The organism is Mycobacterium sp. pV006 (genome assembly GCF_041287115.1).
Taxonomy (GTDB): Bacteria; Actinomycetota; Actinomycetes; order Mycobacteriales; family Mycobacteriaceae; genus Mycobacterium.
The window spans coordinates 1-57671 of the sequence record NZ_JBGGKT010000003.1 but is presented as its reverse complement, the minus strand read 5'-3'; the positions used below and the strand labels follow the sequence as shown (position 1 = coordinate 57671).

The following is a 57671-nucleotide window of genomic DNA, read 5'->3' as shown; positions in this document are numbered from 1 at the left end:
CACACCGCGCAGATGGAGCGCTTCGCCGCCGCCGAGGCCGCCGAGGCGGCCCGTCCGTCGGCGAACGGCACGTCGCGTTCCGACGACTCGTCGTCGGCCGGCGGCTCGCTGGCCAGCGACGCGCAGCTCGCTGCGCTGCGTGAGAAGCTCGCAGGCAACGCCTAGTAACCAACGTTCGAACGCCCCGGCTCGATGAGCCGGGGCGTTCGTCGTTTCCGGGCCCTGACAGACTGGTGCGGTGCTGCGAATCGGATTGTCCGGCGGGATCGGCGCCGGCAAGTCAACGGTGTCGAGGACGTTCAGCGAATTCGGGGGCATCGTCGTCGACGGCGACGTGATCGCCCGCGAGGTGGTCGAGCCGGGGACCCAAGGCCTCGCGCAGTTGGTCGACGCGTTCGGCAGGGAGATCCTGCAACCCGACGGCGCGTTGAACCGCCCGGCGCTGGCCGCGATCGCGTTCAGCGACGACGAGAAGCGGGCCACGCTCAACAGCATCGTCCATCCGCTGGTGGGCAAGCGCCGCGCCGAGTTGATCGCGAGCGCCGCCGACGACGCGGTGATCATCGAGGACATCCCGCTGCTCGTGGAATCGCAGATGGCCTCGATGTTCCCGTTGGTGATCATCGTGCACGCCGACGAAGAGGTGCGGGTGCACCGGTTGATCGAGCACCGCAACTTCAGCGAAGAGGATGCCCGCGCCCGTATCGCGGCGCAGGCCACCGAGGAGCAACGTCGCGCCGTCGCCGATGTCTGGCTGGACAACTCCGGCTCCGCAGCCGATCTCGCCGAGAAGGCTCGAGCGTTGTGGCAGAACCGCATTGAGCCGTTCGCGCGAAATCTCGAAGCGGGGCACGCGGCGACGGGGAAACCCGAGGTCGTGCCGTCGAACCCGGACTGGGTCGCGCAGGGCGAGCGCATCGTGGCCCGGCTGCGGACCTCGTGCGGACATCGCGCTCAGCGCGTCGACCACATCGGGTCGACGGCCGTTCCCGGTCTCGACGCCAAAGACGTCATCGACATCCAGGTGACCGTCGAGTCATTGGACGTCGCCGACGATCTCGCCGAGCCACTGCATGGTGCCGGCTACGTCCGGACCTCGGTCACCGCGGACGTCGCACACGGTGACGACCCGCGGTGGCAGAAGCGGCTCTACTGTTCGGCGGATCCCGGCCGACCCACCAATGTGCACGTCCGGGTCGACGGCTGGCCCGGTCAGCGGTTCGCGCTGCTGTTCGTCGACTGGTTGGCCGCCGATCCGGCGGCCCGCGACGAGTACTCGTCGCTCAAGAGGAGGGTCTCCGAGCAGAACCACGCCACGGTCGGCGAGTACGTGGAGGCGAAGGAGCCGTGGTTCGCCGATGCCTACCGCAGGGCATGGCAGTGGGCGGAGGCCACCGGCTGGTCGCCGAGCTAGGTGAGCGGCGGTGGCGGGACGGGCTCGCCAGGAACCGGCTCGCCAGGAACCGGCTCGCCCGGGGCGGGCTCGCCCGGGAGCTCTCCTGGGACGGCGTTGACGATGCCGCTGACCGGCGCCTCGCAGGTCAACGCACCGTAGTCGGGGTCGTCGCGCTGAGGCAGCACCCGGGGAGCGATGAAGTCGTCCGCCTGGGCGACCAACTGGTCGTCGACCAGGATCTCGCAGTGCAGATTCGCCGAGTACGGCCAGTCGATCGAGACCCGGACGTTCGCGACCTCGGAGGCCGGCAGGACGGTGTTCGCCTCGAAAACCCGTCCCGGCACCATGGTCGGATTCGCGATCTGGATCTTGTCGCCTTCGGCTTCGTAGGAGATTGTCGCGCCGCGCGACACCCCGTCGACCCGGGCCCGGTAGGTGATGTTGTGCAGCACCTCCGGGGCGGAGGTCTCCAGCTCGGGCTCCGTCGTGGGTTGCGCCGCCGCGCTGCCTGCCGTCAGCAACGTCGCCAGGGGCAGTGCCGCGGCGACGACGATCGCACCCGCGGTACGCGTCCGTCTCCTCGCACTCACAGGCTGAAGTCTAGGCTGTGCGCCACGTCAAGATCATCCCGATCCCGTTCAACCACTCATCCAGCCGGTAACCGTGCGAGGCGAGAGCCTCGACGGTGGTGGCGGCGGTGCGGATGGCGCGCTCGGCGGTGGTGGGATCGATCAACCCCTCCCGAAGCGCGTCGAGGAGTTCGTCGACGTCGGTGAGCTGCACGGACTCGCCATTCCGGAGCACCAGGTCGAGGTAGTGGTCGTGGCCGTGCCAGCAGGTCGGGCCGGGCCGGTAGTCACCGACGTCGAGGTAGAAGTCCTGGTCCCTCTCGTAGCCCGGGTTGAAGTGGAACACCGTCACGCGCAACCCCAGCGTCGGCAGCAACCACGACTCCAGGTAGTGGAACTGGGCGCGACCGGGTGTCGGGCGGGCCATGTAGAGGCCCCACGGCTGCACGGTGTACACGTCGACGGCCCGTACGATGCCCTTCGGGTCGGTGTTCGTGCAGGCCGAGAGGTCGAAGATCTCGTGCTTGGGTGGGTGGATACGGTCCACGATAAGGCTCTGCGCTCGGGGAACAGAACATGTCGGTGGCAAGTTCTACCCTGGTGAAATGGCTTTTGCGACCGAACACCCTGTGCTCGCGCACTCGGAGTACCGCCCGGTGGACGAGATCGTGCGCTCCGGCAAACGCTTCGAAGTGGTCAGCGAATACCAGCCCGCCGGTGATCAGCCCGCCGCGATCGATGAACTCGAACGCCGCATCCGCGCCGGGGAGAAGGACGTCGTGCTGCTGGGCGCCACCGGCACCGGAAAGTCGGCCACCACCGCGTGGCTGATCGAGCGGCTCCAACGCCCCACGCTGGTGATGGCGCCGAACAAGACACTGGCCGCGCAGCTCGCCAACGAGCTACGAGAGATGCTGCCCCACAACGCCGTCGAGTACTTCGTGTCGTACTACGACTACTACCAACCTGAGGCGTACATCGCGCAGACCGACACCTACATCGAGAAGGACAGCTCGATCAACGACGACGTGGAGCGGCTGCGGCACTCCGCGACGTCGAACCTGCTGTCCCGCCGCGACGTCGTGGTGGTGGCGTCGGTGTCGTGCATCTACGGTCTCGGCACGCCCCAGTCCTACCTCGACCGCTCGGTGGAGCTCCAGGTCGGTGACGAGGTCCCGCGCGACGCCCTGCTGCGGCTGCTGGTCGACGTGCAGTACACGCGCAACGACATGTCCTTCACGCGCGGAACGTTCCGGGTCCGTGGCGACACCGTCGAGATCATCCCGTCCTACGAGGAGCTCGCGGTGCGCATCGAGTTCTTCGGCGACGAGATCGAGGAGCTCTACTACCTGCATCCGTTGACCGGCGACACCATCCGCAAGGTCGACTCGCTGCGGATCTTCCCGGCCACGCACTACGTCGCCGGACCGGAACGGATGGCGCAGGCCATCGAGAGCATCGAGAAGGAACTCGAGGAACGGCTCGCCGAACTGGAGGGGCAGGGCAAGCTGCTCGAGGCGCAGCGGTTGCGCATGCGCACCAACTACGACATCGAGATGATGCGCCAGGTCGGCTTCTGTTCGGGCATCGAGAACTACTCGCGGCACATCGACGGTCGCGGTCCGGGCACCGCGCCGGCCACTTTGATCGACTACTTCCCGGAAGACTTCCTGCTGGTCATCGACGAGTCACACGTCACGGTGCCGCAGATCGGCGGCATGTACGAAGGCGACATCTCGCGGAAACGCAACCTCGTCGACTTCGGTTTCCGGCTGCCGTCGGCGGTGGACAACCGACCCCTCACATGGGAGGAGTTCGCCGACCGGATCGGGCAGACGGTGTACCTGTCGGCCACGCCGGGACCGTACGAGCTCAGCCAGACCGGCGGCGAGTTCGTCGAGCAGGTCATCCGACCCACCGGTCTGGTCGATCCCCAGGTCGTCGTCAAGCCCACCAAGGGCCAGATCGACGACCTGATCGGCGAGATCCGCAAGCGCACCGAGCGCGACGAGCGGGTGTTGGTGACGACGCTGACCAAGAAGATGGCCGAGGACCTCACCGACTACCTGCTGGAGATGGGGATCCGGGTGCGGTACCTGCACTCCGAGGTCGACACCCTGCGCCGCGTGGAGTTGCTCCGCCAGCTGCGGCTGGGGGAGTACGACGTGCTGGTCGGGATCAACCTGCTGCGCGAGGGCCTGGACCTGCCCGAAGTGTCGCTGGTGGCGATCCTCGACGCCGACAAGGAAGGGTTCCTGCGGTCGCCGCGCAGCCTGATCCAGACGATCGGGCGTGCCGCGCGCAACGTCTCCGGCGAGGTGCACATGTACGCCGACACCATGACCGATTCGATGAAGCAGGCCATCGACGAGACCGAACGTCGGCGTGCCAAGCAGATCGCCTACAACAAGGAGCACGGCATCGACCCGAAGCCGTTGCGCAAGAAGATCGCCGACATCCTCGACCAGGTGTACCGCGAGGCCGACGACACCGAGGTCGTCGAGGTCGGCGGCTCGGGACGCAACGCCTCCCGTGGCCGTCGCGCTCCGGGTGAGGCCGGACGCGCGGCGACGGCGGGCATCGTGGAGGGTCGCGACACGTCGAACATGCCGCGGGCCGAGCTGGCAGATCTGATCAAGCAGATGACCGATCAGATGATGACCGCCGCTCGGGACCTGCAGTTCGAGCTCGCCGCCCGCATCCGTGACGAGATCGCCGACCTGAAGAAGGAATTGCGCGGCATGGACGCCGCCGGCGTGAAGTGAGTTGACTTGAACTCAGCGTGATCGCAAACCTGTTCGGCACCAGCATGTTCTGGCAGCTTGGACAGCACTGCGGGTGTGGCTGAGTGGCTAGGCACCGGCCTGCAAAGCCGTTTACACGGGTTCGAATCCCGTCACTCGCTCGCAGCGGAGCTCAGGTGTCGCGCCGTCGCACCAGGGTCCAGTGGTTGCCGGCCCGGTCACGACGGTAGGAGAGCTCGTCGAGAATCCGGTGGGCGATCGCCAGTCCGCGTCCGCGTTCGGCGTTCTCGTCGGGCATCGAGACCGACGACAGGTCCACGGGCGCGGGGTGACCGTCGTCGGTGAAGGTCAGGCGCACCTCCTCGGGCAGGACGGTGACCTCCATCTGCAGGCACACCGACTTCCCGTCGGCCGAATGCTCAATGATGTTCGCGCCGATCTCGCTTGCCGCGAGTTCGATGTGCATCCGGACCGTGTCGGAGATGTCATGAGCTGCCCACACCTCGTCGAGAACCTGCTGAATCCGTTCCAGAGTGTCCTCGCCGGTGACTGTTTCGAGCACCCGATGTTCCTCAGGCCCGGTCATCGAACGCAGTCTCCGGCGACGGGTGGACGGTGAGAACCCTGTTCAGATTGGTCAGCTCGAGCACCGTCGTGACCTGGCGGGTGGGGGCGGCGATCCGTAGGTCCCCGCCGGCCTGCCGAGCCACTTTGAGGCCCGAGATCAGCGCACCCAAGCCGGACGAGTCGATCAACTCGGTTTTGCTGAGATCGACCACCAGCCGGCTTTGGCCGCCGTCGACCAGGGTGTGCAACTGTTTGCGTAGCTCCGGTGCGGCGACCATGTTGAGTCGACCGTCGGCGCAGACCACCACAGCACCATTGGTCAGCGTGCGGGTTTCATACTGCCCCATCAGTTCTCCTCCGTTTCGTGTCCGCGGTACCGGACGGCCTGGAACACCACACTGAGTATCACGACGTCGAACAGCACCCAGAACAGGTTCACCCCGACTCCGAGCACCGAGATGGCACCGAAATAGAGCTGCACGATTCCGATCACCGACGCGACCGCCAGCAGCGCGATCGCCAACAGTTGCCATCTGACCAAGTGCCAGGGAATGGCTCCGGCGTCCTGTTTGGTCTTGGGCGTCACCGCGAAACCCAGTGGCCGATCGAAGAACACGTTCATGAAGGCGGTCACGCACGCGCGGATCCACACAGGAAACAGTGCGAGACTGTACTGCTGGCCGCGCCAGGTCGGGGTGCCGCGGCTGATGATGATGAACATCAACTGGTTGAGCACCAGGAACGGAATGAGGCGGCCGAAGAAGTCCCAGCTGTAGGCCTGAACCGGCATGATGCCGAAGATCAGGTAGATCGCCGGCGCGGCGATGTACGCCAGTGCTGCGAAGCCGGCCAGATAGCTCCACATCGTGGCCCAGTACATGAGTCGCTGACCGATGCTCAAACCCTTCTGCACCAACGGGTTTTCGCGCAGCATCACCTGGATGGTGCCCTGCGCCCACCGCAGTCTCTGGGTCAGCATGGTCCGCACGTCGTCGGGCGCCAGACCGCGCGCGAGGATCTCGTGGTGGTACGCCGACTTCCATCCTTGCGCGTGCAGGCGCATACATGTCGCCATGTCCTCGGTGACCGAGATGGTGGCCATCGGCAACATCGGCTGCGCCTCGTCGTCGCGTCCGACATCGATGGCACGGACCATCGCGCTGATCGATTCGATCGCCCCGAGCGGGGACCACTCGCGCAGGGTCAAGGATTCGAGTGCCTCGTCGTCGAAGAGCACCGTCGACGACGCCGCGTGGGAATCCTGCTGCAGCGCGGCGATGACCTCCAGATCGGCGCGCATCGAGGTGATGTCGGCGTCGACGATGGTCCTGGCCGCATCGTCGACGGCGCGTTGGAAGTCGTAGGTGATGTCGGCCAGTGGTCGGTTGTCCCGCAGCTGGGCGCGCGCCTCCCGCACGGCGTTCTGCACACTCTCCACGGCCGCACGCACCTGTGGCTGGTCGGCCGGCAACTGGGACCGGGTGCGCTTGAGGATTTTTCTCGCGGCATACAGCGTCCGACGCACGCCCTCCTCCACCGCGTGCACGTATCCTCGGATCCCGACTTGCATCAACGCTTCTCGACGCAGCACTGCGTTCGACCCGCAGAAGTACGCCGCGTTCCAACCGTCCTTGCCCTGCTGGATCGGCCCGTAGAACAACGGGGCTTGACTGCCCAACGGGTCGCTGAAAGGCACGTTGTGGAAGTACTGCGGTGTCTGACCAACGCCATCTCCGGGTCGCGGAAGTAGCCCAGGGTGTTGTCGAGGATCTCCGGTTCGGGGACCTGATCGGCGTCGAGAACGAGGATGTACTCGCCTTGGGTCTCGAACAACGCGTTGTTCAGGTTGCCGGCCTTGGCGTGGCGCGGCTTGTCGGCCCAGGAGACAGACCGGGTGACGTACCCGATGCCGTGCGCGGCGGCCGCCGCTGCCAGATCCGCACGGTCGCCGTCGTCGAGGATCCACGTCTGGTGCGGATAGGTGATGGCGACGGCGGCGCGGGCGGTCTCCATCACCATCTCGATGGGCTCGTTGTACGTCGTGATGAACACGTCGACGGTCGCGCCGTCGGGGGGTGGGGGCGGCGGGTTGCGTCGCAGCAGCCGCCACATCGTGAGCCCGAACAGAAGTGAGTCGATGACGCTGTAGGTCTCGGCGATCACCAACGGCACGGCAATCCACCAGGCGGCCCAGTTCATCGAGGCCAGCCACCGCCACACGATGTAGTTCACCCCGAGGATGGCGGTGGTCAGGATCAACAGGCGCAGCCACGGGGACGGGTACCGGCCGACAGCGTTCTGCGGCGCACGGTGTCTCACGGCACCGCTTCTCGGCGGATGGCGACCAGGGTGACGTCGTCGAGCGGAGCCTGGCGGTCCTGAAGTCGACGAGCCTGTGCGCACATTTCCGCCGGGTCGCGATACCGGGCCAGGAAACTCAATGTCGCAGGAATGTCGTCGCCCACCAGATCGAGCATCCCGTCGGATGCCACGACCAGCATGTCGCCGGGTTCGAGGCTCACCTCGCGGATCGTCCACCGGTCATCGACGAGAACTCCCAGCGGAAGGCCGTCGCTGTTGAGCGGTTGCACCCGGCCATCGTGGCGCACCACCGCCGCGAGGCCGTGGCCCGCGTCGACGTAGGTCACGGTCCCGTCATCGGTGCGCAGCTTGAGGTGGAACAGGGTCACGAAGCTCTGCGTGCTGTCCAGGTCGTCGCAAATTTGGACGTAGGTCGTGTTGACTGCTTCTGCGAGATCGCCGGTACGGGCCCGGTCGACCGCACGGGTCGCTCCGCGCAGTGCCGACCGTACGGTGGCCGTGAGGATGGCGGCGCCGAGTCCCTTGCCCATGACGTCGGCGACGGTGAAGATCATGCCGTCGTGGACGGGGTAGTGGTCGTAGAAGTCGCCGCCCACCGCGAAGGCGGGTAGGCACAACGCGCAGACCCGGTAGCCCGGAAGATCTCCGAGTGCGGGTGGAAGCAGTTGGCGCTGAACGGTTGCCGCGCGTGCCAAGTCGTCGGAACTCTGCAGTTCCCGCTGCGCCCAGGCGGCCAGCTCGACGAATGTCTCCCGCTGAGCTGCGCTGAGCTTGCGGGGCTGGGTGTCGTAGATGCAGAAGGTGCCGACGGGGTGGCCGCCCGGGCCGAACAACGGGTAGCCGGCGTAGAACCTGATCCCGCCTTCACCGCTGATCGCGGGCAGTTCGCAGAACGCGGACTCCCAGGTGTCCTCCAGGATCAACGCGGGGTCCTCGGGATGCTCGTAACCTCGCACGATGGTGGCCTGGCAGACCGTCTGCTCCCGCGGCACGCTTCCGTCGAGATCCAGACCGTCGGTCTGTTTGAACCACTGGCGGTTTCGGTCCAGAAGGGACACGGCCGCCATCGGCACCTCGAAGACGCAACGTGCCATCCGGGTGATCTGGGCGAAGCGTTCCTCCGGGGGAGTGCCGAGCATGTGTAACTGGTCGAGGGAGCGCAGCCGTTGTTCTTCCAGTTCGTCGGGGACGATGCACGGCGGCATCAGCGGGCGGGTGTTCACGCCGACCGTCCCGCAGGGGTGGGCATCTGCCGTTGCGCGCTCCTCAGCGCGGATCCCATGGCCTCGGCTGCCTTCTTCGAACTTGTTGTACGCCAATCGGTTTCCTTATGGTGATCGAACCACACAAGTCCGTCGGCCGTCGTCTCGCCGCACAGATAGGCAATCAGCGCGTGGATCCATTCGGGCTTGCTTCCCCCCGCCTCGGCGCACCCCACCTCACTGATCGTCATCGGCTTGTCGCCGACGAGGGACTGCAGTTCGGCGACGGTGGCGGCGAACAGCTCATCGGGTTCGATCCAGCTGCTCCACGGCTGGCTGGTGCCCCAGTTGTATCCGTCGATGCCGAGCACGTCGACATGGTCGGAGCCGGGAAACCACTGCTCCAGTGGTGCGCGCGAGTCGAGGCCGGCGTTCGCCGACCACACCCAGCGGACGTTGTGCGCGTCCTCCTGCTCGAAGATGCGGTGGATCCGCCGCCATACGTCGACAAAGCGGGCAGCTGTGGTGCCGCCGGGAACGCTCCATGGGTACCAGTGACCGTTGAACTCGTGTCCGAACCGAAGGTGCACTTCCGACCCGGTGGCGCCCAACGCACGCGCCCACCGTCGCACGTGGTCATCGAACAGGCCCGCGGACAGCATCGCCATGGTCGGTGACGGTCGTCGGTCCCAACGCCAGGGTTCCCACGTCACCACCGGCACCGCTCCCATCGCGGTCACCGCAGCGATGGCGCGTACCGGCGGGGCTGCCGTGAACTCTTCGAACCACATCACCCGGTCGAGCGGTCTTCCGGCCACCCTCGACGCCGATCGCAGCTCGCGACCAGCAAACGGCCCGCTTCCGGTGCTGACCCCGTACAGGAAACGTTCGACCGCACTCCCCACCCGACCCAGGTTATGGCACGTCGTCGCTGTCCTGGTGGGATCGGGGCTAATCCGCGGAGCGGCAGCGGTTTCCGACCGCCGACAGCGAAGGCCGACAGGTTTGCTGGCAACGTACAACTGCACGTCGCCGGCAATCCGGCAGGGGTAGTCCGCGGTATGTTCGACGTCCCTGTGGCCGTGCCGCGCGGAGCCCCGCGCGCCCACCAGTCTCACCGAGGATGTCGATGACTTGGGTCTACCTCGCGCTGGCGATCGTCAGTGAAGTCGCGGCCACTCTGTCGCTGAAAGGTGCGCAGACCGTGCCGGCGTTCTATGTGGTCGTGGTCGTCGGCTACCTGTCCTCGTTCCTTCTTCTGGCGTCGGTCCTCAGGCGGGGCATGGGTCTGGCCGTGGCTTACGGCATCTGGGGAGCAAGCGGGGTGGCGCTGACGGCAGGGCTGTCGACTGTCGTCTTCGACGAGGCGTTCACCGCTTGGACGGGAGTGGGGTTGGTCTTCATCATCGCCGGCGTGCTGCTCGTCGAATCCGGATCGCATTCGGCCGCCGACGCCGTGCAGCTGCCGGACAGGGGCCGGTAGATGGCGTACGTGCTGCTCATCGGGGCGATCCTTGCCGAGGTCGCGGGAACTCTCTGCCTGCGGGCCGCCGCCACCGGCAATCGCCTGTTCTACGCTGGCGTGCTGGTCGGATATGTCAGCGCCTTCAGTCTGTTGGCTTTGTCGCTACGCCATGGCATGCCACTGGGGATCGCCTATGGCATCTGGACGGCGGCCGGCGTCGCGCTCACCGCGGTCGCATCTCGCCTGCTGTTCGGGGAAGCGATGACCGCCAGGATGGTGGGTGGTATCGCGTTGATCGCCGTGGGAGTCCTGTGCGTGGAAATCGGTGGAGCACACTGAGGCATCACTGATTATCCGCAAACTCGTCGATTGCACCACTTTGTTGCAACACAATTCGGCAACTCTTGAATCACCGTTGTATAGCTGCAGTGGGCTAATTTGCTGATCTTGTGACAGCGTGTTTGCGTGCCCAGTTACCAGGTAAGCCGCGCCCTCTGCGCTGCCGCGCTTGCGACTGTGCTGACTTTCCTGGCGGCCGTGCAGGCTCCGATCGCCGCCGCGGTGTCCTGTCCGGACGTCGAGGTGGTCTTCGCCCGCGGAACGAGTTCGCGACCCGGTCTCGGCACGGTCGGCACCGCCTTCGTCAACAGTCTCAAGTGGAAGCTGCTCGGCAAGAAGGTCACCTACTACGCCGTGAACTATCCCGCGAGTTGGAACTTCTCGAAGTCCACGAACGCCGGTGCCGTGGACGCCAACAAGCACGTTCAGTACATGGCAGGTATGTGTCCGGACACGAAACTCGTCCTGGGCGGCATGTCGCAGGGCGCCGGGGTGATCGACCTGATCCTCATCGGCAACCGGCGGGTCTGGTTTTTCACTCCGGTCCCGTTGCCGGAGTCGATGGTCGACCACGTTGCGGCCGTCGCGGTGTTCGGCAATCCGGCGCGTGACGTCTACGGCGGGGGACCACTGACCGAGATCAGCCCCCTGTATGGGCACAAGACGATCGACTTGTGCGCCGATGGCGATCCATATTGCTCCAAAGGGCGGAACTTCTTTGCCCACTTCGCCTACCCGCGCAACGGCATGGTCGACGAAGCCGCCACCTTCGCCGCTCGGCGTGTCCTCGGCCGGGACACCTGAGGCACTGTCACCGGCGGGACTCCCGGGGGTATCGGTTCGATAACCGGAAGGTCGGCGCCGGTGCTCGACGGGCTAGGTTCTCATGCAGGGGCGGGCAGCTGAAGGAGCGATAGAAAAACCGATGGCACGCAACGTCTCCCGTGTTGCCGCTGCCGCCCTCGCCGTAGGTGTCGCAGGGCCGCTGCTGATCTGGTGTCGACCCGCCACCGCGGAACCCAGCCCGGGTGTGCCGTGTCTCGATCTCATCGCGCAGTTGGCGGCCGACCCACCGCCACCGCCCACCGTCCCGGACGCGATTTCCGCCGCGGCGAATGTGCTCGACAGCGTCGTTCCGGCGACCCCGCCCAGCGTGCCGCCGGCGCCTGTGGCCGAGGTCGTCCACGGCGTGGCCGCGATGGCGGCCCCCGGCCCGTTACCGCTCGACGTGGTGGCGCCCGCTGTCGCGGAGGCGGCGTCGGTGACCCACGCGTCGGCCGTCGCCGCGCCGGTCCCGCCGGGTCCGCCGGTTCCTGTTGTCGTCCCGCCGCCGGTGGTGGCCGCACCCCCGGTCCCGGTGCCGGTCGCGGCGGCCCCGCCGCCTGTTCCCGTCGCAGCACCCCCGCCGCCGGTGCCGGTCGCGGCACCCCCACCGCCTGTTGCGGCGCCTCCCGCGCCCGGACCTGCTGCCGTGCCTCCGGCACCCGAGCCCGTTGCGGTGCCTCCGGCGGCGGAACCCGTGGCAGCACCACCGGCGCCCGAGGCGCCACTTCCGGAACCCGCAATCCCGGCGGCAGCGGAACCTGCTGTGGCTCAGCCGGATCCGATTGCACCGCCACCCGACCAGGTGATCGAAGCGGCTGCCGTGGTCCCCGAGGCGCTGCCGGCGCCGCCGGTGTCACCGGAAGCGGCCCCGGTGCTGCACGCCGCGGCAGGACCGGGGCTCACCGCGGCGCCGGGCCCAGTCGTCCCGGTGGTGCCGGCCGCAGCACCCGTGATCCCGATGCCCGCGGTGCCGCTCGGAGACGTCGTTCCGGGTCTTCTGCTGCCTCCCACATTGCCCATGCCGACCGACCTCGTGTGCGAGGGCACAGCGTGGTCAGCCGGCGGACCTGAGAGCGAGGCCGCCCCAGACCCCGGCTCATCCGCGGTCGCGCGCGAACAGTGGTGACTCTGGTGCGGGGACCGGCATGTACGCGTCGTCACGTCGGCCGTGCAGGGTGATGTTGCCGTCAATGCACCCATCGCCATCTGCAACGATGGCATCTTGGTGTGGTGATTCGCGCCCATGCCCGTGCGATAGCGGGCTAATGTTCCGTGAGGCTTTGCAACTGACGCTGGGAGGATATGGATGAGCGCCTATCAAACCGTGGTGGTCGGGACGGACGGATCTGATTCGTCGTTACGTGCCGTCGACCGCGCGGGTCAGATCGCTGCCGGCGCGAATGCGAGGCTGGTCATCGCGACGGCCTACTTCCCACAGGGCGAGGATCAGCGCGCTGCCGATGTGCTCAAAGACGAGGGCTACAAGATGTCGGGCAACGCGCCCATCTACGCGATCCTGCGCGAGGCCCGTGACCGTGCGAAAGCCGCGGGTGCAGAGAACATCGAGGAGAAGGCCGTGGTCGGTGCGCCCGTCGATGCGCTGGTCGACCTGGCCGAAGAGGTCAAGGCCGATCTGCTCGTCGTCGGTAACGTCGGCCTGAGCACCATTGCCGGCCGTCTGCTGGGTTCCGTGCCGGCCAACGTGGCGCGGCGGTCGAAGTCGGACGTGCTCATCGTGCACACGTCCTGAACGTCTAGCTGAACCGCAAGGACCCTGGGTCGGATACCGACCCAGGGTCCTCTGCTGTCAGGTGTTGGACGCCTTCGCGATGGCGGAGATCGCCGAGTCGAGCGTCGCGTTGAACTCGTCGTCGCTCTGCTGGGCCGTCAGCCCCTCGGTCAGGGCACGCGAGAAGCTCGCGATGACGCCGTTGTTCGCGGCCAGCTTCTCGCAGGACTCCTCGCGGCTGTAGCCGCCCGACAGTGCGACCACCCGCAGCACCTTCGGGTGGTCGACCAGTTCGCGGTACAGGTTGGTCTCGTTGGGCAACGTCAACTTCAGCATGACGACCTGATCGTCACCGAGGCTGTCGAGACCCTTGAGCAGAGCCGCCTTGAGTTGTTCCTCGGCCTTGCCCTTCTCCGGGCTGTGGATGTCGACCTCGGGTTCGATGATCGGGACGAGGCCGGCGTCGAGGATCTGGCGACCGACCTCGAACTGCTGGTCCACCACGGCTTGCAGACCGCCACCGGGCGCCTTGATGACCGACCGCATCTTGGTGCCGAAGACCCCCTTCTCACGGGCCCGGCGCAGCAGGTCGTCCAGACCCGGGATGGGCTTCATCACCTGAGCGCCGTCGTTCTCCTCGGCGAGTCCCTTGTCGACCTTGAGGAACGGAACGACCTTCTTGACCTCCCACAGGTACTCCGCGGTCGGGCGACCCTCGATCTCGCGGTCCATGGTGTCCTCGAACAGGATCGCGCCCAGAATCCGCTCACCGTCGAAGCTCGGGCTGGTGATGATGCGGGTGCGCATCTCGTGCACGAGGTCGAACATCTCCGCATCGCTGGAGTACGCGTCCTCGGCAATGCCGTAGAGCTTCAGCGCCTTCGGCGTGCTACCGCCGCTCTGATCCAGCGCCGCGATGAACCCCGCACCGCTCTGCGCCTTCTTGAACTGATCGCTACTCATGTTCCCTTCCTGATTACCTCGTCACCAATGAGTCACCAGCCACGCTCACGCCATTCGCCCAGATGGGGGCGTTCGGTCCCGAGCGTGGTGTCGTCGCCGTGTCCTGGATAAACCACGGTCTGATCTGAGAAGACATCGAACACCCTGCTGGTGACATCGCCCAGCAGTTGCTCGAAGTCGCCTTCTTTCCAGGTCTTGCCGACGCCGCCGGGAAACAGGCAGTCGCCGGTGAACAGGTGCACGCGGTCGTCGGTCGCCGGACCGCTCAGCGCCAACGCGACCGAGCCGGGCGTGTGGCCGCGCAGGTGGATGACGTCGAAGCGCAACGCACCGATGTCGAGCGTGTCCCCACCGGTCAGCAACATGTCCGGGGACACCGGTAGTGGCTCGGCGTCCAGGGGGTGCGCCGCGGTGGGCGCGCCCGTCGAACGCACCACCTCTTCGAGCGCGAGCCAATGGTCCTGGTGCTGATGGCTGGTGACGATCAGGGACAGCTTGGGTGCGTGTTCCTCGATCAGTCCCAGCAGGATGTCAGGCTCGTTGGCCGCATCGATGAGCAAGGTCTCACCGGTCTGGGAACACGTCACCAGATAGGCGTTGTTGTCCATGGGGCCGACCGACACCTTGACGATCGACGCTCCTGGGAGGGTGCGTTGCGCCGCGGTGTGCGGCTCGACGTGGCCCGTGTAGTTGTCGTCGACGGTTGTCATGGTCGTCACGTTACTTTGCCCAGGTAAGACGTGTGGAGACAGCATCGATGAAACGTGATGCATCAGTCAGCACGGAGCGTGTCGCAGGGCTTGTCGGTGGGCACACCTAGCATGGTTCTGAATTGCGTCCGCGCCCGCTCGCGGACGCGTCGGGCATGACTTGAAAGGACATCGTTGGCCGACCGCCTGATCGTCAAGGGTGCCCGTGAGCACAACCTCCGTGGGGTCGATCTCGACCTGCCGCGCGACGCGATGATCGTGTTCACCGGGCTCTCGGGCTCCGGTAAATCGTCGTTGGCGTTCGACACCATCTTCGCCGAGGGGCAGCGCCGGTACGTCGAGTCGCTCTCGGCCTACGCCCGGCAGTTCCTCGGACAGATGGACAAACCCGACGTCGACTTCATCGAAGGTCTCTCACCTGCGGTGTCGATCGACCAGAAGTCCACCAACCGCAACCCGCGGTCGACGGTGGGCACCATCACCGAGGTCTACGACTACCTCCGGCTGCTGTACGCCCGCGCGGGCACTCCGCACTGTCCGGTGTGCGGCGAGCGCATCGCCCGCCAGACGCCCCAGCAGATCGTCGACCAGGTCCTCGCGATGGACGAGGGGCTGCGCTTCCAGGTTCTCGCTCCGGTGGTCCGGACCCGCAAGGGCGAGTTCGTCGACCTGTTCGAGAAGTTGAACACGCAGGGTTACAGCCGCGTGCGCGTCGACGGGGTGGTGCATTCGCTGACCGATCCGCCGAAGCTCAAGAAGCAGGAGAAGCACGACATCGAGGTGGTCGTCGACCGCCTGACCGTCAAAGCCAGCTCCAAGCAGCGGCTGACCGACTCGGTGGAGACGGCGCTGAACCTCGCCGACGGCATCGTGGTCCTCGAGTTCGTCGACCGCGAGGACGACCATCCGCACCGCGAGCAGCGGTTCTCGGAGAAGCTGGCCTGCCCCAACGGTCACCCACTGGCCGTCGACGACCTCGAACCACGGTCGTTCTCGTTCAACTCCCCGTACGGCGCATGCCCGGAATGCCTCGGTCTCGGCATCCGCAAAGAGGTCGACCCCGACCTCGTCATCCCGGACCCGGAGTTGACGTTGGCAGAAGGCGCGGTGGCCCCCTGGTCGATGGGACACACCGCCGAGTACTTCACCCGGATGCTGTCGGGGCTCGGCGACCAACTCGGCTTCGACGTCAACACCCCGTGGAAGAAGCTGCCGGCGAAGGCGCGCCGCGCCATCCTCGAGGGATGCGACGAGCAGGTCCACGTGCGCTACAAGAACCGCTACGGGCGCACCCGGTCCTACTACGCCGACTTCGAGGGCGTGATGGCCTATCTGCACCGCCGCATGGAGCAGACCGACTCCGAGCAGATGAAGGAGCGGCTCGAGGGCTACATGCGCGATGTGCCCTGCCCGGAATGCGACGGCACCCGGCTCAAGCCGGAGATCCTCGCGGTGACGATGACCGCGGGGTCGTTCGGCGCCAAGTCCATCGCCGAGGTCGCCGAACTGTCCATCGCGGAGTGCGCGGAATTCCTCAACGCACTGACGTTGGGACCGCGGGAAGCGGCGATCGCCGGCCAGGTGCTGAAGGAGATCCAGTCGCGCCTCGGCTTCCTGCTCGATGTCGGCCTGGACTATCTGTCGCTGTCCCGCGCGGCGGGAACACTGTCCGGCGGTGAGGCACAACGGATCCGGTTGGCCACGCAGATCGGCTCGGGTCTGGTCGGGGTGCTCTACGTGCTCGACGAGCCCTCGATCGGTCTGCATCAACGGGACAACCGCCGATTGATCGACACTCTGGTGCGACTGCGCGACCTCGGCAACACCTTGATCGTGGTCGAACACGATCTCGACACCATCGCCCACGCCGATTGGGTGGTCGACATCGGTCCGGCCGCCGGTGAGCACGGTGGCCAGATCGTGCACAGCGGGCCCTACGCCGAACTGCTGAAGAACCCGAACTCGATCACCGGCGCCTACCTCTCGGGCAAGGAGGAGATCGAGGTCCCCCCGCTGCGGCGGGTGGTCGACAAGAAACGACAGTTGACGGTCGTCGGCGCCCGCGAGCACAACCTGCGTGACGTCGACGTCGCGTTCCCCCTGGGAGTGCTGACCTCGGTGACCGGCGTGTCCGGGTCGGGAAAGTCGACCCTGGTCAACGACATCCTCGCGTCGGTGTTGGCGAACAAGCTCAACGGCGCCCGACTGGTGCCGGGCCGCCACACCCGGGTCAACGGCCTTGACCAGCTCGACAAGCTGGTGCGGGTGGACCAGTCACCGATCGGGCGGACTCCGCGGTCCAACCCGGCCACCTATACCGGGGTGTTCGACAAGATCCGCACCCTGTTCGCGGCGACCACCGAGGCCAAGGTCCGTGGTTACCAGCCGGGCCGGTTCTCGTTCAACGTCAAAGGCGGCCGCTGCGAGGCCTGTTCGGGCGACGGCACCATCAAGATCGAGATGAACTTCCTGCCCGACGTGTACGTGCCCTGCGAGGTCTGCCACGGTGCGCGGTACAACCGCGAGACCCTCGAGGTGCACTACAAGGGCAAGACCATCGCCGAAGTGCTGGACATGTCGATCGAAGAGGCCGCGGAGTTCTTCGCCCCCATCAGCTCGATCCACCGGTATCTCAAGACGCTGGTCGACGTCGGGCTTGGATACGTGCGGCTCGGGCAACCGGCGCCGACGCTCTCGGGTGGCGAGGCGCAACGCGTGAAGCTCGCCTCCGAACTGCAGAAGCGGTCGACGGGCCGGACCATCTACATCCTCGACGAGCCGACCACCGGTCTGCATTTCGAGGACATCCGCAAGTTGCTCACGGTCATCAACGGACTCGTGGACAAGGGCAATACGGTCATCGTCATCGAGCACAATCTCGACGTCATCAAGACCTCGGACTGGATCATCGACATGGGACCCGAGGGCGGGTCGGGCGGTGGCACCGTGGTGGCCACCGGCACACCGGAGGACGTGGCGCTCAACCCCGACAGCTACACCGGACACTTCCTCGCCGAGACGCTGGGCATGTCACGTCCGAAGCAGAAACCGAAGGCGAAGACGCGCAGCCGCAGCAAGGTCAGCGCCTGACGGCGATGCTCTTGCAGGCCGGCGACGGGAACCGCGGGCTCACCCGCACCCCGGCCAGCCATTCCGTCAGCGCGTCGGCGCGCCCGGCGAGTGTCTTCTGCATGCCGCGGTCGATGTCCTCGAGAAACACGAGCCGCACACGCGCCTCGGCGTCCTGAGTCCAGGCTCCGACGATGCGGCCGTCCACCCAGATCGTCGGGCCACCGTTGCCGTTGCGATCGAACACCGCTTCGCGATGCGCGTCCAGGTACCAACCCCGGTCGGCCCAGCCCATGGTGGTGACGTCGAGACCGGGCAGCAGCGCACACCACGGCTCGACCTCGGGATCAGGTCCGTCGTCGCCGGGTAGGACGTAGCCGGACACCCCGTCCAGGTCGACCTCGACCGCGTCGACATCGACCAGCGCCTGCCGTGCCCACCCCACGGTGTTGCCGAACCACCACTTCAGGTCGTTGACCGTCGCGGGCCCGAACGCATGTAGCCACCGGCGCACGAGTTCCGCGCGGGCTCGATTCGGCTCGACGGCGGTCGCGGGAGGCAGCCACTGGGCCGCGGTTGTCCATCGTGGCCGCGACGACGTCCAGCCGCCGTCATTGGGGCCGCGCACGAGCTCACCGCGGGCGGCCAGCACTGTCAGGACTCGGGGCGCCAGATGTCCCTCTCCGCCATAGTGCTTCCCCGGTGCCGGGTCATGGGTGCCGGTCAGTTCCGGGAGCGCCTCGCGCAACTGACGCGCCGTGCACGGTCCGGCAGTGCGCAGATGGTCGATCACCGCCGCGGCCGCGGTCTCGAGCCAGGCTGCGCCATCAGCGGCCACGCCTGCCTTCTCGGCGTCGGCGACGAGCCGTCGCGTCTCGTTGGCAGCCACGCGCTCGCTCGCTGCCACCTGCACCGCAGAGAGGTCTTCTGTGCGGACCATCCACAAAGTGCGCCGCATAGCCAGCTGCTTGACCAATGAATGTCGTTCGTAGAGAGCATCGTCGAGATCGACCACCGTGAAATCCGGCAGCCGCGCCCACAGCGACATATACGGGGTGGCGGGGTCGGTCGAATGCAGTCCCACCAGGGAGGCGGTCACCGTCTCGACCGACGCGCCGGCGGACACACCACCGGCCAGGTGATGGCGACGGGCCAGACGGGCGCGTCGCTGCGCCGCCGTGAACCGCGCGCTAGCCACCTTCTGACATCGACTTGCGGATCTGGGCGAGTTTCTCTGCCGCGGCGCGCTTCCGTGCGTCGTACTGCTCCTCGACGGCACGGCCCTCTCCCGTCTCGGCGGCCAGTTCAGACGAACCGATGGCGGTGCCGTAGCGGGTCTCGATCTTCTCGCGTACCGCGTCGAACGTCGGCACCCCGTCGGCGGTGTAGCCGGTCTCCTCCTGAGGGACCGGCTGCGGTTCGGGTGTCACTTCCTCGGGCATGAACCCACGCTACTGCGGGCGCGTTACCGCGGCTTGGCCAGCGGGAACGGCAGTGTCTCGCGGATCGAGCGGCCGGTGATCAACATGACGACCCGGTCCACGCCCATGCCCAGCCCTCCCGTCGGCGGCATGGCGTACTCCATGGCCTGGAGGAAATCCTCGTCGAGTTCCATCGCCTCGGGATCACCGCCGGCCGCCAGCAGCGACTGCTCCTGCAGGCGTCGGCGCTGCTCCACCGGATCGGTGAGCTCGCTGTAGGCGGTGCCCAACTCGACCCCCCACGCGACCAGGTCCCACCGCTCGGCGACACCGGAGATGCTGCGGTGTGGTCGAGTCAGGGGCGAGACGGAGGTGGGGAAGTCCTTATAGAACGTCGGCTCCTGCGTCCGGTCCTCGACGAGATGCTCGTAGAGCTCCAACACCACCGCGCCGGCGTCCCAATGGGTCAGGTACGGGATACCGGTCGCGTCGCAGAGACGGCGCAGCGTCGCCAGGTCGGTGTCGGGTTCGATGTGTTCGCCGAGAGCCTCGGACACCGCGTCGTGGACCGTCTTGACGGCCCACTGCCCGGAGACGTCGACCGGTTCGAGCGTGCCGTCCTCGCGTGGCCGCAGGAACACCTGGGATCCGTTGGCGGCCAGGGCGGCGTTCTGGATCAGTTCCCGGCAGCCGTCGATCCACACGTGGTAGTCGGCGTGAGCCTGATAAGCCTCGAGCAGCGTGAACTCCGGGTTGTGGCTGAAGTCCACCCCTTCGTTGCGGAACGCCCGACCCAGCTCGAAGACCCGCTCCACACCGCCGACACACAGGCGTTTGAGGTACAGCTCCGGGGCGATGCGCAAATACAGGTCGAGGTCATAGGCGTTGATGTGGGTCAGGAACGGGCGGGCGTTCGCGCCGCCGTGGATCTGCTGCAGTATCGGCGTCTCTACCTCCAGAAATCCTTTGCCCACCAACGTTTCCCGGATGGCGTGCAGCACTGCGCTACGCGCCTTGATCAGGTCCCGGGCATCGGTGTTGACCGCCAGGTCGACGTAGCGGGCACGCACTCTGGCCTCCTGGTCGGTCAATCCCTTCCATTTGTCCGGTAGGGGCCGCAGGCACTTGCCGATCAGGCGCCACCGCGTCAGCAGCAACGACCAGACTCCAGATCTGCTGTGCCCCATCGTTCCCGTGGCCTCGACCAGGTCGCCCAGGTCGATCGCACCGGTGAAGTCCGCGGTGGTGGTGTCGACGAGCAGCGAACTATCGAGCACCAACTGTATTTCAGCCGACCAGTCCCGCAACTGTACGAACAACACCCCGCCGTAGTCGCGCAACCGAAGCACCCGGCCGGCGACGGTGACAGTCGTGCCGGCGGCCGCGGCGAGGGCTTGCGCCACGGTGTGGGTCGGTGGCACCCCGACGGGGTAGGCGTCGATGCCGTTGTCCTGTAACGATTTCAGCTTTGCCATGCGGACCCGGACCTGTTCGGGGAGCCGCGGGGTCTCGTCGTCGGGGGACCGGTCCGCGATCGCAGCTGCGTCCGGGGCGGTGCCGTCGCTGTGTAGCAGGCCGGTGGCCACCAGAGCGCCCGGTGCTGCCACGTGCCGACCCGTGTGGGGTTGCTCGTGGCGCCGCGAGAACGGCAGCACCAGAAAGCCTTCGGCGATCACCGAGGCGACCCCGACACGCGGCAGCTCGCGGGTGTCTTCGTAGCAGGCGTACCGCGGCACCCATTCCGGCTGGTACTTCATGTTCGATCGGTAGAGGGTCTCCAATTGCCACCAACGGGAGAAGAACACCAGTAGCCACCGCCACAGTCGGGCGACGGGGCCTGCGCCCAACTGTGCACCCTGCTCGAACGCCGACCGGAACATCGCGAAGTTCAACGAGATCCGCGTGATGCCGATGTCCTCGCCCTGTAGGCAGAGTTCGCTCACCATCAACTCGACGGTGCCGTTGGGGGACTGGCGGGAGCGCCGCATCAGGTCCAACGACACCCCGTTGGTGCCCCACGGCACCAGGGACAGCATCGCGACAACCTCGTCGCCGCTGACCGCTTCGACCAGCAGGCAGCCGCCGTCGGCGGGGTCGCCGAGCCGTCCCAGCGCCATGGAGAAGCCGCGCTCGTCCTCGGTGTCCCGCCATTCGTCGGCACGGCGGATCACGGCGGCCATCTCGTCGTCGCTCAACATGCGGTGTCGGCGCACCCGCACAGTGACACCGGCACGGCGGGCTCGGGTGACGGCTTGGCGCACTGCGCGCATGTCCGGCCCGGAGAGCCTGAACTCATCGGTGTGCAGGATCGCTTCGTCCCCGAGTTGCAGTGCACTCAGGCCGGCGTTGCGGAACGCCTGGGCTCCGGACGCGGACGCCCCCATGACTCCGGCTGCCCACCCGTAGCGCTGACACAGCTGCAGCCACGCGTCGATCGCCGCCGGCCACGCCTTCGGATCGCCGACCGGGTCGCCGCTGGCCAGGCACACGCCGACCTCGACTCGGTAGGTGACCGCAGCACGGCCGTTCGCCGCGAACACCACCGCCTTGTCCCGACGGGTGGCGAAATAGCCGAGCGAGTCGTTCTTGCCGTACGCCTCCAGCAGGCCCCGGATCGCCGACTCATCCTCTCCGGTCAGCGCGTTGACCGCGCGCTGCGACTGGAACAGCACGACCGCAGCCGCCATCAGCGCCAGCGCGCCGAACAGACCGAGCAGCGCATTGACGAACACATGCGGTTCCCCGCTGAACGACTCGGCGTCGACACCGGCGAAGGCGCTGACCCGGTTCAGCGCATACCAGAAGCGGTACGGCCGTTCCAGGGTGCCGGGAAACACCTCGAGCAAGGCCCATCCGAGGAGCGTCCCGAGCCCCATCCCGGCCACGAGCAGCAGCGCGGCCTTGACCAGCGCCCCACGCCGCACCCGCGCCCAGAACTGCGCACGCGCCAACAGGAGAACCGCGATCGCAACGACGTGGAAGCCCAGACCGACCAGCTCGCCGACCTGTTGCATCGGCCGCTCGTCGCCACCGACCAACTCCCCGACGTTCCAGGCCGCGGCGGCGACGAGGTAGCCGACCAGGAGCCACCACGCGATCCGTTTGCGGGCGGCCAGTGCCGCGGCCAACAACGCCAGGACGAACGCCCACGCGAAGCTGGTGTCGGGGAAATTGAAGATGTAGTCGTCGACGAATTCCCGGGGCACCCGGATCAGCGACCGCACGAGCGGCGACACACTCGCGAGCAGCGACAGCGTTGCGATGACACCGACAACCCATCCGGCCGCAGTCGGCACCCACCGGTAGCGGGCCGCCGAATCCGCATGGGTGCCCGTGATGTGCGTCATAGGCCGCGACACTATTCGCGAAAGGCGCTCAGACGCGGGAAACGCGCTACCAAACGGGGCCGGTGTATTTCTCTCCGGGACCTTTGCCGGGCTCGTCGGGAGCCGCGCTGGACTCGCGGAACGCCAACTGCAGGGTCTTGAGGCCGTCGCGCACCGGACCCGCGTGCGGGCCGAGGTACTCGGCGGATGCGGTGACCAGCCCGGCCAGGGCGGTGATCAGGCGGCGCGCCTCGTCGAGGTCGCGATGCGGGCTGTCGTCGGGATCCTCGGCGGACAGTCCGAGCTTCTCGGCCGCGGCGCTCATCAGCATCACGGCGGCCCGGGTGATCACCTCGACGGCGGGCACGTCGGCGAGTTCGCGGACGGGCGGGGAGTCCCCGGCTTCGGCGTGTGCGGGATCATCGGTCATAGCTGCTAGACTTGCACGCGCGACCGCCCCGGCGAACGCTGGGCGCACAAGTGGAGTCCCGCTCCCACCGCTGACCGATGCTTGATCGAAGGTACAGCGGTCCGGTCACAGGCATCGACGATGCCTGTTCTGGTCGGCACTGGGCCCTGCTGCGAGCAGGGCTTCCTGCTCTCGGTGGAGCAGTGCCGTGGTTTGGGGCTCCTTGAGGACAACATAGGAGGCCCCATCAGCACTGAGACCCGCGTCAACGAGCGCATTCGCGTACCTGAGGTTCGCCTGATCGGACCAGGCGGTGAACAGGTAGGCATCGTGCGCATCGAAGATGCTCTCCGCGTCGCCGCGGATGCTGATCTCGATCTCGTCGAAGTAGCTCCGAATGCCAGACCACCCGTCTGCAAGATCATGGACTACGGCAAGTACAAGTACGAGACAGCCCAAAAGGCGCGCGAGTCTCGCAAGAACCAGCAGCAGACCGTCGTCAAAGAGCAGAAGCTGCGTCCCAAGATCGATCCGCACGACTACGAGACCAAGAAGGGTCACGTCATCCGCTTCCTGGAAGCCGGGTCGAAGGTCAAGGTGACGATCATGTTCCGAGGGCGCGAGCAGTCGCGTCCCGAACTGGGCTTCCGCCTCCTGCAGCGCCTGGGTGCCGACGTGGCCGAGTACGGCTTCGTCGAGACGTCCGCGAAGCAGGACGGTCGCAACATGACGATGGTGCTGGCTCCGCACCGCGGCGCGAAGACTCGCGCCAAGGCGGCGCACGACGCCGACGCGCCGACCGGGGGCTCCGGAGACGCGCCGGCCGACAACCAGACCGACACACAGAACTGAGGAAACATGCCCAAGGCGAAGACCCACAGCGGCGCTTCGAAGCGGTTCCGTCGCACCGGGACCGGAAAGATCATGCGCCAGAAGGCCAACCGCAGGCACCTTCTCGAGCACAAGCCCTCGACCCGCACGCGTCGGCTCGACGGCCGCACCACGGTGTCGGGTAACGACGCCAAGCGCATCGCGAAGATGCTGGACGGCTGATCACCCAGCCCCAGCGCCCCGACGGTGCATCCGTCGGCACGAACTGACCCGTACGAGAATAGGAACAACCCATGGCACGCGTGAAACGCGCAGTCAACGCGCAGAAGAAGCGGCGCACCATCCTCAAGGCTTCGAAGGGCTACCGCGGCCAGCGGTCACGCCTGTACCGCAAGGCCAAAGAGCAGCAGCTGCACTCCCTGACCTATGCCTACCGTGACCGCAAGGCCCGCAAGGGCGACTTCCGCAAGCTGTGGATCACCCGCATCAACGCGGCCGCCCGCGCCAACGGCATCACCTACAACCGGCTGATCCAGGGGCTCAAGGCCGCTGGCGTCGAGGTCGACCGCAAGAACCTCGCCGAGATCGCGGTGAGCGATCCGGCTGCGTTCGCCGCGCTGGTCGAGGTCGCCAAGGCCGCGCTGCCCGAGGATGTCAACGCTCCGTCAGGCGAGGCTGCCTGACCCTCACCGAGCGATCTGCCCGGGTGGTCGCAGCGGTCAAGCTGCACCGCCACACTGGGCGCCGCCGCGCCGCACGCTTCCTCGCCGAAGGCCCCAACCTCGTCGAGGCAGCGTTGCGGCGCGGACTTGTCTCCGAGGTGTTCGCGACCGAGGCCGCGGCTGAACGCTTCGGCACGCTGCTGACCGGAGCGCCGGTGCAACTGGTCACCGAGCGGGCAGCAAAAGCTCTGTCGGACACCGTGACACCGGTCGGTCTGGTAGCGGTGTGCACGATGCCCGACATCGATCTCACCGCGCTACTCGCGGACAGCCCGCAACTGGTCGCCGTTCCGGTCGGCATCTCCGAACCGGGTAACGCCGGCACCGTGATCCGGGTCGCGGACGCGATGGGTGCCGACGCGGTCGTGCTGGCAGGGGCTTCCGTCGATCCCTTCAACGGCAAGTGTCTGCGGGCATCGGCCGGGAGCATCTTCTCCATCCCGGTGCTCAGCGAGCCCGACGAGCACAGCGTCGTCGCGCGGCTCCGGCAGGCCGGGATGCAGGTGCTGGCAACCGTTCTCGATGGCGATGTGAGCCTCGATGACGCCGAGCTGGGCCCGCCGACTGCCTGGTTGTTCGGGTCCGAGGCACACGGACTTCCGGCGACGCTGGCGGATGCGGCCGATCGCCGCGTGCACATCCCGATGGTCGGCGGCGCCGAAAGTCTGAACATCGCGTCGGCAGCCGCGATCTGTCTGTACCAGAGCGCGCGGGTCCACCGGCGGGCCGCGACCTAGACATGACGTCAGCTTGCGCCTCGGCAGTAGCTGGATTCGCGCAGGACGGTATGCGCCGCCTCGGCGCGCTCCGCACCCGGGGCTCCAATCCACCGCGGGATGGCTGGGTTTCGTCTTCGATCGCCATCGGGCTAAGCGTGGAATTGCCTAATTGACGCGGATATTCGGGTGACAGCAAAGATCACCGCCCATGGGGCGGTGAGCCCACCGATTTGCTGTACGCCCGTCCCATCTCAGGTTGTATGCCCACGGCTGCGGATCGGGTACCCTGACCCCGGTTAACTTGTGCGGATTCAGCAAATCCGCGGTGGGGGAGTTTCTTTGGCAGGGGGGCGCCATGAAGCGTTTGGCTGTGTTGATCAGTGCTGCTCTGGTCGGGCTCTCGCCCGGGATCGCGACGGGTGACACGGCACTGATCGTGGGTGGCGCCGGCCCCTACGCCGAACTGGACGAACAACAGATCCGTTCTGCGCTCGGCGGTTACTTCGCCACCTACGACCTGGTCAAGGTGGAGTTCCCGGGATGGGCCGGCCTCGGCTATTCCATCGACGTCGGGGCCGACAACATGATGACCGCGATCGCCGAGACCCCGGGACCGAAAACCCTCGGTGGGGTTTCCAAGGGGGCACCCGTGATCGATGAGGTTCTGCGCCGGTTGATGGAAGACGATGACCGCCCGGCCCCGGCCGAACTGAACGCCGTCATCTACGGCTACCCCAACCGGACCGTCTTCGCGCGGAACGGGGTCCCGTACCGTCCGTTGCCGGAGACGCCGTATGACGTGCTGATCGTCAAGGCGCAGTACGACGGTCTCGCCGATTGGCCGGACAACACGCTGAACTTCCTGGCCGTGGTCAACGCGCTGATGGGCGCCACCCAGTTCCATGTCGACGCGGCCTTTTACGACATCGATCTGGTCCCCCGCGAGGCGCCGTACTACACCGAGAGCGTCAACGGACTCGGCGGCAAGACGACGAGCATCCTGATCCCGACACCGATCCTGCCGCTGTTGCGTCCATTGGCGCCCAACGGTGTGGCCACCGATTTCGTCCGGTTCCTCGACGGATTGTTGCGGCCCGTCATCGACTCGGCGTACAACCGCGCCCCGGTCGGGGTGCGGTCGGCGATCACCTCGAGTGCCGAGGATGAAAAGTCTTCTTCGGCAGTGGAACTCGTCAAGCCACTCAGTGCCGGCCAACCGGCGCGGGCTTCGTCTGCTGTTGAGGTCGATTCTCGCGGAGCGGATTTCGACACGAAAACGGATGCCGAGACCGAAGGTGCCGCCGCGCTCTTGCGGGAGGAGACCACTGCCGCGGAGAAGGCCGAGAAAGAGACGGTACCGAGCCGGTCCGCAGACGACGCCGCCACATCGGCACCGCAGCGAAGTCTCGAGCGCGAGAAGCCCGGTCCGCCCACCCGCCGCGAAACCCGGTCTCAGCGGCAGGTTGGAAAAACTCGGTAACTTTGCCGGAGAGCTGGCGGGCTCCCGGTGGCCCACGTCTGCGCCACCGATGGAATCAGCACGCGTTTCATCGAAATAATCCAGGTGAGACCTCCTGGATCCAGGTGAGATCCAGGCCCGGAACTAGGCCCTTTGATCCATTGTCGCGCTGCTCGGCCCGCAGTAGCCTGCCCGATACCAGCAAATGCTGGAGGGCGGGACGAAGTAGGTGCGGCCATGTATCGCATAGGAGTTTTCCTCAGCGTCATCCTTCTCGGGGTCTTCTCGGCCGCGGTGCGAGGTCCCTCAGATGGGGTGATCACCGGCTTGTGGCAGTACGCGATGCTGGCCGATGAGACTCCGAAGCCCACCGCGTTGATCATCGGCGGCAAAGGCGGATACGCGGAGTTGTCCGACGAGCAGATGCGGACGGCGTTCGGGGGACTACTCGCCTCCTATGAGCGGGTCAACGTGCCGTTCCCGGGTGATCCGGACTTCGGCTACTCGATCGGAGTGGGAGCCGACAATCTGTACGACGCGGTCAAGAACACGTCCGGGGTGATGCTCATCGGCGCTGTCTCGCAGGGCGCACCGACGGTGCCGGAAGTGTTGCGCCGGTTGATGGACGACCCCGATCGGCCCCTACCCGGCGAGCTCACGGCGATGGTGTACTCGTATCCGGTCCCACTGTTGTTCCTTCTCGGCGGAGCGCGATACGTCCCCTTCCCGGAGACGCCCTACGACATCCTGAACATCTCGGCCGAATACGACGGAATCTCCGACTTCCCGGACAACTGGTTCAACATCCTCGCCGTGGTCAACGCGATCATGGGCGGCGCCGAACTGCACGTCGACCGCGCGTTCTTCGATGTCCGAACCCAACCGACCCGGTTTGTCGAGGTCACCAACGACCTCGGCGGCACCACGACGTACGTGCTTATTCCGACCCCCAGATTGCCGCTGCTCACCCCCTGGGTCGAAGCTGGATTCCCTCCGGAGTTCATCGATTTCATGGACGCCCTCCTGCGCCCGATCATCGACTCCGCCTACATCCGACCTCGCATGGAGGTCGGTGTGCCGGAGATCCTCAAGCCTCCGCCGATCACTCCGCCCGAGACTCCCGCGCCACCGGTGAGTGCGCCTCTGAGTGTCGAGGACGAGGGCGCGCAGAACCGCATCGCGGCCGGCAGCGGCGATCCCGCACCGGTCACCGACGAGGCCCCCGACACCAGTGAGGAGAACAGCCCGATCGCCGACGGCGGCGGAATCGACGACGGATCCGGTTCCCCGGATCCGACCGGGCCGGACATCATCGACGACGAAGACATCCCGCTCGAGTCGAACGAGGCCGAGATCGACGGTGCCGAGACGGGTGGGGCCGTGAACGAACCGCCCGCCGGGGAGGGGCCCGACGAGCAGGCCGAGGAGCCGGCGGCGGCGCCCGCGGCCGATGTTGAATCCCCGGCCGCAGACGACGCCCAATAGGTGGACGGCGCGGAAGCCCGGGCTACCCCGACAGCAACCCGCGCGCGACGTGGGTGATCTGCACCTCGTTACTGCCGGCGTAGATCATCAGCGACTTCGCGTCGCGGGCAAGCTGTTCCACGCGGTACTCGGTCATGTAGCCGTTGCCGCCGAACAGCTGAACGGCCTCCATGGCCACGTCGGTGGCCGCCTGCGAGCAGTACCACTTGATCGCCGACGCCTCGGCCAATGAGATCGGCTTCCCGGCTTCGGAGGCTTCGATGACGCGGAACAGCATGTTGCGCACGTTCATCCGCGCCACTTCCATGTTGGCCAATTTGAGCTGGATCAGCTGGAACTGGCCGATCTCCTTGCCCCACAAGGTGCGTGACTTCGCGTAGTCGACGCTCAGGCGCAGGCACTCCTCGATGACGCCGAGAGACATCGCCGCGACACCGATCCGCTCGGCCGAGAAGCTGGACCGAGCGCTGTCGCGACCGTCGCCGGCGGAGTTGTTCTCGGTCTCACCGAGGAGTCGGTCCTTGCCCAGGCGGACGTCGTTGAAGAACAGCTCGCCGGTGCGTGAGGAGTGGATGCCCATCTTGTGGAACGGTTTCGACTGCACGAAGCCGTCCATGCCCTTGTCGAGGACGAAGGTCAAGACCTTGCGGTCCCGCTTGTCGATCGACGGGTCGCCTTCGTCGAGCTTGGCGTACACCACCACGACGTCGGCGTCGGGACCATTGGTGATGAACGTCTTCTGTCCGTTGAGGATGTAGTCGTCACCGTCGCGCACGACATAGGACTTCATGCCGCCGAACGCGTCCGACCCGGAGTCGGGTTCGGTGATGGCCCACGCGCCGACCTTGTCGTAGGTCACCAGGTCAGGCAGCCAGCGCTCCTGCTGGGCCAGCGTGCCGCGGCTCATGATGGTGGGCACGGTGAGGCCCAGGCTGACGCCCATCCCGGTCACCACGCCCATGCTCACCCGGCAGAGCTCACTGATGAGCACAAAACCCATGCCGGGCGAACCGCCGCCACCGAACATGCCGCCGGAACTCTTCGACGCCGAGGTGTCGCCGGCGCGCATCCGATCCAGGCGCTTGTTCAGCGATTCGCGGGCCATGTCGGCGATACCGAACGTGGCGAACAACTTTCGGATGATGGGGTAGGGCTCCATCTCGCCGCTCTCCAGCGCGTCGACATGGGGGCGGATCTCCTTGTCCACGAACTCGCGGACAGCGTCGCGCACGGCAATATCTACATCAGACCAATCCAGCATGCCCTCAGGCTGCCTTATCGCCTTTCGGTGGTCTGACACCGGCCAGCGAAAACGTGGTGTGCAGCAGCGAGCCGACCCGGTCGAGGAGGGACTTGTGCGGCGGGACGTAATGGATCGGCAGGTGCCGTTGATCGCGCGGCGGCGCCATGAACGCCGGCGCCTCCACCAGCGGGGCGTCCGCGGCGATCTTGCCTTCGGCGCGCCGGTAGGCGGCCACGGCGCGGGGATGCAGCCGGATCTCGTCGGGCACGGCGACGAAGGCCAGCTCGACGAACTTGCCGAACAGCCGCAGCAGGATCTCGTCGCCCGGCGTCCAGCGCATCCCGGCTTTCTCGCGCACGGCGGGATCGAACACGCCGGCGGCGATCCAGCGCTGCGCGCCGACCATCGGCTTGAACAACTGGTCCCACAGAGGCGTCGGCATCAATACGAACTTCGGCTTCGGGATGCGCATCGAGAAGATGTCGAGGGTGGCCTTGTTGATCTCGAGCTCTTCTTCGCACTTGCGGTCCCAGTACTCGCAGAAGTCCTCCCAGGACTCCGGCACGGGCCGCATGCTCATGCCGTACATGCGGTACCACTGGACGTGCTCGTCGAAGAGCTGGCGCTTCTCGGCTTCGGTCAGCCCGCCGCAAAAGTACTCCGCGGTCTTGATGATCAGCATGAAGAAGGTGGCGTGCGCCCAGTAGAACGTCTCGGGGTTCAGCGCGTGGTAGCGACGACCCGCGCTGTCGGTCCCTTTGATGGTCGTGTGATAGCTGCGGATCTGCGCGCCGGTCTGCGCGGCGCGCTGCCCGTCGTACACCACGCCCATGATCGGGTAGACCGACCGGGCCACCCGCTGCAGGGGCTCGCGCAGCAGGATCGAGTGGTCCTCGACGCCGGCGCCGAGTTCGGGATACATGTTCTGGATGGCGCCGATCCACACGCCGAGCATGCCGGTGCGCACGTCGCCGAAGTACTTCCACGTCAGCGAATCAGGCCCGAGAGGGTTGTCGGTGGTCGAGGTTGCCATCGCCGGTGATCGCACTCTTCCACGCTACTGTTGACAACAACCGTTGTCCACGAATTCGGCGACGTTCCCGCCTTCTGTTATTCAGCCTCCACAGCTGCTGTACATCGCTGTGACCTGCTGGTTCAGTCAGGTATCGCAGCTCGATTACGCTGACTGCGTGGATGACGACCCGCCGGGCGAGCACACCGGCCGCTCCGCGACCGGTCCGATCGGCTGGCTCCGGACGGTCAACCAGCATGCCGGGGCGATCTCGTTCCTGCAGCGGGTCCGCAAAGGCCTGCCCGGTGATCCGGAGTTCGGTGATCCGCTTTCGGCGGCCGGGGTGGGCGGGCCTGCCGCGGCGGCGCGGGCGGCCGATCGTCTGCTCGACCGGCACGCCGTCACCCGGGAGGTGAGCCTCGGAGCTCTGCAGGTCTGGCAGGCGCTGACCGAACGCGTGTCCGGCCGCCCGGCCAACGCGGAGGTGACGCTGGTGTTCACCGACCTGGTCGGGTTCTCGGCGTGGTCGCTGGGCGCCGGCGACGAGGCCACCCTGCGCCTGCTGCGGCGCATCGCGCAGGTTGTCGAGCCACCACTGTTGGAGGCCGGCGGTCACATCGTCAAGCGGATGGGTGACGGCCTGATGGCGGTTTTCGCGGACCCGACCACGGCGGTGCGTTCGGTGCTGGCCGCCCGCGAGGGGGTCAAGGAGGTCGACGTCGACGGGTACTCCCCGCGGATGCGCGTCGGGATCCACACCGGTCACCCGCAGCGGCTCGGCTCGGACTGGTTGGGCATCGACGTCAACATCGCCGCGCGGGTGATGGAGCGCGCCACACGTGGCGAACTGGTGGTTTCGCAGTCGACCCTGCAGCGGATCCCGCCCGAGGAGTTCGACACGCTGGGTGTCACCGCGCGCAAGCTGCGCCGACCGATGTTCGCCCACAAATCCGACGGCGTGCCTGAAGACTTCGCGATGTACCGACTCAAACCGGCCGACGGGTCCTAGGCGACGGAGGGCGCTCGGCCGCATCGCCTATGATCGCCGGGTGGCTGATCAGCCAGTAGACCTCTCAGACGATGCGCTGGCCGAAGCGGTCAGCGCAGCCAGGCGTGCGTTCGCCCAGGCTGCGAACCTCGACGACCTCGCGCGCGCCAAGACCGAACACCTCGGCGACCGCTCGCCGGTGGCGGTGGCCCGCCAGTCGCTGGGTGCGCTGCCCAAGGCCGAGCGCGCGGACGCGGGTAAGCGCGTCAACGTGGCCCGCACCGAGGCGCAGCAGGCCTACGACGAGCGGCTGGCGCAACTGCGGGCCGAACGTGACGCGGCGGTGCTGGTCGCCGAGCGCATCGACGTCACGCTGCCGTCCACGCGCCAACCGGTGGGGGCACGCCACCCGATCACGATCCTGGCCGAGAACATCGCCGACACCTTCGTCGCGATGGGCTGGGAGCTCGCCGAGGGCCCGGAGGTCGAGACCGAGCAGTTCAACTTCGACGCTCTGAATTTCCCGCCCGACCACCCGGCGCGCAGCGAGCAGGACACGTTCCACATCGCACCGGACGGTTCGCGGCAGGTGCTGCGCACCCACACCTCCCCGGTGCAGATCCGCGCGCTGCTCGAGCGCGAGTTGCCGGTGTACATCATCTCGATCGGGCGGACGTTCCGCACCGACGAACTCGACGCCACCCACACCCCGGTGTTCCATCAGGTCGAGGGTCTGGCCGTCGACAAGGGCCTGACCATGGCGCACCTGCGCGGCACCCTCGATGCGTTCGCCCGCGCCCAGTTCGGTCCCCAGGGTCGCACCCGGTTCCGGCCGCACTTCTTCCCGTTCACCGAGCCCTCGGCAGAGGTCGACATCTGGTTCCCGAACAAGAAGGGCGGGCCGGGCTGGGTCGAGTGGGGCGGTTGCGGCATGGTCAACCCTAATGTGTTGCGCGCCTGCGGCATCGACCCCGACGTGTATTCGGGTTTCGCCTTCGGCATGGGATTGGAGCGCACCCTGCAGTTCCGCAACGGCATCCCCGACATGCGTGACATGGTCGAAGGGGACATCCGGTTCTCCCTTCCGTTCGGGGTGGACGCCTGATGCGCCTCCCGTACACCTGGCTGCGTGACGTGGTGCGCGCCGGGGCTCCCGGCTGGGACGTTCCGGCCGACGAACTGGAGCAGACGTTCATCCGCATCGGCCACGAGGTCGAGGACGTGATCCGTCTCGGCCCGGTGACCGGACCGTTGACCGTGGGCCGAGTCGCGCAGATCGAGGACCTGACCGAGTTCAAGAAGCCGATCCGTGCGGTCAAGGTCGACGTCGGCGCCCAGAACGTCGACGGGCAGCCCCGCGACATCGTCTGCGGCGCCACCAACTTCGCCGTCGGCGACCTCGTCGTCGTCGCGCTGCCCGGCACCGTGCTGCCCGGTGACTTCACCATCTCCACGCGCAAGACCTACGGCCGGGTGTCCGACGGGATGATCTGCTCGGCGTCGGAACTCAACCTCGGCACCGATCACTCCGGCATCCTGGTGCTGCCGCCCGGCACCGCCGAGCCCGGCGCCTCGGCGACCGAGGTGCTCGGTCTCGACGACGTGGTGTTCGACCTGGCCGTCACGCCCGACCGCGGTTACTGCCTGTCGGTGCGCGGGATGGCCCGCGAGATCGCCAACGCCTACGACCTCGACTACGCAGATCCTGCGGACGTCCCGCCGCTGCCGGTCGAGGGTGAGGCCCTGCCGGTGACCATCGACAGCGGCACCGGTGTGCTGCGGTTCGGGCTGCGCCCGGTGACCGGTATCGACCCGAACGCGGTGTCGCCGTGGTGGCTTCAGCGTCGACTGCTGCTCAGCGGGATCCGCGCGATCTCGCCTGCGGTGGACGTCACGAACTACGTGATGCTCGAGCTCGGGCATCCGATGCACGCCCACGACCGGTCGTTGATCACCGGCGGGTTCCGCGTCCGCTTCGCCGAGCCGGGGGAGACCGTGGTCACCCTCGACGACGTCGAGCGCAAACTCGACCCGGCCGACGTGCTGATCGTCGACGACGTCGCCACCGCCGCGATCGGCGGCGTCATGGGCGCCGGCACCACCGAGGTGCGCGAGAGCACCACCGACGTGCTGCTCGAAGCCGCCGTCTGGGATCCGGCCGCGGTGTCGCGCACCCAACGCCGGCTGCGGCTGGCCAGCGAAGCCGGCCGGCGCTACGAGCGCACCGTCGATCCGGCGGTGTCGGTCGCCGCGCTCGACCGCTGCGCCGCACTGCTCGCCGAGATCGCCGGCGGTACAATCGGATCCGGGCTCACCGACTGGCGCAGTGAACAGGCCCGCGACAACTGGTCTCCGCCGCCGGTCACCATCCCGCTCGACCTGCCCGACCGCACCGCGGGAGTGGCCTACCCGCCCGGAACCACCGAGAAGCGGCTGCGCCAGATCGGTGCCCGCGTCACCGTCGAGGGCGATCACGTCACCGTCGTTCCGCCGAGCTGGCGTCCGGACATGCGGCAGCCCGCGGACCTCGTCGAAGAGGTGATGCGGCTCGAGGGTCTCGACGTCGTCCCGTCGGTGCTGCCGGCCGCACCCGCCGGCCGTGGTCTGACCGCCGTGCAGAAGCGGCGCCGCGCGGTCGGCAAGTCGCTGGCGCTCAACGGCTATGTCGAGATCCTGCCGACCCCGTTCCTGCCTGCCGGGATCTTCGACCAGTGGGGTTTGGCCACCGACGACGCGCGCCGCAACACCACGCGGGTGCTCAACCCGCTGGAGGCCGACCGGCCGCATCTGGCCACCACGTTGCTGCCCGGGTTGCTGGAAGCGTTGACGCGCAACGTGTCCCGCGGCGCCGTCGACACGGCGTTGTTCGCCATCGCGCAGGTCGTCGAACCGACCAGTCAGACCCGCGCCGTCGACCGCATCCCCACCGACCGCCGTCCCACCGACGACGAGATCGCGATGCTCGACGCCTCCCTGCCGCACCAACCGCAGCACGTCGCCGCGGTGCTCACGGGATTGCGTGAGCCCGCAGGCCCGTGGGGTCCCGGACGGCGGGTGGAAGCCGCCGACGCCTTCGAGGCGGTCCGGATCGTCGGGCGAGCGGTGGGCGTCGACTTCACGTTCCGCGCCGCGGAGTACCTGCCGTGGCATCCCGGGCGGTGCGCCGAGATCCTCGTCGGCGAGCAGGTGGTCGGTCACGCAGGCCAACTGCACCCCGCCGTGATCGAACGCTCGGGGCTGCCCAAGGGAACCTGCGCAGTCGAACTCGACCTGGACGCCGTGCCGGTCGTCGAGCGCCTGCCCGTCCCGAGCGTCTCGCCGTTCCCGGCGGTGTTCCAGGACGTCGCGCTGGTCGTCGACGAGGACGTGGAAGCACAGAGCGTGGTCGACGCGGTCCGTGCGGGTGCGGGCGAACTACTCGAAGACGTCCGGATCTTCGACGTCTACACGGGCCCGCAGATCGGCGAGGGCCGCAAATCCCTGGCGCTGGCGCTGCGGTTCCGGGCGATGGATCGCACCCTCACCGAAGAAGATGCCAGCGCCGCGCGTGAAGCCGCCGTCGCGCTCGCCGCGCAGCGCCTCGGGGCCGAGCAGCGCAGCTGACCCGCGCACCGGACCGCTCAAAGCAGGGACGGAAAGATCTCCGTCGCGGTCTGCGGCAGTTCGTAGTCCGAAGTGGCCGCCGCTGCGCGCGCCCTGTCCAGGTAGGTGTGCCTGCCGTCGTCGTCGCCGACGGCTTCGGCCAGCAGGGCGCGTAGTCGCAGCATCGGCACCCGATACAGCGCCAACCCGGAAGCCGCCGTCGCGCTCGAGAGCTGATCGACTGCGGCGGTGGCTTCGGCAAGGTCCCCGGCCGAGCCACGTTTGACCAGAGACTCCACCAGTATCGAGGTGGCCACGCCCATCGACAGGACCTCGCCCGCAGCGCGCATATCGCTGATCGATCCGCGCACGTTGTTGATTGCGCCCGAGAGGTCACCGCGCTGGGCCATGGACCGGGCGAGTGCGGGTCCGGCCAGCGCCAGCGCGTTCATCGTGAATCCGTGCCGGTTACAGGCATCTCGGGCTGTGCTGAGGAGCTCGGTTGCCTCGTCGGTGGGGACGTTCCCGTAGGCCAGGACGAGTCCGCGGGCCACCTGTGCGGTGGTGAGCGTGAACTCGTCGCCGGCCTGCTCGGCCAGTCGGAGCGCTTCCGCTGATTCGTCGAGAGCCACCTCGTCCACGCGGCGTGCCCCCACCGGGACCGACAGGATGTACTTGTACAACACGGCACTGACGCGGCTGGCGGGATCCAGATTCCGCGACAGTTCTATCGCGGCGTCGCTGTCGGCACGCCATCCGGGGATCCCGAGGCACAGTCGGTACAGACCGCGCATTCGCGTCGCGGTGGCAAGCGGCGAGCCGAACAGAAGGTCGCCCCTCGGCTCGATGTCGGACAGGTCGATGACGTCCTGAGCGATCGCCAGGGCTTCGCGAAGTCGGCCGACTTCGGACAACGAGTATGCGACCGCAGGCAACAGCGCATAGCTGAGTCCGGGATCTCCCAGCGCGCGAAGGAGTCTCGTCAACTCGGGAATCAGCGCGAGGGCTTCACGGTGCCGGTGCTGGCCGCTGAGCGCCATGACCATCCCGGCCATACCTGTCGCAAGCGATCGGCGATCACCGGTCGCCGTGGACAGCTCGCGAAGCGTTTCCAGCCCGGACTGCTCCAGATCGCCGCCGGTGCGCCATGACTGCCCGCACAGCTGGGTGAGTGCGGCGGTCAGCAATTGCGACCGCTGCGGGTCGCCGTCCAGCGCCTCGGCGGCCGCGCGTGCCGACCGCCAGCTCTCCCGCGCGGCACGCTGGTCACGGCTGCGGAGCCACCGGCCGGCGCGCATATGCCAGTCGAAGGCGGAACGCAATTCGCCGGCGGCGTGCAGGTGTTCGGCGATCAGCGCGGCGTGGGGGTCGGGGTCCGCGTGGTGTGTCTGTTGGAGCGCTGCCGCCACCCGGCGGTGCGCGTCGCGCCGTACCGTCTTGAGTTGTGACTCGTAGGCCACCGCACGAATCAGCGGGTGGCGGAAGGTGAACTCCGTCGGAGACGTCGGGGACACCCGGTCGACGAATTCGCCTTCCCGAAGCTCCTCCAGCGCGGACGCCAGGCGGGCGTCGTCGGGCACGACGCTACGGAGCAGGTCTCTGTCGAAGCGGATGCCGATGACCGCCGCGGCATACAGCACCGACTTGACCGACGAGGGCAGACGATCGACGCGCGCTCCGATGGTGGCGCGGACAGTGGCCGGAACAGACAGAGCGGTGTCTTGTCCCGTGCTGCGGTAGCGCCCGCGTCGCCCCGACAGGACGCCGCGTTCGGCGAGGTCACGGACGAGTTCTGTGACGAAAAGCGGATTGCCCCCGGCTGTTTCGACGATCCGGCCGGCAATGCCCGACACCGACGCATCGGATCCGAGTAACTGGGTGGTCAGAGCGGTCACCTCCGAGTCGGCGAGTGGCTTCAGCACGACCGCCTCGCCGGCGGCAACGGTGGTGAGTGCACCGCGATACTCGGGCCTGTGGGTGACGACGAAGAGCGAACGCGTCTGCGGGAGAGCTTCGGCCACCAGGGCCAGCAGCGACTCGCTGGCTTCGTCGATCCAGTGCACGTCTTCCATCACGTGGAGAGCCGGCGGACGCTGCAGCATGACGGTCGTGACCAGGGATCCGAGCCGGCGTCGGAGCGCGTCTGCGGAGACCTCGGGCAGAGCCGAACCCGGCTCCCCGATGCCTAGCAGGTCCTCGAGGAGGAGCAGATCACCAGGGTCGGCGTCCACCAGTTCAGCGCGGACTCGCAGCCTCGCCTGCTGCGCGGGGACAGCGCCGAGGGTGAACAGCGCCCTGAACAGAGACCTCGCCGCACTGAACGGCACAGTGCGCGTGTGTGATTCACAGTAGGAGAGGTACACAGGCAGTGATCGCGCGGCGGCAAGCCCGATGAGCTCCTCGAGCAGGCGCGTCTTTCCGATTCCCGGCGGGCCCACCACTCGCGCCACGCGTCCTTGTGACGCGCAGCGATCCAGCAGCGCCGCCAGGACAGCCAACTCGTCGGCGCGTCCGGTCAGCGTGGTGTCGGAGGCCGACGGTGGACCCGGTACGAAAGCCATCAGGCGACGGACGGCTATCGGCTCCTGACGCCCTTTGACGGCGACGAGTTCCGGCTCGGTGAGAACGGCGCGATTTGCCACCAACCGCGCGGTGGCGGCGCTCACAGCGATACCTCCGACCGGTGCCACAGACTCCATCCGCTGCGCCATCCCGACTTTCTTCACCGATCGTGGCGTAGCCGATGCCGCCCGAATCCCAGTCGCCGGCGACCACCTGACCGGAGTTCAGGCCGACGCGCACCTGCAACTCGATACCGTCGCGGGCGCGCACCTCGGCGGCCTGCGCCTCGATCTCGTCGACGAGACAGAGAGCGGCGCGACAGGCCAGGGCGGCGTGGTTCTCGACCGTGCGCGGTACGCCGAAGACGGCCATCAGACCGTCACCGGTGAACTGATTGACGGTGCCGCTGTGTGCGTGGATCACCGCGGCCGACCGGCGCATCAACTCGGTCATGATCTCGCCGAGACGCTCGGGTCCTACGGCTCTGGCGATGTCCATCGATCGCACGACATCGGCGAACAACACGGTGACGTGCTTGTATTCGACCGCCTCGGGCGAAACGGCGCGCGTCCCGCAGGAATGGCAGAACTTGGCCTCGTCCCAGAGCCTCGTCCCGCAGGCGCAGCAGTACAGTGATTCCATCGCGTCTCCCGCTGCGATCGAATCGGATGGGTGCGATCACACTACGACGGGCGGCGCGCCACCCACCCCGCAATAATGAATTTGCATGGCCTTGCATAAACATGCAAGATGGTGAGCCATGACTTCCGTCGCGGTCGCCGGTGCCAGCGGGTACGCCGGCGGCGAGATCCTGCGCCTGCTCCTCGGTCATCCAGCTTATGCCGAGGGGCGACTGACCATCGGCGCGCTCACCGCCGCCGCGAGCGCGGGCTCAGCGTTGGGCGAACACCACCCCCACCTGTGGCCGCTGGCCGACCGTGTCCTCGAACCCACCGAGATCGGCACGCTGGCCGGTCACGACGTGGTGTTCCTGGGTCTACCGCACGGACATTCCGCGCAGCTGGCCGAACAACTCGGCCCTGACACCCTCGTCATCGACTGCGGCGCCGATTTCCGGCTCAGCGACCCAGCAGCCTGGCAGCGCTTCTACGGGTCCGAGCACGCCGGCACCTGGCCCTACGGTCTGCCCGAACTCCCCGGTGGCCGCGAGCGGCTGCGCGACACCAAACGTGTGGCGGTACCCGGCTGCTACCCGACGGCGGCGCTGCTGGCGCTCTGGCCGGCGCTGGCCGGCGGCCTGGTGGAGCCGGCGGTCACGGTGATGGCGGTCAGCGGCACGTCGGGCGCCGGCCGCGCCGCCAAGGTGGACCTGCTCGGGTCGGAGGTCATCGGCTCCGCGCGCGCCTACAACGTCGGCGGCAAACACCGGCACACCCCCGAGATCGCGCAGGGGCTCTCCGCCGTCGCCGGTGCCCCCGTCACGGTGTCGTTCACCCCGGTGCTCATCCCGACCTCGCGGGGCATCCTGGCGACCTGCACGGCCCGCACCACCGCAACCCTGTCGGATCTGCGTGCCGCCTACGAAAAGGCCTACAGCGACGAGCCTTTCGTTCACCTGCTGCCGGACGGCCAACTACCCCGGACCGGCTCGGTGATCGGCAGCAACGCCGCCCAGGTGTCGGTCGCCCTGGACGAGGACGCACAGACGTTCGTGGCGATCGCCGCGATCGACAACCTGGCCAAAGGCACCGGCGGAGCCGCGGTGCAGTCGATGAACCTCGCCCTGGGCTGGGACGAGACCGCCGGGCTCTCCGCCGTGGGTGTCGCGCCGTGAGCACCGAGTCGAAACTGCTGCGCACCCAGGGGGTGACCGCGCCGGCCGGATTCCGCGCCACCGGCATCTCCGCGGGCATCAAGGCCTCCGGGAACGCCGACCTCGCGCTGGTGTTCAACGAGGGACCGGACTACGCCGCCGCCGGCGTCTTCACCCGTAACAAGATCAAGGCTGCGCCGGTGTTGTGGACCCAGCAGGTTCTGACCACCGGTCGGTTGCGGGCAGTCATCCTCAACTCCGGCGGCGCCAACGCCTGCACCGGTCCGGGTGGGTTCCAGGACACCCACGCCACCGCCGAGGCGGTCGCGGCCGCTCTGTCGGACTGGGGCACCGAGACCGGGGCCATCGAGGTCGCGGTCTGCTCGACCGGACTCATCGGGGACCGACTGCCGATGGACAAGGTGCTCGCCGGCGTCCGCGAGATCGTGCACGAACTGGCCGGTGGTCTCGGCGGCGGGGAAGAGGCCGCACGCGCCATCATGACCACCGACACCGTGCCCAAACAGGTTGCACTGCATCATCCCGACCAGTGGACCGTCGGCGGCATGGCCAAGGGCGCCGGCATGCTGGCCCCGTCGCTGGCGACGATGCTCTGCGTGATCACCACCGACGCGGTTGCGGCCCCCGAGGCGTTGCAGACTGCGCTGACGAGGGCGGTGGCACGGACCTTCGACCGCCTCGACGTCGACGGCAGCTGCTCCACCAACGACACGGTGCTGCTGCTGAGTTCGGGGGCCAGCGAGATCACGCCCAGCCAGGACGACCTCGATCACGCGGTGTTCACGGTATGTGACGACCTGTGCGCGCAACTGCAGGCCGACGCCGAAGGGGTCACCAAGCGCGTCGCGGTCACCGTCACCGGCGCTGCCACCGAGGACGACGCTGTGGTCGCTGCCCGGGTGATCGCGCGCGACAGCCTGGTCAAGACAGCGCTGTTCGGCTCGGACCCGAACTGGGGTCGCGTGCTCGCCGCGGTGGGCATGGCCCCCGTGCAGCTCGACGCCGACCGGATCACGGTGTCGTTCAACGGCTTCCCGGTCTGTGTGGACAGCGTCGGAACCCCCGGCGCCCGCGAGGTCGATCTGTCCGGCGAGGACATCGACGTCACCGTCGACCTCGCCGTCGGATCGGCTTCGGCGACCATCCGCACCACCGACCTGTCCCATGGATACGTCGAAGAGAACTCGGCGTACAGCTCATGAGCCTGCCCACCCCCGACAAAGCCGCCGTGCTGTCCGAAGCACTGCCGTGGCTCAAGGCTCTGCACGGCAAGATCGTCGTGATCAAGTACGGCGGCAACGCGATGACCGACGACACGCTCAAGGCGGCATTCGCCGACGACATGGTGTTCCTGGTCAACTGCGGCATCAAACCCGTCGTGGTACACGGCGGCGGTCCGCAGATCAGCGCGATGCTCAAGAAGCTCGGTATCGCCGGGGACTTCAAAGGCGGCTTTCGTGTCACCACCCCCGAGGTGCTCGACGTCGCGCGCATGGTGCTGTTCGGTCAGGTCGGCCGTGAGCTGGTCAACCTCATCAACAGCCACGGCCCGTATGCCGTCGGGATCACCGGCGAGGACGCCCAACTGTTCACCGCACAACGCCGGTCGGTCCTTGTCGACGGAGTGCCCACCGACATCGGGTTGGTCGGCGATGTGGCACGGGTCAACACCGATGCCGTGGTGGACCTGATCCGCGCCGGACGCATCCCGGTGGTGTCGACGATTGCCCCCGACGCCGACGGCGTCGTGCACAACATCAACGCCGACACGGCAGCCGCGGCCTTGGCAGAGGCGCTCGGCGCCGACAAGCTGCTCATGCTCACCGACGTCGAAGGCCTGTACACCAACTGGCCCGACCGCGGATCGCTGGTCAGCGAGATCGACGCCGCCGCGCTGACGCACCTGTTGCCGACCCTGGAATCGGGCATGGTGCCCAAGATCGAGGCGTGCCTGCGTGCGATCAACGGCGGCGTCCCGAGCGCGCACGTCATCGACGGCCGGGTCGCGCACTGCGTGCTGGTCGAACTGCTCACCGACGAAGGCACCGGCACCAAGGTGGTGGGGAATTGACCGAGAACACAACACTTCTGGACCGCTGGTCGGCGGTCATGATGAACAACTACGGAACCCCGCCGCTGGCGCTGGCCGGCGGGCAGGGGGTCACCGTCACCGACACCGACGGCAAGACCTACGTCGACCTGCTCGGCGGGATCGCCGTCAACGTGCTCGGGCACTGCCATCCTGCGGTCATCGAGGCGGTCCACCGTCAGATGAGCACATTGGGCCACACGTCGAACCTGTACGCCACCGAGCCCGGTATCGCGTTGGCCGAGGCCTTGGTCGACCACCTCGGTGTCCCGGCGCGGGCGTTCTTCTGCAACTCCGGCACCGAGGCCAACGAGGTCGCGTTCAAGATCACGCGGCTGACCGGCAGGACGAAGATCGTTGCCGCCCAAGGCGCGTTCCACGGCCGCACCATGGGCTCGCTGGCGATCACCGGTCAGCCGGCCAAACAGGCACCGTTCGAACCGCTGCCCGGTGACGTCACGTTCGTCCCGTACGGCGACGTCGAGGCGCTCAGAGGTGCGGTGGACGGTTCCACCGCGGCGGTGTTCCTCGAGCCGATCATGGGGGAGGGCGGTGTCGTCACCCCGCCGCCGGGATATCTGGTGGCGGCTCGCGAGATCACCGCCAGCTACAAGGCGCTGCTCGTTCTCGACGAAGTGCAGACGGGAGTCGGTCGGACCGGCTCGTTCTACGCCCACCAACACGACGGCATCACCCCCGATGTCGTCACCCTGGCCAAGGGCCTCGGTGGCGGGCTGCCGATCGGCGCATGCCTGGCCGTCGGGGACACCGCAGACCTGCTCACGCCCGGACTGCACGGCAGCACGTTCGGCGGCAACCCGGTGTGCACGGCGGCCGCACTGGCTGTGCTGAAAGTGCTTGCCGCCGAAGGCCTGGTCGAGCGCGCCGCGGTCCTCGGCAAGACACTCGCCGACGGTATCGAGGCGCTCGGCCATCCGCTGGTCGACCACGTTCGCGGCCGCGGCCTCCTGCGCGGGGTGGTGCTGACCGCCGAGGCCGCCAAGCAGGTCGAAACCGCGGCGCGGCACGCCGGATTCCTCGTCAACGCGGCGGCCCCCGACCTGGTGCGGCTGGCCCCGCCGCTGGTGATCACCGAGACGCACATCGATGCGTTCGTATCCGCACTTCCGGCCATCCTCGACCGGGCCGAGGCAGAAACGAGGGACCGATGATCCGGCACTTCCTGCGCGACGACGACCTGTCGCCCGACGAGCAGGCCGAGGTCCTGGCCCTGGCGGCCGAGCTCAAGAAGGAGCCGTTCAGCCGCCGGCCCCTGGAGGGGCCGCGCGGCGTCGCGGTCATCTTCGAGAAGAACTCGACCCGCACCCGGTTCTCGTTCGAGGTCGGCATCGCCCACCTCGGCGGACACGCTGTGGTGGTCGACGGCCGCAGTACCCAGCTGGGGCGCGAGGAGACGCTCGAGGACACCGGCGCGGTGTTGTCGCGCTACGTCGATGCCATCGTGTGGCGCACCTTCGCCCAGGAACGGCTGACCGCGATGGCGTCCGGGTCGACCGTCCCGATCGTCAATGCTCTCTCCGACGAATTCCACCCGTGTCAGGTGTTGGCCGACCTGCAGACCCTCGCCGAGCGCAAGGGATCGTTGCGCGGGTTGCGGCTGAGCTACTTCGGTGACGGAGCCAACAACATGGCGCACTCGCTGATGCTGGGCGGGGTCACCGCCGGGGTGCACGTCACCATCGCCGCTCCCCGCGGCTTCGAGCCCCACCCGATGTTCGTCGCGGCCGCCGAGGCCCGCGCTCAGCAGACCGGGGCCACGGTCACCGTCACCGACGACCCGATCGCCGGTGCGGCAGGCGCCGACGTCCTGGTGACCGACACCTGGACGTCGATGGGCCAGGAGAACGACGGGCTCGACCGCGTCCGCCCGTTCCGCCCGTTCCAGGTCAACGCCGGGCTGCTCGATCGTGCCGACTCCGAAGCCGTTGTGCTGCACTGCCTTCCCGCGCACCGCGGACACGAGATCACCGACGAGGTGATCGACGGTCCGCAGAGCGCCGTGTGGGACGAGGCCGAGAATCGCCTGCACGCGCAGAAGGCGCTGCTGGTGTGGCTGCTGGAGAACCGATGACGGCAGCTGCCACCCGAGCCGGCCGCCAGGCCCGGATCGTCGCTCTGCTCTCGGAGCGGTCGGTGCGCAGCCAGAGCGAGCTGGCGTCCCTGCTGGCCACCGAGGGGATCGAGGTCACCCAGGCCACCCTGTCGCGGGACCTGGAAGAGCTCGGCGCGGTCAAACTCCGCGGAGCCGACGGCGGCGTCGGCGCCTACGTCGTCCCCGAGGACGGTAGCCCGGTCCGCGGGGTCAGCGGCGGCACCGACCGGGTGACGCGGCTGCTCGGCGATCTGCTGGTCTCCACCGACTCCAGCGGCAACCTCGCGGTGCTGCGCACCCCTCCGGGCGCGGCGCACTACCTGGCCAGTGCCATCGACCGGGCGGCGCTGCCGTACGTGGTCGGCACCATCGCCGGCGACGACACCATCTTCGTCATCGCGCGTGAACCCATGACCGGAGCGGAATTGGCCGCCACGGTCGAAAACCTTTCCAAAGCCTCAGATAACACGTAGTAGAAGGAGTTCGTTATGTCCGAGCGCGTCATCCTGGCGTATTCCGGCGGTCTGGACACCTCGGTGGCGATCAGCTGGATCGGCAAGGAGACCGGTCGCGAGGTGGTGGCGGTGGCCATCGACCTCGGGCAGGGCGGTGAGGACATGGAGGTCGTGCGGCAACGCGCGCTGGACTGCGGCGCGGTCGAGGCCGTCGTCGTCGACGCGCGCGACGAGTTCGCCGAGCAGTACTGCCTGCCCGCGATCCAGTCCAACGCTCTCTACATGGACCGCTACCCGCTGGTGTCGGCGCTGAGCCGACCGCTGATCGTCAAGCACCTCGTCGACGCGGCCCGCGAGCACAAGGGCGGCATCGTCGCCCACGGGTGCACGGGCAAGGGCAACGACCAGGTCCGCTTCGAGGTCGGATTCGCCTCCCTGGCACCGGATCTGCAGGTCCTCGCGCCGGTGCGCGACTACGCATGGACCCGTGAGAAGGCCATCGCGTTCGCCGAGGAGAACGCGATCCCGATCAACGTGACCAAGCGTTCGCCGTTCTCGATCGACCAGAACGTGTGGGGCCGCGCGGTGGAGACCGGGTTCCTCGAGCACCTGTGGAACGCACCCACCAAGGACGTCTACGACTACACCGAGGACCCCACGCTCAATTGGAGCAGCCCCGACGAGGTCATCGTCGGCTTCGAAAAAGGTGTACCGGTGTCCATCGACGGGCAGCCGGTGACGGTGCTGCAGGCCATCGAGCAGCTCAACGCACGCGCCGGCGCCCAGGGCGTGGGCCGCCTCGACGTCGTCGAGGACCGGCTCGTCGGGATCAAGAGCCGCGAGATCTACGAGGCCCCGGGTGCGATGGTGCTGATCACCGCGCACACCGAGCTCGAACACGTGACGCTGGAGCGCGAACTCGGCCGGTTCAAGCGCACCACCGACCAGAAGTGGGGCGAGCTGGTCTACGACGGCCTGTGGTTCTCGCCGCTGAAGTCCGCGCTGGAGTCTTTCGTCGCGCATACGCAGGAACACGTCAGTGGCGAGATCCGGCTGGTGCTGCACGGCGGGCACATCGCGGTCAACGGCCGCCGCAGCGCCTCGTCGCTGTACGACTTCAACCTGGCCACCTACGACGAGGGGGACACGTTCGACCAGTCGGCGGCCCGCGGCTTCGTCCAGATCCACGGTCTGTCGTCGAGCATCTCGGCCCGCCGCGACCTGGGCATCAAGTGACCGTCTCTCCGGCGAGCAGGGTAACCCCGTGAGCACCAACGAGGGGTCGCTGTGGGGCGGACGGTTCAGTGACGGGCCGTCGGATGCGCTGGCGGCGCTGAGCAAGAGCACCCACTTCGACTGGGCATTGGCGCCCTATGACATCACCGCATCCAAAGCCCATGTGCGGGTGCTGTTCTCGGCCGGTCTGCTGACCGAGGAGCAGCGCGACGGGCTGCTCGGCGGCCTGGACGAGCTGGCCGCCGACATCGCCGACGGCTCCTTCGGTCCGTCGGTCACCGACGAAGACGTCCACGGCGCGCTGGAGCGAGGCCTGATCGACCGCGTCGGCGCCGAGCTCGGCGGCCGGTTGCGCGCCGGCCGGTCCCGCAACGACCAGGTCGCCACGCTGTTCCGTTTGTGGTTGCGCGACGCGATCCGACGCGTCGCCGACGGCGTCCTGGAGGTGGTGTCGGCGCTGGCGACGCAGGCCGCCGCGCACCCGACGGCGATCATGCCCGGCAAGACGCACCTGCAGTCGGCGCAGCCGGTCCTGTTGGCCCACCACCTGTTGGCGCACGCGCATCCGCTGCTGCGCGACGTCGACCGGCTCGCCGACGTCGACAAGCGCGCTGCGGTCTCGCCGTACGGATCGGGCGCGTTGGCGGGCTCGTCGTTGGGTCTGGACCCCGACGCGATCGCCGCGGAGCTCGGATTCACCGCCGCGGCAGACAATTCCATCGACGCCACCGCAGCCCGCGATTTCGCGGCCGAGGCGGCGTTCGTGTTCACGATGATCGGGGTCGACCTGTCCCGCCTGGCCGAGGACATCATCCTGTGGAGCACCACCGAATTCGGCTACGTGACCCTGCACGACTCCTGGTCGACCGGCAGTTCGATCATGCCGCAGAAGAAGAACCCCGACATCGCCGAACTCGCGCGCGGGAAGTCGGGCCGGCTGATCGGCAACCTGACCGGTCTGCTGGCCACGCTCAAGGCCCAGCCGCTGGCCTACAACCGCGACCTGCAGGAGGACAAGGAGCCGGTCTTCGACTCCGTGGCCCAACTCGAGTTGTTGCTGCCGGCGATGGCGGGGCTGGTCGGCACGCTGCGTTTCGACGTCGACCGCATGGCCGAGCTGGCCCCGCTGGGATACACCTTGGCCACCGATGTCGCGGAATGGCTGGTGCGACGCGGTGTTCCGTTCCGGGTGGCCCACGAGGCCGCCGGTGCCGCGGTCCGGGCGGCCGAGCAGCGCGGCGTGGGACTGGAAGACCTCACCGATGCGGAGTTGGCCGACATCCACTCCGAGCTGACCCCGCAGGTGCGCGAGGTGCTGACCATCGAGGGATCGGTGAACTCGCGCGACGCCCGCGGTGGCACCGCGCCGGTCCAGGTGGCCGCGCAGTTGGGTGTGGTGCATCAGGCCGCAGACGCGTTGCGGCGGCGCCTTCGCCGCTAGCATCGGTGCGTGCCCGCTGCCGTTCCGCGACCGTCTGTTCGACGCTGGCTGGCCGAACGGGGTCTGCGGCAGTCGTGGAAGGCGCTGCTGGCTGCGATCCTCGCGGTGGCGGCTCTGTTCGGCGGGCTGGACCGGGTCGAGACCGGGGTGACGTCCTTCGCGCCCGGTGAGGAGTTCAGCGACGGCCAGTACACCCTCACCGTGCATCGTGCCCGACTGGTTTCCGAACTCGCCGCCGGAGGTTTCTCGCTCGCGCGGGAGAAGCCGGGCCGGCGCTACCTCGGTGTGGTCGTCACGCTGCGCAACGACGGTACGGCCCCGGGTGCGCTCGACCGCGTACTGCAACTGCGTTCGGTGGCGGACAAGACGTTCGTCGGGGTGATGCGGATGGACGACGGCTCCCAGGCGATCCGACTGGGACCCGGTCTCGAGGAACAACTGGCCTACGTCTGGGAGCTCCCGGAAGGTGAGCTGACCCCCGGTGACAGGGTCACCCTGCGGGTGTCGCGAAAGTCGTTGCGGGAGGGGCTGATCATCTACGGCGAGCACTACATCGACACTGCCGGCCAGTACGGACAGGTCGTCGTCGACGTGGTGGGTCCCCGATGACCGCGCGTCGACGCAGGGCGCTGCGCGCGGTGGCCACCGTGCTCGTCATCGCCGCGGCCGCGGTGGTCTGGCACCACCTTCCCGCTCCGTCGGATGTGTACCGGCCCTTCGACGTCCACGGTGCACCCGGCGAACCGGTCAGCGGACGGCTGTTCGACGTGACGGTGACCGGGGTCCGGACCGGACAGGAGGTCCAGGCGCCGCGCCGACCTCCGGCACCCGCGGCCGGCCGGTGGGTGCTGGTCGACACCGATCTGGTCGCCACCGATCGCTACGTCCTGCCCAGAGCCGAACTCCTGGTCGGACCCAACACCTACGCCCCGTCCGAGCGGTTCCAATTCGTCCAGCTCGGAGGGGAGTTGGCGCCGCTGATCACCCAACGCGGATCGTGGGCGTTCGACGTCGCGCCCGATCTCCTCAACCGGTCCACGATGCTTTCGTTACGGGTGTGGTCCGGTGACCATCGCCTGGATTCGCGTGTGGTCGTCGACATCCCGTACGCCGACGCGGTGTTCGACGATGCTCCGCTGACTCTGGCCGCCACGAAGGAGAGTGCGTGATGCGGCCGTTGAAGCTCTGGCAACGCAACGTGATCGGGGCGGTCGCGGCGGCTGCTTCGCTGGGGGTCCTGGTGGCCACGGATCTGGCGCCGCAGTGGTCGGATTACCGAGCGAGCGTGGACCCGGCGGCAGAGGCGGCACCCCGGCAGAGCGTCGAGCTGTACGGGCAGACCTGGTCGGTCGACGAGATCAGGCATCTCGGGCGGCAACCGCAACCGCCCGTCGGTGAGCTCCCACCAGGCACCGTCGTGACCATGGTGACCCTGCAGCGCAGCGGACCGCCCGGACCACAGGGCTGCTTCGCAGCCCTCACCGACGGTCATCACCGGTGGCGAGGCCAACCGGTCTTTCTGTACAACATCACTCCGAACCCCGATGCGGCGACCACCTGCGCCGACCCCGGACCGGTGCAGTGGGCGTTCGTGATCCCCGCGGATGTGGTGCCCACCGCCGTCGACGTCACGGCGCTGGACGGCTCGATTCAGGTGCGGTTGCAGCTGTAGCCGACGGAATGCGGTGCAGGCAGTAGCCGAGCGTCACCGCGATCAGGCTGACCCGCAACGGCTCGATGATCAGATGGATGACGAGTTCCAGCGTCGGGATGCCGGCGGCCCAGAACTGCGAGGACTGCGGGCCCACCAGCCACGCCATCCCGCGCAGCAGGTATCCGGAACCCAGCTGCGCCCGGTAGAAGCTGCCGGACATGTCCAGCCATGCCAGCCCGAGGTAGGCCAGGACATACAGCGACAGCGCGAACACCCCGCCGTGCAGCAGGATTCGCATCGAGTCCACGATCGGCTTGAAGTTGCCCAGCTGCGACTCCAGGTGAGCGCGCAGATCGCTGCGCCACTTTTTCGGCAGGCGCCGCCACCTGGCCTGCAATTGCTCCCCGGTGCGGGCATGCCGCGACGCCAGTGCACGCGCCCGTTCCCCGGCCACCCGCTCCATCAGCGCCCGCCAGTCGGGGCTGGTCGAGACTCCGTAGACGATCCCGGCGAGCACGAGCCAGATCAGCGGCACTGCGGCGCCGCCGAACACCGTGCGCACGGCCCACGTCATGCTGTCCCACAGCGAGTCCAAGAACGCGACATGGGAGAACACGGCCTCGCGGGTCTGGTTGAACCAGACCACGATCCGGCGTTCGGCCAGCCAGCCGGCCGGGTCCAGCAGGAGGGTCAGCCCCTGGTTGACCGACAGCGTCAGGACCAGGAACACCCACAGCGCGTCGACGTACACACGCACGGCGACAAACCATCGCGGCAGCTTCTCCGTGAAACGCGACAGCACGACACGCACCACCAGCGCCACGCCGATCACCACCCACGTGGTGGCACTGACCGGCAGGTTCTCCGGATCCAACTCGACCGGGGTGGGATTGGCGAAGGTGTCGGCGATCCGGTAGTCCAGTGCGCGAACCTCAAACGCCAGCCAGTCCTCCCGGAACATCCGCCACGCCAAGTAGATCGCGAAGAACGGCAAGATCACCGATGCGAACAGGTCCACGCCGCGCAGCGAGCGGCGGGGGAGTTCGGCGATACCGGGGATCGCGGGCCGCAGCACAAGGAACATCGCGACGTAGGAACCCAGTCGCGCGATACCGGCCAGCGGCATGATCAGCGCGGCCCACACGTTACTGTCGTGCCCGGCCCACGCGGCCAACTCGATGGCGCCTTGGCGCCCGAGAAGCCCGAGCAGATAGCAGGCGGCCAGCTGCGGCCAGTAGCGCACGCTCAGCACCAGCGGCCGCAGCACCCAGGTCACTGGCTGTCTTCCGCCAGCGCCAACCAGCTTTCTTCCAGGGTCTCCTTCTTCGCCATCAGCTCGGCGAGGTCGGCGTTGAGTTCGCCGACCCGGACATGGTCGGCGGCTGCCTCGGCCATCGCCTCGTGCACCGACGCGATGCGCTCGTCGAGCTTGCCCAACTGACTTTCTATGCGCGACATCTCTTTCCCGGTGCGCCGGTCCCGCGCCGCAGCGGACTCGGTGCGGTCCGACGCACGGGCGGGCTCGGGCCGCTCGGCCAGGTCGGCGGCAGCCCGGTCGGCCAGGTACTGCTCGACGCCGCCGGGTAGCAGCACGCAACGCCCACCGCCGGTCAGCGCGTAGGTCACGTCGCTGACGCGTTCCAGAAAGTACCGGTCGTGGCTCACCACGATCAGTGTCCCTGGCCAGCCGTCGAGATAGTCCTCGATCACCGTCAGCGTGTCGATGTCGAGATCGTTGGTGGGCTCGTCGAGCAGCAGCACGTTGGGTTCGTCGAGCAGCAACCGCAGGAACTGCAGGCGACGCCGTTCGCCGCCGGACAGGTCGGCCACCCGGGTGGTCAGTTTGTCGCCGACGAAGCCGAAGTCCTTCAACAGGGTGTCGGCGCTGATCTCCCGCCCGCCGGCCAGTTCGGTGACCCGCCGCCGGTCCTCCACTGCGTCGAGTACGCGCTGGGAGCCGTCGAGTTCCTTGACCGCCTGACTGAGATATCCGATGCGCAACGTCACGCCACGCTTGACCCGCCCCGACGTCGGTTCGAGCTCTCCGAGCAGAAGTCGCAGCACACTGGTCTTGCCGGTGCCGTTCACCCCGACCAACCCGATGCGCGCGCCCGGTCCGATCGACCAGTCGATGCCGTCGAGGATCACCTTCGGCGGGTCCCCGACGTCGAGCCGCACCCGGTGCAGGTCGAAGACGTCCTTACCCAGCCTGGACGTCGCGAACTGTTGCAGCACAAGGGAATCACGCGGGGCAGGCTCGTCGGCGATGAGTTCGTTGGCGGCCTGGATGCGGAACTTCGGTTTCGAGGTTCGTGCCGGCGGACCGCGGCGCAACCAGGCCAATTCCTTGCGCATCAGGTTCTTCCGGCGCGCCTCGACGCTCGCCGCCATTCGGGTGCGCTCCGCGCGCGCCAACACATAAGCGGCGTAACCACCTTCGTAGGAGTCCACGACACCGTCGTGGACCTCCCAGGTCTTCGTGCACACCGCGTCGAGGAACCAGCGGTCGTGACTGACCACCACCAGGGCCCGCGTCGGCCGGCCGGTGAGCTGCCCGGCCAGCCAGCCGATGACCTCCACGTCCAGGTGGTTGGTGGGTTCGTCGAGGACGACGACGTCGTGCGGCGCGATGAGCACCTCGGCCAGAGCCACCCGGCGGCGCTCACCGCCGGACAGCGTGGCGACCTGTTCGTCGAGGTCCACACCGGCAAGCAGATGCTCGACGATCGACCGGGTCGCGGTGTCAGCGGCCCAGACGTGGTCGGCCTGCCCGCCGACGATCACAGAACGGATCGTTGCGCCGGCGTCGAAGTCATCGGCCTGGCGCAGGTACCCGACCGAGAGCCCCGAGGTGTGGGTGACCCGGCCGGAGTCGGGCTCCTGCGCGCCCGTCAGGATCTTCAGCAGGGTCGACTTGCCGTCGCCGTTGCGGCCGACGACCCCGATCGCGTCGCCCTCCTCGACCCCGAGGCTGACACCGTCGAGCAACGTGCGGGTGCCGTAGGACACGGTTGCGCGTTCGAGGTTGATCAGGTTTGCCATCAGCGCCCGATGATAGGCGGGGCCTGTGCCATGATGTCGTCGGCAGGTGGGGGCGCTACGGGCAAGGGAGCACACTTTGGTGGATCTCTCGGCGATTACCGGGCCGGTCGGCCGATTGGTGGCCACCGCGCAGAACGGTCTGGAAGTGCTGCGCTACGGCGGGCTGGAGACCGGAGCCGTGCCCTCGCCGTTCCAGATCATCGAGAGCGTCCCGATGTACCGGCTGCGCCGCTACTTCCCGCCCGACAGCCGTCCGGGCGCCAAGCCGGCAGGTCCGCCGGTACTGATGGTGCACCCGATGATGATGTCGGCCGACATGTGGGACGTCACCCGGGAGGACGGCGCCGTCGGCATCCTGCACCGCGCCGGCATCGACCCCTGGGTCATCGACTTCGGTTCGCCCGACAAGGTCGAAGGCGGCATGCAGCGCACGCTGGCCGACCACATCGTGGCTTTGAGCGAAGCCATCGACACCGTCAAGACGGTGACGGGACGCGACATCCACCTCGCCGGCTACTCGCAGGGCGGAATGTTCGCCTATCAGACCGCGGCGTACCGCCGGACCAAGGACATCGCCAGCATCGTGGCGTTCGGGTCGCCGGTCGACACCCTGGCCGCGCTGCCGATGAACCTGCCGCCCAACCTGGCGCCGGCAGCCGCGGATTTCATGGCCGACCATGTGTTCAGCCGCATCGACATCCCGGGATGGCTGGCCCGCACCGGTTTTCAGATGCTCGACCCGGTCAAGACCGCGCAGTCGCGCATCGAGTTCCTCCGCCAGCTACACGACCGCGAGGCGTTGCTGCCGCGTGAGCAGCAGCGCAAGTTCCTCGCCTCGGACGGGTGGATCGCCTGGTCCGGTCCGGCGATCTCCGAACTGCTCAAACAGTTCATCGCCCACAACCGGATGATGACCGGCGGCTTCGCCATCCACGGCGACCTGGTGACCCTGTCGGACATCGACTGCCCGGTACTCGCGGTGGTCGGCGAAGTCGACGACATCGGCCAGCCGGCCTCGGTGCGCGGCATCAAACGCGCCGCACCGAAAGCCGACGTCTACGAGTTCCTCATCCGCGCAGGTCATTTCGGACTCGTCGTGGGATCCAAGGCGTCCAGCCAGACGTGGCCTGCGGTGGCCGGGTGGGTGCGCTGGCTCGACGGTGGCGGCAGCATGCCCGAGGGGGTGACGCCGATGGCGATGCAACCCACCGAGACCACGGAAAGCGGTGTCTCCCTGACCTCGCGGCTGGCGCACAGTACCGCGGCCGCAACCGAAATGGCGTTCAGCCTGGCGCGTTCGGCCGCGGATGCGTTGGTGGCCGCGAACCGCTCGGCCCGCACCCTGGCCGTCGAGACCGCCCGTACGTTGCCCCGGCTGGCCCGACTGGGCCAGGTCAACGACCACACACGGATCTCGTTGGGCCGCATCATGAGTGAACAGGCCCGCGACTTCCCGCAGGGGGAGGCGCTGCTGTTCGACGGCCGGGTGCACACCTACGAAGCCGTGGACCGCCGGATCAACAACGTCGTCCGAGGACTCATCGAGGTCGGGGTACGCCAGGGCGCCCGGGTCGGGGTGCTCATGGAGACCCGACCCAGCGCGCTGGTCGCGATCGCGGCGCTGTCCCGGCTCGGCGCCGTGGCCGTGCTGCTGCCGTCCGACGCCGACCTCGCCGAAGCGGTGACGCTCGGGGCGGTCACCGAGATCATCGCCGACCCGACCAGCCTGGACGCGGCCCGCCGCCTCGACATGCGGGTTCTGGTCCTCGGCGGCGGCGAGTCCCGCGACCTGGACGTGAGCGGCGACGACGACGTCATCGACATGGAGCAGATCGACCCCGACCGGGTCGAGCTGCCCGGTTGGTACCGGCCCAACCCGGGGCTGGCGCGCGATTTGGCGTTCGTCGCGTTCAGCACGATCAGCGGGCAACTGGTCGCCCGCCAGATCACCAACTACCGCTGGGCACTGTCGGCGTTCGGCACCGCGTCAGCAGCCAACCTGGGACGCAGCGACACGGTGTACTGCCTTACACCGCTGCACCACCAGTCCGGTCTGCTGGTGAGTCTGGGCGGAGCCGTCGTCGGTGGGGCGCGCATCGCGTTGTCGCGCGAGTTGCGTCCGGACCGCTTCGTCCACGAGATCCGCCAATACGGCGTCACCGTCGTCTCCTACACCTGGGCGATGCTGCGCGAGATCATCGACGACCCCGCGTTCTCCCTGAGCGGCAACCATCCCGTGCGGCTGTTCATCGGTTCCGGTATGCCGGCGGGCCTGTGGGAACGGGTCGTGGAGGTCTTCGAACCCGCCAACGTCGTCGAGTTCTTCGCGACCACCGACGGGCAGGCGGTGCTGGCCAACGTCAAGGGCGCCAAGATCGGCAGCAAGGGTCGCCCACTGCCCGGCGGTGGCGAGATCGCGCTGGCGGCCTACGACCCCGACGAGGACCTCATCCTCGAGGACGACCAGGGCTTCGTGCGTCGCGCCGACACCAATGAGATCGGTGTCCTGCTGGCCCGCCCGCGCGGTCCCGTCGATCCGCTGGCCTCGGTCAAGCGTGGTGTCTTCGCCCCAGCCGACACCTGGGTGTCCACGGAGTACCTCTTCCGTCGCGACGAGGACGGCGACTACTGGTTGGTGGACACCCGTGCCGCGGTGATCCACACCCCGCGCGGTCCGGTGTTCGCCGCCACGGTCAACGACGCGGTCGGACGGCTCGGCGCGGTCGACATGGCGGTGACCTACGGCGTGGAGGCCAACGGACAGACGGTGGCGATCACCGCCTTGGCTCTGCGTCCAGGCGGCAGCGTCCCGTCGGCCGACCTCAGCGAGGCGTTGGCCGATCTTCCGGTCGGCGAAGCACCGGACCTCGTCCACGTCGTCTCCGACATGGCCCTGACCGCGACGTACCGCCCGCTGGCCGGACCACTGCAGGAACAAGGCATCCCCAAGGCGTCACGTAACGCCTGGTACCGCGACCCCGATAGCAATCGGTACAAGCGCCTGACGGGCGCTGCTCGCAACGGGATCGCCGGCGAACGGTCGTAGTGCCGCCGACCCGGTGCGCTGTTAGGCTCGCGTCGTCGACGAGGAGGGTTGATGTCAGCTCAGAGCAGGCGCCTGGCCGCGACTGTCGCGGTGGCCGCCGCCACGCTGGCGGGAGCGCTGTCCGCACCCGCCGCGCTCGCACAACCAGCCCAACCGGCCCAGCCCGGCCAGCCGACCCCGACCGCGCCGTCTGCCGAGTCGGACGCGCCTCGCCGGGTCAACGCCGACCAGTTGCTGATGAAGATCTCGCAGGAGTACCAGTCCGGGTCGAGCGGCGGTCAGGTGTCCAAGCTGATCGATCAGGCGATGACCCTGCGGATGCGCGGGTTCCGCCCGTCGATGGCCAATGCGCAGGCGCTCGCCGCCGCACTCGAGAAGCGTCCGAACCAGACGCCGCTGATCGAAGCCCTGCGCGCGACTGTGGCCTACCAGCGCAAGTTGCAGATGCAGAGCGCCAACGCCCCGGCGCAGCAACCCGGGCCGCAGGGTCCGGTCGGACCGCAGTCACCGGGGCAGCCGGCGACGCCGGGATGGGTGCCGGAGAGTCCGATGCAGCAGGACACGCCGGTCTTCCCGATGCCGGGCCGGTGAGCGGCACCACGCTCGACGAGAACCTGCTGGCGATCCTGGTCTGCCCGCAGGATCGCGGCTCGCTGCTCTACGTCGACGACTGTCTCTACAACCCGCGGTTGCACCGCAAGTACCGCATCGAGGACGGTATCCCGGTGCTGTTGGTCGACGAAGCGGTCACCGTCGACGACGACGAGCACCGCCGGTTGGTCGCCGCGGCAGGCGGCAGCTGACCGATTCATGTCGAGCGACGCCCTCGAAGTCGATCCGCTCACCGCGGCACGTCTACTTCTGGGCTCCCGTCTGTTCGGGCGCGGTGTCGAGGCGACGATCGTCGAAGTCGAGGCATACGGAGGACCCGCTGACGGTCCCTGGCCCGACGCCGCCGCACACTCCTACCGCGGGCCCGGACTGCGTAACGCCGTGATGTTCGGTCCGCCCGGACGGCTCTACACCTACCGAAGCCACGGCATCCACGTCTGCGCGAACGTGTCGTGCGCCGCCGACGGCGTCGCGGCCGCAGTCCTGCTGCGCGCCGCGGTCATCGACCGGGGCGTCGATGTCGCGCGTCGCCGGCGAGGTGAACACGTCGGTGAGGTCTCGCTCGCGAGGGGTCCCGGCAACCTGTGTGCTGCGCTGGGAATCACCATGGACGACAACGGAACCGACGTCTTCGACCGACGCTCACCGGTCCGAATACGGCTCGACGAACTGAAGGTCGGCGCCACCGGTCCACGGGTCGGGGTCAGCAAGGCAGCCGACCGGCCCTGGCGCATGTGGTTGTCCGGGCATCCCGAGGTATCGGCCTACCGGCGCAGTCCGCGGGCACCGGCTCCTGGTCTCAGCGACTGATGCGGGAAGATCGACCACGTGGGTAGCGACATTCTCGACGACTTGGAGTGGCGCGGGCTGATCGCCCAATCCACCGACCGTGACGCCCTCGGACGGGCCTTGGCCGACGGTCCGGTGACCGTCTACTCCGGCTTCGACCCCACGGCCCCGAGCCTGCACGCCGGTCACCTGATCCCGCTGCTGACGCTGCGCCGCTTCCAGCAGGCGGGCCATCGGCCCATCGTGCTCGCCGGCGGGGCCACCGGGATGATCGGTGATCCGCGCGAGGTCGGCGAACGCACGCTCCAGACAGCCGACACCGTCGCCGAGTGGGCCGAACGCATCCGCCGACAACTCGAGAGGTTCGTCGAGTTCGACGATTCCCCGACCGCGGCGGTGATCGAGAACAACCTGTCCTGGACCGCCGAACTGTCGGCGATCGAGTTCCTGCGCGACGTCGGCAAGCACTTCTCGGTCAACGTGATGCTCGACCGGGACACGGTGCGGCGGAGGTTGGACGGCGAAGGCATCTCCTACACCGAGTTCAGCTACATGCTGCTGCAGGCGAACGACTACGTCGAGCTGCATCAACGCCACGGCTGCACGCTGCAGGTCGGCGGGTCCGACCAGTGGGGCAATATCATCGCCGGGGTCCGGTTGGTCCGCCAGAAGTGCGGCGCGTCCGTGCACGCCATGACCACCCCGCTGGTGACCGACTCGGAGGGCCGAAAGTTCGGCAAGTCCACGGGGGGCGGCAGCCTCTGGCTCGACCCCGAGATGACCAGCCCGTACGCGTGGTACCAGTACTTCATCAACACCGCCGACGCCGACGTCATCAGGTATCTGCGCTGGTTCACCTTCCTCGACGCCGAAGAGCTCGGCGAACTCGAGGCGGCCACCGCCGAGCGGCCGCATGAACGCGCGGCGCAGCGACGACTCGCGCGGGAACTGACCACGCTGGTACACGGCGAGTCGGCCACTGCCTCGGTGGAACACGCCAGTCAGGCGTTGTTCGGCCGCGGCGAGTTGGACAAGCTCGACGAACCGACGCTGTCCGCTGCACTGCGGGAGGCCTCGGTCTCCGAGCTGGGGCCCGGCGGTCCGGACTCCATCGTGGATTTGCTGGTGGCCAGCGGGCTGTCGGCGAGCAAGGGCGCCGCCCGCCGCACCCTCGCCGAGGGTGGAGTCTCGGTCAACAACGTCAAGATCACCGCCGACGACTGGGTCCCCGGAGACGGCGACTTCCTGCACGGCAAGTGGTTGGTGCTGCGACGGGGCAAGCGCAACATCGCCGGCATCGAACGTGTCCGCTGACCGCGTCGGCGGTCGGAGAGGTGCGGGAACAAGTGGGCGACGTCGGGCGTTGGATCTTCGTACAGCCAAGTCGCCGACTGGTACGCCCGTCGGAAAACGTTCTGAAAAAGGCGTTCTAGCAGGCGATTTGACTCGGAGTTTCCACTGACGTAACTTATCCACGTCGCCGCGACACGGCCCCCGGGCCGAGGAGCGCGGCAGACTCCCAGAGGGAAATCCACCGAGGTGGGTTCCTGATTGTCCGCAAGACCCGCAGCGGCTTAAACGCCGCGGTTGGTTGCGCGGCCGAGCGGGTGTGTTGTTTGAGAACTCAATAGTGTGTTTGGTGGTTTTTGTTTGTTGTTTTTTTGCCGCGCCTCTTTTTCCCGTTTAGGGGTGTGGTTTTTTTGATGCCAGTTTTGGTGTCTTTTGTTTGGTCAAATTTGT

51 protein-coding genes, 1 tRNA gene and 2 pseudogenes (1 of these 54 running past the window's edge) are annotated in these 57671 nt (G+C 67.8%); 35 read left to right on the top strand and 19 right to left on the bottom strand.

The window, feature by feature from the left end:
• A protein-coding gene (rpsA, locus tag ACAG25_RS06275; RefSeq protein WP_370487471.1) for a 30S ribosomal protein S1 crosses the window boundary here: on the top strand, positions 1-165 show its 3' portion. Its footprint begins 1281 nt before the window's first position; the window shows 165 of its 1446 coding nt (coding positions 1282-1446); its start codon lies beyond the left edge, outside the window; the stop codon is at positions 163-165.
• Between the two features lie 73 nt (positions 166-238).
• Complete coding sequence (coaE, locus tag ACAG25_RS06270; RefSeq protein WP_370487470.1) at positions 239-1414, top strand: dephospho-CoA kinase; 1176 nt, start codon at positions 239-241, stop codon at positions 1412-1414.
• On the opposite strand, the gene ACAG25_RS06265 is transcribed toward coaE, so the two are convergent.
• Together ACAG25_RS06265 and ACAG25_RS06260 are read right to left on the bottom strand one after the other, a co-directional pair.
• Positions 1411-1986: a hypothetical protein gene (locus ACAG25_RS06265; RefSeq protein ID WP_370487468.1), complete on the bottom strand. Its 576-nt coding sequence runs from the start codon at positions 1984-1986 to the stop codon at positions 1411-1413. The genes coaE and ACAG25_RS06265 overlap by 4 nt on opposite strands.
• A 10-nt stretch (positions 1987-1996) precedes the next feature.
• Complete coding sequence (locus ACAG25_RS06260) at positions 1997-2503, bottom strand: DUF402 domain-containing protein (RefSeq protein ID WP_370487749.1); 507 nt, start codon at positions 2501-2503, stop codon at positions 1997-1999.
• 67 nt (positions 2504-2570) lie between these two features.
• Between ACAG25_RS06260 and uvrB the strand changes: the two genes are divergently transcribed.
• Both uvrB and ACAG25_RS06250 read left to right on the top strand, forming a co-directional pair.
• Entirely contained in the window at positions 2571-4730 is a 2160-nt protein-coding gene (gene uvrB / locus ACAG25_RS06255; protein WP_370487467.1) for an excinuclease ABC subunit UvrB, read from the top strand.
• 69 nt (positions 4731-4799) lie between these two features.
• A tRNA-Cys gene (locus tag ACAG25_RS06250) sits at positions 4800-4870 on the top strand.
• A gap of 11 nt (positions 4871-4881) precedes the next feature.
• Here the strand turns inward: ACAG25_RS06250 and ACAG25_RS06245 are convergent.
• The 5 genes and pseudogenes from ACAG25_RS06245 to ACAG25_RS06225 form a co-directional block, all read right to left on the bottom strand.
• Positions 4882-5295: an ATP-binding protein gene (locus ACAG25_RS06245; RefSeq protein ID WP_370487466.1), complete on the bottom strand. Its 414-nt coding sequence runs from the start codon at positions 5293-5295 to the stop codon at positions 4882-4884.
• The gene (locus tag ACAG25_RS06240; protein WP_370487465.1) at positions 5282-5623 is read right to left on the bottom strand and encodes an STAS domain-containing protein; all 342 of its coding nucleotides are present in this window, start codon (positions 5621-5623) and stop codon (positions 5282-5284) included. Before ACAG25_RS06240 ends, ACAG25_RS06245 begins: the two co-directional genes overlap by 14 nt.
• A pseudogene (locus ACAG25_RS06235) lies at positions 5623-7595 on the bottom strand (glycosyltransferase). The gene ACAG25_RS06240 and the pseudogene ACAG25_RS06235 overlap by 1 nt, the downstream one beginning before the upstream one ends.
• Positions 7592-8803 (bottom strand): SpoIIE family protein phosphatase, encoded by a 1212-nt coding sequence (locus tag ACAG25_RS06230; protein WP_370487748.1) that lies wholly within the window; start codon positions 8801-8803, stop codon positions 7592-7594. Before ACAG25_RS06230 ends, ACAG25_RS06235 begins: the two are co-directional and overlap by 4 nt.
• 14 nt (positions 8804-8817) lie before the next feature.
• Positions 8818-9618, bottom strand: a complete 801-nt coding sequence (locus tag ACAG25_RS06225; protein WP_370487464.1) for a glycoside hydrolase family 26 protein — start codon at positions 9616-9618, stop codon at positions 8818-8820.
• A gap of 311 nt (positions 9619-9929) precedes the next feature.
• Between ACAG25_RS06225 and ACAG25_RS06220 the strand changes: the two genes are divergently transcribed.
• From ACAG25_RS06220 to ACAG25_RS06200, 5 genes are all read left to right on the top strand, one after another.
• Complete coding sequence (locus tag ACAG25_RS06220) at positions 9930-10283, top strand: multidrug efflux SMR transporter (protein WP_370487463.1); 354 nt, start codon at positions 9930-9932, stop codon at positions 10281-10283.
• Positions 10284-10604: a multidrug efflux SMR transporter gene (locus tag ACAG25_RS06215; protein ID WP_370487462.1), complete on the top strand. Its 321-nt coding sequence runs from the start codon at positions 10284-10286 to the stop codon at positions 10602-10604.
• 177 nt (positions 10605-10781) lie between these two features.
• A complete protein-coding gene (locus ACAG25_RS06210; RefSeq protein ID WP_370487461.1) occupies positions 10782-11408 on the top strand; it encodes a cutinase family protein in 627 nt (208 codons plus the stop codon).
• A 121-nt stretch (positions 11409-11529) separates the two neighbouring features.
• Complete coding sequence (locus ACAG25_RS06205) at positions 11530-12555, top strand: hypothetical protein (protein ID WP_370487460.1); 1026 nt, start codon at positions 11530-11532, stop codon at positions 12553-12555.
• Positions 12556-12735: 180 nt separating this feature from the next.
• A complete protein-coding gene (locus tag ACAG25_RS06200) occupies positions 12736-13179 on the top strand; it encodes a universal stress protein (protein ID WP_370487459.1) in 444 nt (147 codons plus the stop codon).
• A 57-nt stretch (positions 13180-13236) separates the two neighbouring features.
• Here ACAG25_RS06200 and ACAG25_RS06195 read toward each other — a convergent pair whose 3' ends face one another.
• Both ACAG25_RS06195 and ACAG25_RS06190 read right to left on the bottom strand, forming a co-directional pair.
• On the bottom strand, positions 13237-14121 hold the full coding sequence (locus ACAG25_RS06195) for a fructose bisphosphate aldolase (RefSeq protein WP_370487458.1): 885 nt from the start codon (positions 14119-14121) through the stop codon (positions 13237-13239).
• A 32-nt stretch (positions 14122-14153) separates the two neighbouring features.
• Entirely contained in the window at positions 14154-14831 is a 678-nt protein-coding gene (locus ACAG25_RS06190) for an MBL fold metallo-hydrolase (RefSeq protein ID WP_370487457.1), read from the bottom strand.
• Between the two features lie 174 nt (positions 14832-15005).
• Here ACAG25_RS06190 and uvrA point away from each other — a divergent pair, with 174 nt between their 5' ends.
• Positions 15006-17921, top strand: a complete 2916-nt coding sequence (gene uvrA / locus ACAG25_RS06185; RefSeq protein WP_370487456.1) for an excinuclease ABC subunit UvrA — start codon at positions 15006-15008, stop codon at positions 17919-17921.
• On the opposite strand, the gene ACAG25_RS06180 is transcribed toward uvrA, so the two are convergent.
• From ACAG25_RS06180 to ACAG25_RS06165, 4 genes are read right to left on the bottom strand one after another with little or no spacing between them, the layout of a single operon-like run.
• A complete protein-coding gene (locus tag ACAG25_RS06180; RefSeq protein WP_370487455.1) occupies positions 17911-19098 on the bottom strand; it encodes a winged helix DNA-binding domain-containing protein in 1188 nt (395 codons plus the stop codon). The two genes, uvrA and ACAG25_RS06180, sit on opposite strands and share 11 nt — an antisense overlap.
• Complete coding sequence (locus tag ACAG25_RS06175) at positions 19091-19342, bottom strand: hypothetical protein (protein ID WP_370487454.1); 252 nt, start codon at positions 19340-19342, stop codon at positions 19091-19093. Before ACAG25_RS06175 ends, ACAG25_RS06180 begins: the two co-directional genes overlap by 8 nt.
• A gap of 23 nt (positions 19343-19365) precedes the next feature.
• Positions 19366-22668 (bottom strand): bifunctional lysylphosphatidylglycerol synthetase/lysine--tRNA ligase LysX, encoded by a 3303-nt coding sequence (gene lysX / locus ACAG25_RS06170; protein ID WP_370487453.1) that lies wholly within the window; start codon positions 22666-22668, stop codon positions 19366-19368.
• A gap of 46 nt (positions 22669-22714) precedes the next feature.
• Positions 22715-23077 (bottom strand): DUF1844 domain-containing protein, encoded by a 363-nt coding sequence (locus ACAG25_RS06165; protein ID WP_370487452.1) that lies wholly within the window; start codon positions 23075-23077, stop codon positions 22715-22717.
• Positions 23078-23302: 225 nt separating this feature from the next.
• Between ACAG25_RS06165 and infC the strand changes: the two genes are divergently transcribed.
• From infC to ACAG25_RS06135, 6 genes are all read left to right on the top strand, one after another.
• Positions 23303-23908 (top strand): translation initiation factor IF-3, encoded by a 606-nt coding sequence (gene infC, locus ACAG25_RS06160; RefSeq protein ID WP_370487747.1) that lies wholly within the window; start codon positions 23303-23305, stop codon positions 23906-23908.
• 6 nt (positions 23909-23914) lie between these two features.
• A complete protein-coding gene (gene rpmI, locus ACAG25_RS06155) occupies positions 23915-24109 on the top strand; it encodes a 50S ribosomal protein L35 (protein ID WP_370487451.1) in 195 nt (64 codons plus the stop codon).
• 71 nt (positions 24110-24180) lie between these two features.
• Positions 24181-24570, top strand: coding sequence for a 50S ribosomal protein L20 (gene rplT / locus ACAG25_RS06150; RefSeq protein ID WP_370487450.1), 390 nt, complete (start codon positions 24181-24183; stop codon positions 24568-24570).
• A 23-nt stretch (positions 24571-24593) separates the two neighbouring features.
• Positions 24594-25346, top strand: coding sequence for a TrmH family RNA methyltransferase (locus ACAG25_RS06145; RefSeq protein ID WP_370487449.1), 753 nt, complete (start codon positions 24594-24596; stop codon positions 25344-25346).
• Positions 25347-25683: 337 nt separating this feature from the next.
• Entirely contained in the window at positions 25684-26808 is a 1125-nt protein-coding gene (locus ACAG25_RS06140; RefSeq protein ID WP_370487448.1) for a PE-PPE domain-containing protein, read from the top strand.
• Positions 26809-27024: 216 nt separating this feature from the next.
• Positions 27025-28272 carry a PE-PPE domain-containing protein gene (locus tag ACAG25_RS06135; protein WP_370487447.1) on the top strand — a complete coding sequence of 416 codons (1248 nt, stop codon included), beginning with the start codon at positions 27025-27027 and terminating at the stop codon, positions 28270-28272.
• Between the two features lie 22 nt (positions 28273-28294).
• Here the strand turns inward: ACAG25_RS06135 and ACAG25_RS06130 are convergent, their stop codons facing one another.
• Both ACAG25_RS06130 and ACAG25_RS06125 read right to left on the bottom strand, forming a co-directional pair.
• Positions 28295-29533: an acyl-CoA dehydrogenase family protein gene (locus tag ACAG25_RS06130; protein ID WP_370487445.1), complete on the bottom strand. Its 1239-nt coding sequence runs from the start codon at positions 29531-29533 to the stop codon at positions 28295-28297.
• Between the two features lie 4 nt (positions 29534-29537).
• Entirely contained in the window at positions 29538-30548 is a 1011-nt protein-coding gene (locus ACAG25_RS06125; RefSeq protein WP_370487444.1) for an oxygenase MpaB family protein, read from the bottom strand.
• Between the two features lie 157 nt (positions 30549-30705).
• Here ACAG25_RS06125 and ACAG25_RS06120 point away from each other — a divergent pair, with 157 nt between their 5' ends.
• From ACAG25_RS06120 to pheT, 3 genes are read left to right on the top strand one after another with little or no spacing between them, the layout of a single operon-like run.
• Positions 30706-31536, top strand: coding sequence for an adenylate/guanylate cyclase domain-containing protein (locus tag ACAG25_RS06120; RefSeq protein ID WP_370487443.1), 831 nt, complete (start codon positions 30706-30708; stop codon positions 31534-31536).
• A 40-nt stretch (positions 31537-31576) separates the two neighbouring features.
• Positions 31577-32620, top strand: a complete 1044-nt coding sequence (gene pheS, locus ACAG25_RS06115; RefSeq protein WP_370487442.1) for a phenylalanine--tRNA ligase subunit alpha — start codon at positions 31577-31579, stop codon at positions 32618-32620.
• Entirely contained in the window at positions 32620-35118 is a 2499-nt protein-coding gene (gene pheT, locus ACAG25_RS06110) for a phenylalanine--tRNA ligase subunit beta (protein ID WP_370487440.1), read from the top strand. Before pheS ends, pheT begins: the two co-directional genes overlap by 1 nt.
• A 17-nt stretch (positions 35119-35135) precedes the next feature.
• Here pheT and ACAG25_RS06105 read toward each other — a convergent pair whose 3' ends face one another.
• The gene (locus ACAG25_RS06105; RefSeq protein WP_370487439.1) at positions 35136-37763 is read right to left on the bottom strand and encodes an AAA family ATPase; all 2628 of its coding nucleotides are present in this window, start codon (positions 37761-37763) and stop codon (positions 35136-35138) included.
• A gap of 154 nt (positions 37764-37917) precedes the next feature.
• Positions 37918-38157: pseudogene (locus ACAG25_RS06100) on the bottom strand (adenylate/guanylate cyclase domain-containing protein); the annotation flags it as partial.
• Between the two features lie 262 nt (positions 38158-38419).
• Between ACAG25_RS06100 and argC the strand changes: the two are divergent.
• From argC to ACAG25_RS06045, 11 genes are read left to right on the top strand one after another with little or no spacing between them, the layout of a single operon-like run.
• Positions 38420-39454, top strand: a complete 1035-nt coding sequence (gene argC / locus ACAG25_RS06095) for an N-acetyl-gamma-glutamyl-phosphate reductase (protein ID WP_370487438.1) — start codon at positions 38420-38422, stop codon at positions 39452-39454.
• On the top strand, positions 39451-40656 hold the full coding sequence (gene argJ / locus ACAG25_RS06090) for a bifunctional glutamate N-acetyltransferase/amino-acid acetyltransferase ArgJ (RefSeq protein WP_370487436.1): 1206 nt from the start codon (positions 39451-39453) through the stop codon (positions 40654-40656). Before argC ends, argJ begins: the two co-directional genes overlap by 4 nt.
• Positions 40653-41525, top strand: a complete 873-nt coding sequence (gene argB, locus ACAG25_RS06085; protein WP_370487435.1) for an acetylglutamate kinase — start codon at positions 40653-40655, stop codon at positions 41523-41525. Before argJ ends, argB begins: the two co-directional genes overlap by 4 nt.
• A complete protein-coding gene (locus ACAG25_RS06080) occupies positions 41522-42715 on the top strand; it encodes an acetylornithine transaminase (RefSeq protein ID WP_370487434.1) in 1194 nt (397 codons plus the stop codon). The genes argB and ACAG25_RS06080 overlap by 4 nt, the downstream gene beginning before the upstream one ends.
• Positions 42712-43635 (top strand): ornithine carbamoyltransferase, encoded by a 924-nt coding sequence (gene argF / locus ACAG25_RS06075; RefSeq protein WP_370487433.1) that lies wholly within the window; start codon positions 42712-42714, stop codon positions 43633-43635. Before ACAG25_RS06080 ends, argF begins: the two co-directional genes overlap by 4 nt.
• On the top strand, positions 43632-44129 hold the full coding sequence (locus ACAG25_RS06070) for an arginine repressor (protein WP_370487432.1): 498 nt from the start codon (positions 43632-43634) through the stop codon (positions 44127-44129). The genes argF and ACAG25_RS06070 overlap by 4 nt, the downstream gene beginning before the upstream one ends.
• Positions 44130-44144: 15 nt before the next feature.
• Complete coding sequence (locus tag ACAG25_RS06065; protein WP_370487431.1) at positions 44145-45347, top strand: argininosuccinate synthase; 1203 nt, start codon at positions 44145-44147, stop codon at positions 45345-45347.
• Between the two features lie 28 nt (positions 45348-45375).
• Positions 45376-46788, top strand: coding sequence for an argininosuccinate lyase (argH, locus tag ACAG25_RS06060; protein ID WP_370487430.1), 1413 nt, complete (start codon positions 45376-45378; stop codon positions 46786-46788).
• Positions 46789-46797: 9 nt separating this feature from the next.
• Positions 46798-47397, top strand: coding sequence for a hypothetical protein (locus ACAG25_RS06055; protein ID WP_370487429.1), 600 nt, complete (start codon positions 46798-46800; stop codon positions 47395-47397).
• Entirely contained in the window at positions 47394-47957 is a 564-nt protein-coding gene (locus ACAG25_RS06050; RefSeq protein ID WP_370487428.1) for a hypothetical protein, read from the top strand. Before ACAG25_RS06055 ends, ACAG25_RS06050 begins: the two co-directional genes overlap by 4 nt.
• Entirely contained in the window at positions 47954-48460 is a 507-nt protein-coding gene (locus ACAG25_RS06045) for a hypothetical protein (protein ID WP_370487427.1), read from the top strand. The genes ACAG25_RS06050 and ACAG25_RS06045 overlap by 4 nt, the downstream gene beginning before the upstream one ends.
• Here the strand turns inward: ACAG25_RS06045 and ACAG25_RS06040 are convergent.
• Both ACAG25_RS06040 and ACAG25_RS06035 read right to left on the bottom strand, forming a co-directional pair.
• Positions 48417-49718: a hypothetical protein gene (locus ACAG25_RS06040; RefSeq protein ID WP_370487426.1), complete on the bottom strand. Its 1302-nt coding sequence runs from the start codon at positions 49716-49718 to the stop codon at positions 48417-48419. The two genes, ACAG25_RS06045 and ACAG25_RS06040, sit on opposite strands and share 44 nt — an antisense overlap.
• Entirely contained in the window at positions 49715-51484 is a 1770-nt protein-coding gene (locus ACAG25_RS06035) for an ABC-F family ATP-binding cassette domain-containing protein (RefSeq protein ID WP_370487425.1), read from the bottom strand. Before ACAG25_RS06035 ends, ACAG25_RS06040 begins: the two co-directional genes overlap by 4 nt.
• 76 nt (positions 51485-51560) lie before the next feature.
• On the opposite strand from ACAG25_RS06035, the gene ACAG25_RS06030 reads away from it, so the two are divergent.
• Genes ACAG25_RS06030 through tyrS form a run of 5 tightly spaced genes read left to right on the top strand, consistent with a single transcriptional unit; the run spans position 51561 to position 57245 of the window.
• Positions 51561-54530, top strand: coding sequence for an acyl-CoA synthetase (locus tag ACAG25_RS06030; RefSeq protein ID WP_370487424.1), 2970 nt, complete (start codon positions 51561-51563; stop codon positions 54528-54530).
• Between the two features lie 51 nt (positions 54531-54581).
• Positions 54582-55121, top strand: a complete 540-nt coding sequence (locus tag ACAG25_RS06025) for a hypothetical protein (protein WP_370487423.1) — start codon at positions 54582-54584, stop codon at positions 55119-55121.
• The gene (locus ACAG25_RS06020) at positions 55118-55333 is read left to right on the top strand and encodes a Trm112 family protein (RefSeq protein WP_370487421.1); all 216 of its coding nucleotides are present in this window, start codon (positions 55118-55120) and stop codon (positions 55331-55333) included. The genes ACAG25_RS06025 and ACAG25_RS06020 overlap by 4 nt, the downstream gene beginning before the upstream one ends.
• A gap of 7 nt (positions 55334-55340) precedes the next feature.
• On the top strand, positions 55341-55952 hold the full coding sequence (locus tag ACAG25_RS06015) for a DNA-3-methyladenine glycosylase (RefSeq protein ID WP_370487420.1): 612 nt from the start codon (positions 55341-55343) through the stop codon (positions 55950-55952).
• 18 nt (positions 55953-55970) lie between these two features.
• Positions 55971-57245: a tyrosine--tRNA ligase gene (gene tyrS, locus ACAG25_RS06010; RefSeq protein WP_370487419.1), complete on the top strand. Its 1275-nt coding sequence runs from the start codon at positions 55971-55973 to the stop codon at positions 57243-57245.
• Positions 57246-57671 lie beyond the last annotated feature (426 nt).

Coding starts and splice junctions, on each gene's coding strand:
- uvrB (WP_370487467.1), top strand. CDS start 2,571: ATGGCTTTTGCGACCGAACACCCTGTGCTCGCGCACTCGGAGTACCGC.
- ACAG25_RS06245 (WP_370487466.1), bottom strand. CDS start 5,295: ATGACCGGGCCTGAGGAACATCGGGTGCTCGAAACAGTCACCGGCGAG.
- ACAG25_RS06240 (WP_370487465.1), bottom strand. CDS start 5,623: ATGGGGCAGTATGAAACCCGCACGCTGACCAATGGTGCTGTGGTGGTC.
- ACAG25_RS06230 (WP_370487748.1), bottom strand. CDS start 8,803: ATGCCGCCGTGCATCGTCCCCGACGAACTGGAAGAACAACGGCTGCGC.
- ACAG25_RS06220 (WP_370487463.1), top strand. CDS start 9,930: ATGACTTGGGTCTACCTCGCGCTGGCGATCGTCAGTGAAGTCGCGGCC.
- ACAG25_RS06215 (WP_370487462.1), top strand. CDS start 10,284: ATGGCGTACGTGCTGCTCATCGGGGCGATCCTTGCCGAGGTCGCGGGA.
- ACAG25_RS06205 (WP_370487460.1), top strand. CDS start 11,530: ATGGCACGCAACGTCTCCCGTGTTGCCGCTGCCGCCCTCGCCGTAGGT.
- ACAG25_RS06200 (WP_370487459.1), top strand. CDS start 12,736: ATGAGCGCCTATCAAACCGTGGTGGTCGGGACGGACGGATCTGATTCG.
- ACAG25_RS06195 (WP_370487458.1), bottom strand. CDS start 14,121: ATGAGTAGCGATCAGTTCAAGAAGGCGCAGAGCGGTGCGGGGTTCATC.
- ACAG25_RS06190 (WP_370487457.1), bottom strand. CDS start 14,831: ATGACAACCGTCGACGACAACTACACGGGCCACGTCGAGCCGCACACC.
- ACAG25_RS06175 (WP_370487454.1), bottom strand. CDS start 19,342: ATGCCCGAGGAAGTGACACCCGAACCGCAGCCGGTCCCTCAGGAGGAG.
- lysX (WP_370487453.1), bottom strand. CDS start 22,668: ATGACGCACATCACGGGCACCCATGCGGATTCGGCGGCCCGCTACCGG.
- ACAG25_RS06165 (WP_370487452.1), bottom strand. CDS start 23,077: ATGACCGATGATCCCGCACACGCCGAAGCCGGGGACTCCCCGCCCGTC.
- rpmI (WP_370487451.1), top strand. CDS start 23,915: ATGCCCAAGGCGAAGACCCACAGCGGCGCTTCGAAGCGGTTCCGTCGC.
- rplT (WP_370487450.1), top strand. CDS start 24,181: ATGGCACGCGTGAAACGCGCAGTCAACGCGCAGAAGAAGCGGCGCACC.
- ACAG25_RS06140 (WP_370487448.1), top strand. CDS start 25,684: ATGAAGCGTTTGGCTGTGTTGATCAGTGCTGCTCTGGTCGGGCTCTCG.
- ACAG25_RS06135 (WP_370487447.1), top strand. CDS start 27,025: ATGTATCGCATAGGAGTTTTCCTCAGCGTCATCCTTCTCGGGGTCTTC.
- ACAG25_RS06130 (WP_370487445.1), bottom strand. CDS start 29,533: ATGCTGGATTGGTCTGATGTAGATATTGCCGTGCGCGACGCTGTCCGC.
- ACAG25_RS06125 (WP_370487444.1), bottom strand. CDS start 30,548: ATGGCAACCTCGACCACCGACAACCCTCTCGGGCCTGATTCGCTGACG.
- pheT (WP_370487440.1), top strand. CDS start 32,620: ATGCGCCTCCCGTACACCTGGCTGCGTGACGTGGTGCGCGCCGGGGCT.
- argC (WP_370487438.1), top strand. CDS start 38,420: ATGACTTCCGTCGCGGTCGCCGGTGCCAGCGGGTACGCCGGCGGCGAG.
- argB (WP_370487435.1), top strand. CDS start 40,653: ATGAGCCTGCCCACCCCCGACAAAGCCGCCGTGCTGTCCGAAGCACTG.
- argF (WP_370487433.1), top strand. CDS start 42,712: ATGATCCGGCACTTCCTGCGCGACGACGACCTGTCGCCCGACGAGCAG.
- ACAG25_RS06070 (WP_370487432.1), top strand. CDS start 43,632: ATGACGGCAGCTGCCACCCGAGCCGGCCGCCAGGCCCGGATCGTCGCT.
- ACAG25_RS06065 (WP_370487431.1), top strand. CDS start 44,145: ATGTCCGAGCGCGTCATCCTGGCGTATTCCGGCGGTCTGGACACCTCG.
- ACAG25_RS06050 (WP_370487428.1), top strand. CDS start 47,394: ATGACCGCGCGTCGACGCAGGGCGCTGCGCGCGGTGGCCACCGTGCTC.
- ACAG25_RS06035 (WP_370487425.1), bottom strand. CDS start 51,484: ATGGCAAACCTGATCAACCTCGAACGCGCAACCGTGTCCTACGGCACC.
- ACAG25_RS06025 (WP_370487423.1), top strand. CDS start 54,582: ATGTCAGCTCAGAGCAGGCGCCTGGCCGCGACTGTCGCGGTGGCCGCC.
- ACAG25_RS06015 (WP_370487420.1), top strand. CDS start 55,341: ATGTCGAGCGACGCCCTCGAAGTCGATCCGCTCACCGCGGCACGTCTA.